Genomic DNA, 57,671 nt, shown 5'->3' with positions numbered 1-57,671 from the left:
GCGGCACGCAGTTTTTCACCGGTAGCATCATGCAGTTCGGTAGGGAAAGGACCGCTACCAACGCGGGTGCAATAGGCTTTTGTAACACCAATTACTTCTTTAATCCATTGTGGGGCAATACCGAGGCCATTGCACACACCTGCAGAGATAGTATTGGAAGAAGTTACGAAAGGATAGGTACCGAAATCAACGTCAAGCATAGAGCCCTGAGCGCCTTCTGCCAGTACTTTTTTACCGGCTTTCAGTTTTTCGTTGATGAAATATTCACCTGCTACCACGTTCATGGTTCTCAGGAATTTAACAGCATCGAAGAATTCTGCTTCCCATGCTGCGATATCGTCGCTGAATTCGCTGCTGTCGTAGTGAGAGAGCAATTCCAGGTGTTTAGCTTTCAGTTTACCGTAGAGTGCTTCAAAATCTGCAGACATCACATCACCAACACGGAGGCCATTTCTACCGGTTTTATCCATGTAAGCCGGGCCGATACCTTTCAGTGTGGAACCGATTTTATCGTTGCCTTTAGCCATTTCGGACGCTTTATCCAGCGCACGGTGGGTAGGAACGATGATGTGGGTCTTTTCAGCTATGAAAAGATTTTTTGTCAGGTCAATGCCCAAAGCGGAGATATCTTCGCTTTCTTTCTTGAAGGCTACCGGGTCCAATACTACGCCATTACCAATGAGGTTGATGGTGTTTTCATGGAATACACCTGATGGAATGGTGCGCAATACTACTTTCTGTCCATTCACATAGAGTGTATGTCCCGCGTTCGGGCCGCCCTGGAAACGGGCTATCACGTCGTACTTACCGGCAAAATAGTCCACAATTTTACCTTTACCTTCGTCGCCCCATTGCAGGCCTAACAAAACGTCTACCATAATTATTTAATTATTTATCGGAGGTTGTTGCTTTAAAAGAAGTCGCAAAATTAAAGCGAATTATAACAATTACAAATTTCTGAAGGTCTGTGATTTGATTTCTCACATGACAAAAGACCAGGAATGCCTGCAAATTGTTTGTGTAGGTTTTCATCTGCCAGCCCTTGACAGGCCGGAAAAATCCCGTTTTCGGGAGACACGGCAGGCATCTTCCGAAAACGGGAAAATATATATTTTAAATTAAAATCAGGATTCTTCCAGACGTTGTACAGACTGGATTCCATCCAGGTTTTTAAGCCTTTCTACCAGCTCGTCCAGCTCGTCCTTGTCGTGCACATATACTTTGATCAACCCTTCAAATAAGCCTTCTTTCGATTCAATACTCAATGCAGATATATTTACCTTGAGTTCACCGGAAATAATATTGGTGATTTTGTGGATAACTCCCACATCATCCATTCCTATTATACGTAAACCAGTGAGGAAGGATATTTCACGATTTTTAACCCATTTGGTTTTTACTACACGGTGGCCATAATTAGCCAGTAGCTGTGCAGCATTCGGACAATTGGTACGATGTATTTTCAGCCCCTCGCTGGCGGTAATAAAGCCAAATACGTCATCGCCGGGAATCGGGCGACAGCAATTAGCCAGCTTATAGGCAATCCTGTCTGAGCTTTCACCGAAAATAATCAGTTCTGCATCTTTTTTCGACGGAATCTGGTGTTTTACCTGCTCTTCCGCAACATGATCAGGTTGCTTAACAGGTGCAGGTTTAGGCGCTTCCAGCTTATCTCCCAGGAGAGAAAACTCTTTCAGCTCTCTCAGATCAATATTTTTAACTGCGATCTGATAATATAAATCCAGCGCAGAAGGCTGTTTATAGAACTGTGTCAGTTCATTGATGTTATATTGACTGGCAGTGATCTTCATGTGGTCCAGCTTGCGTTCCAGCGCTGCTTTACCGTCCATGGCCACTTTACGTTTTTCTTCCTTCAGCGCATCTTTGATCTTGGACTTGGCTTTGGCAGTGAGCACAAAGTTGAGCCAGTCTTCAGAAGGCTTTTGTTTATTGGAGGTAATGATCTCTACCTGGTCGCCACTGCGCAATTTGTGACTTAATGGCACCAGTTTATAATTCACTTTGGCGCCTATACACTTGTTACCCACCGCACTGTGTATAGAATAGGCAAAATCCAGTGCAGTAGAGCCTACCGGCAGGATTTTCAGGTCACCTTTCGGTGTATATACGTAAATCTCTTCGGTGAAGAGATTGCTTTTAAAATCGGCCAGGAAGTCCAGTGTATTGGAATCCGGGTTGCTGAGAATTTCGCGGATCTGGGTAAACCACTGGTCAAATTTAGACTCCTGTTGTGGCTGGGTGCTACCTTCCTTATAACGCCAGTGGGCGGCTACCCCTTTTTCAGCGTAATCGTTCATGCGTTTGGAACGGATCTGTACTTCCACCCATTTACCCTGCGGCCCCATCACGGTAACATGCAAAGCCTCATAACCGTTGGATTTCGGGTTACTGAGCCAGTCGCGGGTACGTTCCGGACTTGGATGATAGAAATCGGTGATGATGGAATAAACTTTCCAGCAATCGGCCTTTTCCTTTTCAATCGGGCTATCCATGATGATACGGATCGCGAATAGATCGTATACTTCTTCGAAGCTTACTCCCTTGGTTTTGATTTTGTTATGGATAGAGTGGATGGATTTTGGCCGGCCATATATCTCAAAATTAAATCCTTCTTCCTGGAGTACTTCCTTGATAGGTTTGATAAACTCATTGATATAGCGGGTACGTTCACGCTTGGTTTCCTTGAGTTTACGGGCAATGTCTTTATAGGTCTGCTGTTCAGTATATTTCATTGCCAGGTCTTCCATCTCGGATTTGATATTGTACAAACCGAGGCGGTGGGCCAGCGGGGCATAGATGAATACTGTTTCAGAGGCAATTTTCAGTTGTTTCTCACGGCTCATACTGTCGAGGGTACGCATGTTATGCATCCTGTCGGCCAGTTTAATCAGGATAACCCTTGGGTCATCGGCGAGGGTGAGTAATATTTTCTTGAAGTTTTCAGCTTGCGCGGTGCTGGTACTGGAATCGATGACAGTGCTGATTTTGGTAAGACCGTCAACGATATGCGCTATTTCGGAACCGAATTCCCTGGCGATATCTTCCAGTGTTACTTCGGTATCTTCTACGGTATCATGTAGGAGGGCGCAGATAGCGGAGCGGACACCGAGTCCGATTTCTTCCACGCATATTTGTGCCACTGCCAGCGGGTGAAGGATATAAGGTTCGCCGGATTTGCGTCTCATTTCCTTGTGGGCATCCGCTGCCATTTCAAAAGCAGTACGTACCAATTCTCTGTCGCCCTTTTTCAGTCGCGGTTTGAGCGCTCTGAGCAAAGCCCGGTAATGGCGTACGATTTCCTTTTTTTCCTGCTCTTCGTCTAGATTATATTTTTGAACTACCACTGTTTCCATTGCCTTAAAGTTACGATTAAATATAATCTGAAAGAAAAACAGCTATGGAAATGCAGTAAATACGGGGATTTATAGTCTGATAGGGTTTTTCAGCGGTACAGCCACCCTTTCAATTACCTTTTCAGGCGGCACTTTCAGCCTTAATCCGGCGTTATGATATGTCTCCAGTTCAAACCCAGCCAGGAAATCCTTTATCTGCCTACGGACTTTCGTCACGTAAACATCCATACTGCGGCTGTTTTGCAGATCATCTTTGCCCCAAACCTTTATTAACAGCTCATCTCTGCGGATGATTACGTTCGGGCGGCTCAGGAAATAGCGTATTACCTTGGCTTCCATTGGCGAAAGCCTTCCTACAGGAGATTTCGTGGTATTATCTATTACTTTCAGACGTCTGTAGTGGAAGGTATAATTCCCTACGGAATGCGCCAGTAACAGGTCGTTGCGTACCGGCCGGGAATATTTCAGGAAAACCAGGATACGACGCATCAGCTCCATCATGTTAAATGGCTTGGTAAGATAGGTGTCGCCACCTATCCTGAAGGCATCGATCCGGTCGTTATCATCGGTACGTTCTGCGGAGAAGAAAATAACGCATACCAGGGAGCTGTCTTCCCGGATGAGTTTGGCCAGTTCAAAGCCGTTTATGCCAGGCAAAACGATATCGAGCAGACAAACATCGAAGCGGTCTGCCTTGTAAGCTTCCCAGGCTTCGGAGCCGTCCAGGTAATGGTCCACACGAAATCCGGCTTCTTCCAACCTTCTCTTAACGAGGGCACCGAACACCTTATCATCTTCGACCAGTAAAATTTTTGGATTCTTGTTCATAGACAATGGGGGCTTAGTGAACACCAAATCTTTTCTTAAAAGCACTCATCGGATATGGTTATTCTGTTGTATATGCTTAACCCTGCAAACAGTCATGCAAGTTTTATAAAATTCTAATCCTCCGCAGTTAATCAGTCGTTAATCAAACACTAAACATCCTCAAACGGATAAAGGTCAGCACATCTACTATCGCTAGTTAATCCGGGGCTTTTCATTATGTACGTATAAAAACAAAAATCAGACTCGAAGGATCAAAATGAGCAGCCACTATTTTATTAACAGGAAGAACAAGGATTTCAACACATTATCAACATTTCTGTAAAAATAAATATAAAACCGCTACAGTGGCTCATAAAGCAGGTATCTCCCGTTAAACATCTTCCTGAAAACCAAAAAGGCTGCGTCTACCAGGTAGACACAGCCTTTCTTACAATATTAACATCAATTCACATTACAATCACATCTTATCCACAGCTGATATCCGAACGGCTACAGCATGCTTCAAACCTTTATTCTGTACGGAAGCAGGTATGTTAATAACTGTTTTTCCGCCCTGGGTTTTCCACACCAGTGCACCAGCAGCACCAAGGATTTCCACACGCGCTTTCTTAGCAGGCGTTAAACCGGCGAAAGAAATAGTCGCAGGTACCTTTTCCCCTTCATCCAGCATATAGATCGCATACACTGCACCGTCCTTTTTACGGGTAAAGCAAACTTTACCGTCTTTATAAGGCGCCACAGCACGGGTACCATAAATCGCATCACCATTGATATGAATCCACTCGCCAATACCTTTCATCGTGGTATAAGCAGCATCATGGAGTTCACCATCAGGACCAGGACCCACATTCAGCAGGTAGTTACCACCTTTTGCAACGATATCTACCAGGTTGTGAATCAGAACGTTCACAGATTTATATTTATCATCCGGCACATAAGACCAGGAACCACCCATTGTCATGCAGGTTTCCCATGGATAATCCAGCGGCTTATCAGGGATCTGCTGCTCAGGCGTACGATAGTTTTCGAAAGGCCCATGCACACTGCGGTCCACTACGATCAGTCCAGGCTGGCGACTACGTGCCATACCTGCGATCTTAGCCATGTCGATATCCTGGTTCTGAGGGGCTGATTTGCTCCATGACAGGGATTCTTTGGTCTGCTGTTTCAGCGGACGCACCCAACCACCGTCTAACCAGAGGATATCCAGTTTACCATAACCTGTCATCAGTTCTTCGATCTGGTTATAGGTATACTGTTTGAACTTCTCCCATCTTTCAGGATATTTCTCTACGTCGTAGTTGACATTTCTGTCGCGGGGAGGGAAATAACTCCACCAGTAATATTCTGTATGCCAGTCGGGCTTTGAAAAGTAAGCACCGGCATGGATACCTTCCTTACGGAATGCATTAAAAACTTCTTTAGCGATATTGGCACGCGGATTTTTGCTGAAAGCTGCATCCGGCGCGGTAACACGATAGTCTGTTTGTTTGGTATCAAACATACAGTAACCATCATGGTGTTTGGTCGTAAATACTACGTATTTCATCCCTGCATCAGCAGCGGCTTTCGCCCAGTGTTCAGGATTGAAATGCACAGGATTGAAACTTTTACCCAGTGCTTCGTACTTTTTCAGGTAGTCATAGTAAGGAATACCGTAAGGTTTACGCTGGGTCCAGCCTTCATCTTCCGGGCACAGGCTCCAGGATTCCACTACTCCCCACTGAGAATAGGGGCCCCAGTGGATAATCATACCGAATTTCCAGTCTTGCCATTCATCCAGTTTCTGTACGACGGCCTTGTCGGTTTCGGGTACATAAGGAGGCTCTTGTTCCTGTGCCTGCGCAGCATTAACGCTCAGCAATGCAAAGCCGGCGGCCACTAAAAGTTTACGCATAGTTAATTTTTAAAAGAGTCTACCAAAGAGGTGACGTTTACCAATGGCTGAATAGTCTCAGGTTTGCGGTGAGTATTCAGCTTCACTACTTTTTCCTGCCCAGGAAGTAAATCGAAATAGTTATCCTGGAAGTGTTCATGGTCTGTTGTTCCGTTTAACGATAAGCGTATGTTTCTCGCGAGCTTATCTGACTTTATATACAAATTTATCTCTCCTTCGGCTCCGGCTTTACACAACACACTTATTGCCGGCACCGGGAGGTTCATATCTTTAGCAGGTGCAAAGTAAAAGATATTAGGACTCTTTACATTACCGTTTATTACCAATTGCGCATAGAATATTACCTCCTTGCGGTCTTTTCCTTTCAATACCTCTTCTACAGGTATTTCATTGACTAACAAACTTTTATCTTCCTGCAATTTGATTTTACCAGTTTTCTTCTCCCAGATGATATTTCCGGAGAAGTCCATGACCTTCATTTCCAGTACAGCATCCTGGGTTTTCACCGCATCAGTGATCAGGTAAGTTTTAAGTTGTTTGTTTTCTTCAACGGTAGACAGAATTACCGGCTCAAAAGCACGTTTAGCATAGTATTGCAGCGCTTTCCATCTGCCATAATAATCGCGCCCTGACCAGCTTGGGCCCGGCCATACATCGTTGAGCTGCCAGTATAAGGTACCCATGCAGTAAGGCATATTTCTGCGGTGTGCCTCAATGGCCATTTTCATGCCTTCTGCCTGTAAAACCTGGCTCAGGTACACAAAAGAAGGGAAATCTTTTGGCTGCTGATAATAGTGGTCCATGTAAATTTTAATGGCCGTATTGCCTTTGGCAGGGCTCTTCTGGTGCGACTGCATCACATTGGAGAAGATGTTGTAATCTTCTTTGGTAGCGAAGCTATCGATCGTTTCCAGGCCAGGGAAAGACTGAAAACCATATTCACTCATGAAACGTGGAATGCGCTCATTAAAGGCTTCGAACCATTCCATGCCATGCCATACGCCCCAGTAGTGGTTATCGCCTTTGGTGAAATCTTCTTTCGTACCCCAGTTGCTGATTGGAGAAGAAGCGAAATAAAATCTACCCGAATCATATTTATGTACAAGAGAAGGAAGGAGCTCTTTGAATAATTTATCATAATCCTGCTGAAGTTTTGCCCATTGCTCATTCGTATAGGCGTAGCCGTCTTTCCAGCCCCAGTTTTTAATAGCAACACCTACTTCATTATTGCCGCACCATAATGCAAGTGACGGGTGACTTTTCAATCGGTTGATATTGTAAATTGCTTCTGCTTTTACATTATCGAGGAAGTTTTTATCGCCAGGGTACAGGGTACATGCGAAGAGGAAATCCTGCCATACCAGCATACCGGTTTTATCTGCCAGCTCATAAAACAGGTCATCTTCATAAATACCACCGCCCCATACACGCACCATATTGAAGTTGCTTTCCTGCATGTCGCGGAATAGCTGCTGATATTTTTCAGGCGTTACACGTGGCAGGAAATTGTCTTGCGGAATATAGTTGGCGCCTTTCATAAAAGTGGCTCTGCCATTGACTTTCACGTAAAAACTTTCACCAGCGCTATCGGGTTGATTTACTACTTCTATGCTGCGTAAACCTACTTTTTTGCTATTGGCAGAAAGAACGGCTTTATCTTTTATCAGGCTTACCGCGGCGTCATACAAATTTTGTTCTCCCATGCCGTTTGGCCACCAGAGCTGCGGTGCATCAACGTCAAATGACAGTGCAGCATTAAAATCGCCCGCCTGCGATGTTACCGGAATATTGACACCATTCAGTAAACGTGTCTGAACAGCTGTTAAAATTTCTTTGTTTGCAAATTTAAATGATGGATTGAATGAATATTTTCCACTACGTGTAGCCGACACCGTTATATTCATATCCACATGCGCTTTCTTTCCTTGTAAGCTGGTTGTATACGTCACATCACGAATGATGGCATTACTCCATGCACGCAAGATTACCGGGCGCCAGATACCGCTGGTAACGAGCCTTGGGCCCCAGTCCCAGCCATAATGGTAGGGTGCTTTACGTGCATATACGCTGAGTGGAATATCTGATGCATCATTGCCCGCAGGATAAATCACATGATCACGCAGGAAGAAAGGCATATCATGTTTGATGGGGCTCATGAATTTTACCATCAGGGTATTTCCCCCTTGTTTCAAATATTTTTTTATGTCGATGATATAAGCGAGAAACATGTTATCTGTTTCTTTCACCAGCTGATCATTGACATATATAGCAGCATAAGTATCCAGCCCTTTGAATTCAATTTCCACCACATCCTGCTGTAGCATTTCAGTGGTTACATTGACTTTCGTGCGGTATTCCCAGTCTTTTTTATCTACCCATTGTACATTTTTTTCATTGGTGCCTTTAAATGGATCGGGGATGAGGTGCTGCGCCAGGAGGTCGGTGTGTACCGTACCTGGAACAGTGGCGGGGCGCCATATTTTTTCATCACCACGGGCAAATTCCCAGTCTTTGCTGAGTTGAATTTCCTGCGAGTAAATCGATTTAGTAAAACCCGTTAAAAAAAAGACCACTGTAAAGAAGCGACCTATCTTGCTAATGTTCATGGAATAGAATTTCGGTAGCTTCAAAAATAACAATCTCAGGGGAATAAGGAATAATAGTTTTACGATCTTTGGGGCATGAAAAGTATCTGGAAACAAATTTTACGTTACTTCTATATAGGAAAAAAGGACCCTAACGCGCCTAAAACCCGCTATGTGGCGATGATGCACGGCATGAACCGGATCAGTATCATCCTGTTTTTCATAGCGATTATTATAGTGATATATCGTTTAATCAGAAGACATTAAACAAGAAGGGATTTGCCGGTGGCAAATCCCTTCTTTATTTTGATTGCATTATTTGTAGTTAGCGGGGCTCCTGTGCATATTCACAGATCACAGTAGCGGCGCGGCGGGAAGCGTCTTTTTCGCCCAGTTTATGCCACAAGGCGGCATAATCGGCTGCCAGCTCACGACGGCGGCTATCATCTTTCAGTAAGGCAGTCAGCTCCTGAAGCAGGTTGGCCTCTGTCAGATCATTCTGAATCAGCTCCTTTACCACCAGCTTATCCATCACCAGGTTTACCAGTGAGATATATTTTACTTTAATAAGATTTTTAGCGAGAATATAGGATACCGGATTTCCTTTATAGCAAACGATTTCAGGCACACCAAACAACGCTGTTTCGAGGGTGGCGGTACCGGAAGTTACCAGTGCTGCCGTTGCCTGACGCAGTAAAGAATAGGTTTTGCCTTTTACCATGGATACGTTAGGATGCTGTCCGATGAGGCTTTCCAGGAAGTGATCATCCAGACTGGGGGCCTGGGCTACTACGAACTGGTATTCCGGGAAATGTTTGGCCATGGTAAGCATGATGGGCAGCTTAACGCTTACTTCCTGCTTACGGCTACCTGGCAGCACTGCAATGATGGGTTTATCAGACAGTGGCGCTTCGGCAGGTTTGGCTTTTTCGGCCTTAATAACCTCTACCAGCGGATGACCCACATATTCTACCTCATAATTCCATTTATGGTAAAATTCCTGCTCAAAAGGCAGGATACACAGCATTTTATCTACTGTACGCCTGATCTTCTTCACCCGGTTTTCTTTCCATGCCCATACCTGCGGAGAGATATAGTAAACGACCTTATAGCCTTCTGTTTTGGCCCATTCGGCAATACGCATGTTAAATCCGGGATAGTCGACAAGAATCAGCACATCGGGCTTAAAAGCCGCGATATCCTTTTTGCAGGCGTCCATATTGCGGAGAATGGTACGAAGATTCATCACCACTTCCACAAAGCCCATAAAAGCCAGCTCTTTATAATGCTTGACTACATTAACGCCGGCAGCCTCCATCAGATCACCACCCCAGCCACGAATATCAGCAGCCTGGTCCTGCAATTTCAATTGTTTGATCAGGTTACTGCCGTGCAAATCTCCTGAAGCCTCTCCCGCGATGATATAATATTTCAAACCTGTTTCAATTAAAAATTATCTGATCAGTTTCATCAGCAGTATACCAATGGCATACAGCATGGTCACCAGAAATATCCCTTTGGCGGTGATATCTCTTCTTTCTTTTGTGTAAAGGTAAAACACCAGCCCGTTCAATAAAAGGCAGATGCTGACTAATTTCGGAATCAACTGGCGGTTATCGCGCAGTTGTCCAAGGAAGTTCCACAGGTCGATGTTTTTAGGCATCACCGCTACCAGGTAATACACGAAAAATGCGAGGATCGGCGTAACGAGCCCCAGCAATATTCCTAATGGCAGATTGTCTTTCTTAAGCATATTCTAGTTATAATGGCGATAAAATGAATTCCTGACAGAAGATGGTTAGAGATCTTTCCACTCTTCTTCCAGTTTTTCTTTCATCTTATAATTGGTCAGATCAAACTGAACAGGCACCAGTGAAGCGTAATTATTTTCCAACGCCCAGACATCCGTATCTTCTCCTGTATCACGGTTCTTGAACTCTCCTGTCAGCCAGTAATATTTTTTTCCATGCGGATCTCTTCTTTCATCGAATTCCTCTACCCATTTGGCATCAGCCTGACGGCAAATACGGATTCCCTTGAAATCTTTTTCTTCCACAATGGGAATATTCACATTAAATAAAGTTCCCGGAGGCAATGGCTTCGCCAGCATACGCGAAACTACTTCTGCCGCTACCTTTGCCGGTAAAGAAAAATCTGCTTCATAATCGTATTCCAGGAAAGAAAATCCCGCGGAAGGAATGCCTTCAATAGCGGCTTCCATGGCGGCAGACATTGTACCTGAATAAATTACGTTGATGGAATGGTTTGCGCCATGGTTAATACCACTCACGCATATATCCGGCTTACGGCCACCCAGGATCTTATCACGGGCCAGCTTCACGCAATCTACCGGTGTACCTGAACATTGCCAGGCTTCCACGCCATCAAAAACGCCTACCTGATTCAGACGCAGCGGTACACCAATCGTAATGGCGTGCCCCATACCCGATTGCGGGCTATCCGGTGCCACTACCACCACTTTCCCAAAAGGACGTACTGCCTCTACCAGCGCACGGATGCCTGGGGCAGTAATGCCATCGTCGTTAGTTACCAGTATTAATTTTTCCTGTTCTGCCATGGTTCCTCGTTTTTCTTTACACAACAAATTTAAGCGCTATCTTAAACATTTCGCTTTAAAAGAATGTGAAATATAAAGATATCACTATAGATCGGATTTCATTATCTTTCTGAATACCAGCCAGATGCCCAAAAAGATATAAGCGATCATCACCACCACATATACTGAAGAATTATACTGATCTGACTGTATCAGTTTTCCTGTCAGCGGGAAAGGTATTAATTCATCGCCGGTTTGCAGCGGCAGGAGTCCGCCTACTAACCCTACATATTTCTTTAAAATACTAACGATAATCTGCTCCAGCATCATCGTATAGGCCATAAAAACCACGATAGAAATGCCGGCCCTGCGAAAGAATACCGCTATCAGCAGGGCGATGGTTAATAACACCAGCATCTGCAGAAAATAAATTACTACATACTGATAACCCTCAAAACTAATGCTGGTAGTACCATACTTAAGTCCTACAAATATTGCGCTGATAGTGGCTACCAGCAGCGACAAGCCTGCCAGCTTCAATAACCAGAAGAGTTTTGAGTAAACGAATTCTTTTCTGTCCCAGCCATCGATAATATTCTGTCGGTTGGTACGGAAGGTGAATTCATTGGTAACAAGTATGATCAGTAAAAGTCCGTACAGCGAAGATACATAGCTGCAAATACTTGCGGTGGTAAGCCATACGTCGGGAAAGGAGAATGGATCCCCTACCAGGTTCTTGGCGGCCTTCAGATTAGTGGTGAAGAAGTCGGCCATCAGCAGGTTGCCGGCCAGTGGCACGATAGCCGCCAGTACAACCATTATCCAAAAGGTACGATAGCTCTTTACTTTCAGCCATTCGGTTAAAATAATATTTTTCATTGGGCAGAGGTATGGGTCAGTTCAAGGAATGCAGTTTCGAGGCTTTTTCTGCGTAATTGCAGCTGTTGCAGCCATATGCCTTGTCCGGCACACCAGCTGTTGATAGCAGCAGGGTCCGGGGCAACAGCGAAAGTGGCTACCACCTTATTTCCTGTAACCGTTGCTCCTGTGCAATCCGGGTATTGCAGCAACAATGCAGCCAATGCCTGATTATCTGCCGCTGCCAGCTCAATGAAATCGTTGCGCTGCAAGACCTCGTTCACAGGTCCGGAGAGCAGGAGTTGCCCTTTCTGCAGAATAGCCACATGGGTACATACTTTTTCCACTTCATCGAGCAGGTGACTCGCCAGCAGTATCGTTTTCCCACTGTCGGCCAGCTGTTGTACCAGTACTCTTACTTCTGCGATACCGGCAGGATCCAGGCCATTGGTAGGCTCATCCAGGATGAGTACATCCGGATCCCCCAGCAGCACGCTTGCAATGGCCAGGCGCTGTTTCATACCGAGGGAATAGGTCTTGAAGGCGGTGTCTTTTCTTTCATAGAGGCCGCAGATTTTCAGCACCCTGGCAATATCATCTTTGCCCCGCTGCTTGATGCTGGCAGCGATTTCCAGGTTTTTCCATGCGCTGAGATAATGGTAGAAATTAGGGGTTTCCAACAGGGTTCCTATTTTGCGCCTTGCTGCGCCGGAGGCGGGTCCTCCGAATAGCTGGAAGTTACCGCTGTCTGCTTTCAGTACGTCGGTGACAATGCCGAGCAGGGTGGTTTTCCCGCTGCCGTTGGGGCCTAAAACACCAAAGACGCTGCCAGCCGGTACCTCGAAGGATACGCCTGACAGCGCCTGTACGACACCATACCGTTTGGAGATGCCTTGTAAGGTTAATATTGACATAGTATTGATTAGTTCCTAACCGGTTTCCCTGTTTTGATTACGCTCTGTAATCTTTCCAGGGTTTTGCGTTCTCCGCACAGACTCAGGAATGCTTCGCGTTCCAGGTCCAGGAGATACTGTTCACTTACGAGCGTAGGCTCTGTCAGGTCGCCACCACACATTACATACGCCAGTTTCTGGGCTACCTTTTCATCATGCTCAGAGATATATTTACCAAACTTCATAGCATAGATACCAGCCAGCAAAGCGCCCAGTGCACTACGTCCCATCACTTTGACATCTGTTCTTTCAACAGGCCTTGTATATCCTTCATCTGCCATTTCAATTACGCTGCGCTTGGCATCCGCGATGAGACGGCCAGGGTTCATCACCACTTCATCATGGCCTTTTTTCATCACGCCCATATCATATGCTTCAAAGCCTGATGTAGCCACTTTAGCAGTAGCCACGGTCATGAAGTAGTCTTTTAATGGCTCTTCTTCGATGCGGCCTTCCTTGAATTCATTGCTGGCGCGCAGTGCCATTTCTTTGGTACCGCCACCACCAGGGATCAGGCCTACACCTAACTCTACCAGCCCGATATATGTTTCGGCAGCAGCCACCACTTTATCCGCATGTAGTGCCATTTCGCAACCACCACCTAAAGTAAGGGCATGCGGTGCTACTACTACCGGAACGCCGGAATAACGCAGGCGCATGGTAGAACGCTGGAACAGGCGCACCGCCATGTCCAGTTCGTCGTACTCCTGTTCAGCTGCCAGCATGAAGATCATACCCACATTGGCACCTGCAGAGAAGTTAGCGCCATCGTTGGCAACAACCAGTCCGCGGAAATCCTTTTCCGCGCGGTCTACCGCCTTATTCAGTCCTTCCAGCACTTCTCCGCCGATGGTATTCATTTTTGTCTGCCAGTCGAAGCACACAACACCATCGCCGAGGTCAATCAGTCTGCTGGCGTTATTTTTCCAGAGGACATTACCGGAATAATTTTCCAGGATAATGAAAGCGCCTTCACCAGGAAGGGTTTTATACGCCTGGGTAGTAATATCATAATAGAATTTCTTGCCGTTATCTACTTTATAGAATGACTTGATACCTTTTGCCAGCATGTCTTTCACCCACTGCGCAACGGTCAGTCCTTTTTCTTCGATGGCTTTTACGGAAGCTTCTACTCCCAGCAGGTCCCAGCTTTCGAAAGGTCCTATTTCCCATCCGAAACCGGCTTTCATGGCATCATCTACTTTGTAGAGATCATCTGCAATTTCCGGTATACGGTGAGATACATAAGAGAAGAGATAAGCATGGAATTGCTGATAGAACTGACCTGCCTTATCAGAAGAATGTGCCAGCATTTTAATACGCTGTTTCAGGTCTTCAACCGGCTTTGCCGCATCTATGCTGGAAAATCTTGCTTTCTGTTTAGGACCATATTCCATGGTCTGCAGGTTGAGGGTAAGGATTTCCTTACCGCCAGGGCCGGTGGTTTTCTTGTAGAAACCCTGTCCTGTCTTGTCTCCCAGCCAGTTGTTATCTACTACTTTCTGGAGGAATTCAGGAATTTTGAAGATGCTGATGGCTTCATCATCCGGGCAGTTTTCCAGTACTCCTTTTGCTACTTTAACGAGGGTATCGATACCTACTACGTCAGCGGTGCGGAAGGTAGCTGATTTTGGCCGGCCGATGATCGGGCCTGTCAGTGCATCAATTTCATCAATTCCGAGGCCCATTTCCTGCATGATGTGGAAAATGGCCATGATAGAATAAACACCTACGCGGTTAGCGATAAAGGCGGGCGTATCTTTACAGAGTACAGTAGTTTTTCCCAGGTACAGATCTCCGTAATGCATCAGGAAATCTATTACAGCAGGGTCGGTATGTGGAGTAGGAATTATTTCCAGGAGGCGCAGATAACGCGGCGGGTTGAAAAAGTGGGTGCCACAGAAATTTTTCCGGAAGTCTTCACTGCGGCCTTCCGCCATCAGGTGAATTGGAATACCGGAGGTATTGGAGGTAATCAGTGTTCCGGGTTTACGGAATTGCTCTACCTGTTCAAAAACGATTTTTTTAACAGCGAGATTTTCAACTACTACTTCAATGATCCAGTCGCAATCCGCGATCTTCTTCATATCATCCGTAAAGTTGCCCGTTTTGATCCGCTTAATGACATCTTTCGTAAAAACTGGTGAGGGATTCGATTTAACAGCTGCCTGAAGGGCGTCATTCACAATCCGGTTTTTTACAGCAGGACTCTCCAAAGTAAGGTTTTTCTTCTTCTCCGCATCATTCAGTTCTTTAGGTGCTATATCCAGCAGCAGTACCTGAACGCCAATACCTGCGAAATGACAGGCAATCCTTGATCCCATAACCCCTGAGCCCAGTACGGCTACTTTATTGATGTGTCTTTGCATATTAAGGCCAGCTTTAATCTGTTAGTGAATACAAACTAAGTTTTAGATTCCTGAATTTAGGATTTTTTGAGGTAGAAACATGAGCGGGAATGTTAAAAAATTCGATTAGCGGGTATGTTTCCACCCCAGTTTTCTCCCCGCCTTCGGCGGGGAGAAAACTGGGGTGTTGGTCGCCCGCGGCTGCGGGCGACCAACACCCCAGAAAAGACCTGTAAATGAGAAAGCCCGATCTCAACTTACTGAGATCGGGCTTTTCGTATTCAAAGTTTTAAAAATCAAGCTACACCGGAACCTGGCGCTACATTTTCGTTAGGATTAACGAACACCAGTTTACCGTTATCTTCCGCCATCAGGATCATACCCTGACTTTCAATACCGCGCATTTTACGAGGCGCCAGGTTAGTCACTAACGTAACCTGTTTACCTACAATGTCTTCCGGTTTGAAGTGCATTGCGATACCTGAAACAACCGTACGTTGTTCTGAACCAATATCTACCAGTAATTTCAGCAGTTTATCTGCTTTTTCTACTTTTTCCGCTTTGATAATGGTGCCTACACGGAGGTCCAGTTTTGCAAAATCATCATACTGGATTTCAGGTTTGATTGGTGCTATTGCTTTAGGTGCTGCGGCTTCTGCTGCGGCGGCTGCGGCTGCCTGTTCAGCCTTAATGGCTGCCAGTCTGTCCAATTGCGGTTTAATCACAGATTCGTCCATTTTCTTGAACAGCATTTCTGGATCACGTAAGGAATAACCAACACTCACCAGTTTTTCAGAACCAGCATTTTCCCACTCCAGCATACGATCTACCACTTTCAGCATATGAAGGATTTTCTTCGCAGTGAATGGCAGGAAAGGATTCATCAGAATTGCCAGGTTAGCTGTCATTTGTAAACAGATATGCAGACAGATATCAATTCTTTTCTGGAGCATTTCCAGGTCATCTGCTGTATACTTTTCATGAGCCTCACCTTTCTTGATAGTTTCAATAGCTTTAGCCAATAACCATGGCGCATTATCCTGCATGTACTTATTACCAAGCTTGGACAATGCCATTACTTCAAACAGTCCTTCTCTGAACTTATATTGCTCTATCGCATTTTCAACTTTCTCCTTTGCATTTTTGAATTCTACGAACATCTGACGATCCTCATCATTCAGAAGATCCTGATGCAATTGAGGTACTTTACCACCACACAGCTTGTGCATTAATACCATAGTACGATGCACAAAGTTGCTCAGGTTATCAGACAGCTCACTATTATTCCTGGTAAGGAAATCTTTCCAGGTGAAGTCGTTGTCCTTGGTTTCAGGCGCAGTAGCAGTGAGTACATAACGCAGAATATCCTGTTGACCAGGGAAATCAGCGATAAAATCATTTACCCATACCGCCCAGTTTCTGGAAGTAGAGATTTTTTCTCCTTCCAGGTTCAGGAACTCATTGGCAGGGACGTTGTCCGGCAACACAAATCCACCGTGTGCTTTCAGCATCGCAGGGAAAATAATGCAGTGGAAAACGATGTTATCTTTACCAATAAAGTGTACCAGTTTGGTATCTTCCTTACACCAGTAATCCGCCCAGTTTTCAGTCAGTTCTTTGGTGGCAGAAATATAACCGATTGGCGCGTCGAACCATACGTACAATACCTTTCCTTCCGCATCTGGTAAAGGCACTTTAATACCCCAGTTGCTGTCGCGGGTCATGGCACGTGATTGCAGGCCACTTGATAACCAGCTTTTACACTGACCATATACGTTATTTTTCCACTCTTTATGACCTTCGATGAGCCACTCATTCAGCCATGGTTCGTAGTTCTGTAAAGGCATGTACCAGTGTTTGGTTTTTTTCTTTACAGGCACAGCGTCGCTCAATGCAGAATGTGGGTTGATCAGTTCATCAGGACTGAGGCTATTACCACATTTCTCACACTGGTCGCCATAGGCTTTATCGTTACCGCAATGAGGGCAGGTACCGATGATATATCTGTCGGCCAGGAACATGTTGGCCTTAGGATCGTAAAACTGTTCAGATTCTTTTTCTTCAAACAGTCCGTCGTTGTACATTTTCAGGAAGTAGTCGGACGCTGTTTTATGATGAACCTGGTTACTGGTGCGGGAAAAGATATCGAAAGAGATACCCATAGCGGCAAAGCTGTCACCAATAATTTTATGGTATTTATCTACCACATCCTGTGGTGTAACGCCTTCCTTCATGGCTTTGATGGTGATAGGAACACCATGTTCATCTGTACCACAAACGAATTTTACATCAGCTTTTTTAGCGCGGAGATATCGCACGTAAATATCTGCAGGAATATAGCAACCAGCCAGATGACCTATATGAACAGGACCATTGGCATACGGTAACGCCGCAGTTATTAAATATCTATTAAATTTTCCCATACTATCTTAAAGAATGCTTAAATAAAATTTAAATATCAGACTGTTTTTGGAATAGCCGATAACATTACTCAACTTAGACCAAGCGTACCGCCATATAACGGGACGAATCTTGCAAAGGTAAACAAAACTACAATGGTAAAAATTCCGCCATATCTGAAAAAGGGCGATTTAATCGGTGTAACCTGCTCCAGCAGCCAAATGGACCAGGCGGCGGCTGAATTTGCGGCTGATGTAATGCGTTCCTGGGGGTATCGTGTACACCTGGGAATCACAGTAGGTACCAGTTTCCACAATTTTTCCGCACCTGACGAACTTCGCCTTGAAGAATTGCAGGACATGCTGGACGACCCTGAAATCAAAGCAATTGTTTTTGGACGTGGCGGCTACGGTATGGTGTGTATCCTCGATAAACTCGATTTTACCAAATTCCGTAAACACCCCAAATGGCTCTGCGGATACAGCGATGTAACTACCCTCCATGCACATATACAGCAGCGTTTTGGTATCCCTACCGTTCACTCCATGATGTGTAGTGGCATTACCACACAAACAGCTGATAATGAATACGTTCACAGCCTGGAGCAAATTCTGAAAGGCAAGAAATACAGCTATTCTACCACTGCCCATGAACTGAACCGCGAAGGCAGTGCAGACGGCATACTCGTTGGAGGTAATCTCTCCCTGCTCGCCAATGCCTCCGGCACCAAATCTCAGATAAACACAAAAGGCAAAATACTGCTACTGGAAGATATCGGGGAATACCGGTACAATGTAGACCGCATGATGTACAACCTGAAACGCGCAGGCTGGCTGGATAAACTGGCCGGACTCGTAGTTGGCGGCTTTACCGATGGCAGAGAAACCACTACGCCATTCGGCCAGTCTGAATATGAGATCATTCACAACATGGTACAGGAATTTGATTACCCTGTCTGTTTCAACTTCCCTATCGGTCATCAGGCGGAAAATTATGCCGTACGCCTGGGCATGAAACACCACCTTAAAGTGGGTGAAGCGAAAAGCATCTTAAAGCTGAAAGAAGATTAATCCTCCACATCCGGTTGTATCTCCAGTCCGTAGTCATCTGCGGACAGGATACCATTTGTTCTTACTGTTTCTATCAGTTCCCTGTTGGCAGTAAGCTCATGTACTTTTGTAGTATTGTGGAGATAGTCCATACCATAGATTTTATTGGTAAGTCCCATCGGTACTTCTATCAGGTATTTGATGATATCGGTGACCATATGCATGCCGGTGGTACCGTGGGTAACACCTAAGGCGCCTGCATCATAGTTGCGGTAATCGTCTGTAATGTCCATTGCACAACGGAAAGAGGCCGATACGCTACCATCTAACATCGGCATATTGAAACCGCCATACCAGGCCAGCCAGTTATGCACTTCTCCCACTACAAATGGTTTGTTGAAGGCGATACAGGCATCATTTATCAGCAGATGAGAAGGTAAATGCTGTGTACAGTCTACAATCAGATCAAAGCCATCCAGCAGGAAACCCATTGCTTCCGGCTTTGCCTGCATCAGCAGCGGGAAAGGCCTTGCATATGGATTAAAGCCATACATACGGCTGGCGGCCATTTTAGCTTTATGTTTCTTCACGTCCTGCATATGGTAGATAGGCTGACGGTGCATATCTTCCGTATTAATGGTACCATAATCCGCGATACCGATAATGCCTACGCCACTGGCGCCCAGATACTGAATAATCGGACTTCCGAGCCCGCCGGCGCCAATCACCAGCACCCTGGACATTTTCAGTTTTTCCTGCATTGATAAGCCGAAGCCAGGTACAGCTATCGGCGTTTTAAAGTGTTGTGTTTCCTTTTCAGTCAGAATCATGCGCTATTCCTTTTATTCCTGTGGAAACTCGAGGGTAAACTTACTTCCTTTACCAACCACGCTTTCCACTTTGATTTTACCGTGATGAGCATCTACAATCGCTTTAACATAGCTCAGTCCAAGGCCGAAACCTTTTACATTATGGACGTTGCCGGTATGTGCGCGGTAGAATTTTTCAAAGATACGTGAAATAGTATCGCGGCTCATACCAATACCGTTGTCGCTGATCACGATAAACAGGCTTTTGCGCGTGTTGTATGTCTGGATACTTACTTCCAGATTGTCTTTGGAATATTTAATCGCATTATCCAGCAGGTTGAAGACCACATTGGAGAAATGCACATCATCAGCCATTATGACAGGATTGATGGCATCCAATTGCAGGTCTACGACACCATTTTTGCCGGCCAGCTGTAACTGGAGATTGTCCACCGTATTCTGGATAACCGCATGAACATCCATGGCCTGGAGTTTCAGGCCTATTTCGTCTTTTTCCAGGAGGGCCGATTGTAAAATGGATTCTACCTGTTTATTCATACGCTTATTTTCTTCCTTGATGATACCGGAGAAATAGCGGATTTTTTCCCTGTTATCCAACACTTTTTCGTTACCGATGGCATCAATGGCCAGGGAGATAGTAGCGAGCGGCGTTTTCAGTTCATGGGTCATGTTGTTGATGAAGTCGGATTTGATTTCCGACAGCTTCTTCTGGTTCAACATGGTACGTATGGTGAGGGCAAAGGCTGCGATGATAATGAGCGTAAAGCAAACGCCACCGATGATCATCATGGTCAGTTGTTTTACGATTTCATCCTGTGTCGGTAAGATGAGAAACAGCTGTTCAGGCGTGGCGGTGGTTTGCGCATCCAGCGGCCCGATCACCATTTTATAATCTTTTATTTTATTCAGTGAATCCTGGTTAATGAGATTGAATTGCTTCTGGAAATCGCGGGTTTGAATACGCCACATTGACACAAATCCCGACATAGGTGCCGGTCCGGAGATCGCAAATTCGAAATGGGCCGTATCCAGGTGATGCTGGCGTAAGCTGTTTACAATGACCTTCTGGATATCCTGTGGCGAGAAAAGATCTGCAACGCCCTGATATACAGGCCGGCGCATATCAAATGTCAATCCGTTAAGGGGATCCTGGCTACTATTGGGACTGTTATTGAATTTCAGTTGTATACTGCTGCTTCTGTGAGAAACAAAATATTCTCTGACATCACTTACTACGTTGATGGCTCGTTGGTCGAGCTGGGTATTTTTAATGACGATGGCATTTTTTATCCAGTTTACCTGGATATAAATAATTCCAAAGAGAGAAATGGTAATCAGAGCAACTATGACAGGAAAAATGCGCTTCAACGGTATCATGCAAAAATTGAGTAAGGCCTAAATTTAAATAAATCAATGGCTTTGAGCAGCATAATTTTGTTAAAATAGATGCTTGCTATAGCAACAATGATACAAAATTAGGTTGTTAGGATAGCTTGCAGCTACTGCAGTAGCAATTCAATATTACTTTAACGTAATTTTAACGGCGAAATGCTGATTTTTTTATTTCATCTTTCCTTACCTTTGCTTCATCAAACTGGTACTAAATTTGCTTAGTTAAGTTTGACAAAAGCACAAGAATTTAAACTTTCTACATACATCGACGTGGATTCGTTCCATAAGCGATTTAGATTTTGGTTGATAAAATGGTAAGGAGGTTGTCTAGCCTCCTTTTTTTATTTTCTTACTTTTTTGACTGGCGCCTGTGGCGCTATTTTTTTGCCCATCTATTTTTTTGGAAGATGCTTGTGGAGACTGCGTTATGCTGTTTTCCCCTGTATCATATTTTTGCATTGGAGAGATGATCTGCAAGTAGATGCCCTTGTGTTATCTGCTCAAAACATATTTTTCCCTTGAGAAGATGCCGAAGGCATCTTCTCAAGGGAGTTTGAGCCCACCTCAGGTGGAGCTCAAACTCCCAAAAATTCGTTTTTTACGCATAAAAACCTGGAAAACGGTCGATTTCACCCAGAAAAACCGCAGTATTCCGGGAAGGAAAAATCACTTAAATTTATACAAGCGAAAGATAAAAATGATTGCTTATGGATACGTTGTCGCCTGGAGCTTTATTGATTGCAGATCCCTTTCTGAAGGACCCCAACTTTGCCCGTACAGTGATATTACTCTGTGAACATCAGGATAAAGGGAGTTTCGGTTTCGTTATAAATAAGTTGTTTGACCAGCATCTGGACGAACTGATACCGGAGGTATTGGTTACCGGCATACCTGTGTATACCGGTGGGCCGGTGCAGATGGATACGATACATTTCATACATCAGCAGCCGGACATTATCAATGGAGGTATGATGATAGCGCCGGGAATATACTGGGGCGGGCATTTTGATAATGTGGTAGAGAGCCTGAACCAGGGAAAAATCAATCTCGATAAGATTAAATTCTTCATAGGATATTCCGGATGGAGCAGCGGCCAGCTGGAAGAGGAAATGCGGGAGAAGTCGTGGATTACCTCTATGGCTACGCCTGACCTGGTGTTTGATAAGGGCGAGCAGCATATCTGGCAGCAGGCTTTGAAAAATATGGGCAGTAATTTTGCCATTATGGCCAATTATCCGATAGACCCTTCTCTTAACTGATCCTTGTTACCCATTGATTTACCCTGACTAATATCTGTATACTACAGTAATGGGTAGGTAATACCCGTAAAAATGAACAGGATTAAATATGATTTTTTAAAACAATTTAAATATCTTGCTAAAGTAACGAAAAGTGAAAGCGAGAGTTGTAACCCATTTCAGGTAAATGAACATATAGAACCGAATTACACCTATGAAGGCAAAACCTATGAAAAACAACATGATTTGGCTCCTTCAGGCGACGAAAGACCAGCATTTTACCTGCAATAAAATCAATTTAACTAAATAAATATCAACGCATTATTCATTAGGTAATAATATACAGCCTAAAAAAGGCATCCCTGTTGGCGGATGTAAGACTGCTAATGTCTGTGTAAAAACGGGCTTTGGTGAAGTATTGCATTCACGGCAGGGCTTGGAAACCCCGTCGGGTAATCATACAATGAGCGGGTTTCTTCTAAGATTGGAATAGTTAGGACAAAACGAAGGCCGGGTAATCTTACCCGGCCTGGTCGTTTAAAAAATTATATAACTGGAGATGTTATTTCTTTTCCACAGCAGTAGCACCCTCTACTAACACGGTAGCTTTATTACGTAAAACTTCTACGAAGCCACCGCTGATGGTGAAGAATTCAGTGTGAGATTTATCTTTCAGCACTTTCATCTTACCATTTCCGAGCGCTGCGATCATGGGCGCATGTTTATCCAGTATTTCAAAAGAACCGTCGATACCTGGGAGTTGTACACCGTACACCTCACCTGTGTATAACTTTCTTTCCGGTGTTAATACTTCTAATAGCATGTGTATGTTCGTAAATGGTTAAATATGTTGAATAATCCCCGCTGAGCGGGGATTATTGACGATATTAATTATTTAGCCTGTTCCAGTAATTTCTTACCTTTTGCGATAGCATCATCGATGTTACCAACAAGGTTGAACGCAGCTTCAGGATACTCATCTACTTCACCGTCCATGATCATGTTGAAACCACGGATAGTTTCTTCGATTGGAACGAGTACACCTTTCAGACCGGTAAACTGTTCTGCTACGTGGAATGGCTGAGACAGGAAACGTTGTACACGACGTGCACGGGATACTGTCAGTTTATCCTCGTCAGACAGCTCGTCCATACCCAGGATCGCGATGATATCCTGCAGCTCTTTATAGCGTTGCAGAATCATTTTCACACGCTGCGCACAGTTGTAGTGAGCTTCACCTACGATGGTTGGTGTCAGGATACGGGAAGTTGAATCCAGCGGGCTCACAGCAGGGTAGATACCAAGATCGGAAATTTTACGATCCAATACGGTGGTAGCATCCAGGTGGGAGAAGGTTGTAGCCGGAGCAGGGTCAGTCAAGTCATCCGCAGGAACGTAAACCGCCTGTACGGAAGTGATTGAACCATTTTTAGTTGAAGTGATACGCTCCTGCATCAGACCCATCTCAGTAGCCAGGGTTGGCTGATAACCTACCGCTGAAGGCATACGGCCTAACAGTGCAGATACCTCAGAACCAGCCTGGGTGAAACGGAAGATGTTATCAACGAAGAACAGGATATCACGACCACCACCTGCAGAACCATCACCATCACGGAAATATTCAGCCAGTGTCAGACCAGATAATGCCACACGTGCACGTGCACCTGGAGGCTCGTTCATCTGACCAAACACGAATGTAGCCTGGGAGTTTTTCAACAGTTCTTTATCCACAGCGGTAACATCCCAGTCACCGTGCTCCATGGATTCTTTAAATTTATCACCATAACGCACGATGTTAGCTTCGATCATCTCACGCATCAGGTCATTACCTTCACGTGTACGCTCACCCACACCAGCAAATACGGACAAACCTTCGTGTGCTTTCGCAATGTTGTTGATCAGCTCCTGGATCAATACAGTTTTACCCACACCGGCACCACCGAACAAACCGATTTTACCACCTTTTGCGTATGGCTCGATCAGATCGATTACTTTGATACCTGTGAACAGTACTTCTGTTTCAGTTGCCAGATCTTCGAATTTAGGAGGCTGACGGTGGATAGAGTAACCAGCGCTTGTATCCAGTTGACCCAGACCATCAATTGCCTCACCTACCACATTGAACAAACGTCCTTTCACCTGGTCGCCAATTGGCATTTTAATTGGCGCGCCCTTATCCACAACGGCCATACCACGAACCATACCGTCAGTGGAGTCCATTGCCACGCAACGAACGCTGTCTTCACCCAGGTGCTGTTGTACTTCCAATACTACTTTCTGACCATTTTCGCGGGTGATTTCCAATGCGTTGTAGATTTCGGGCAATTTGTCTTCAAAGTGCACGTCCACCACGGGACCGATAATTTGTTTGATCTTACCTGTGTTAGGCATATTTTTAAAGAGGTTTATAAAATACTAAAAGTTATTTCCTCAAAAACTTAAGCTGTTGGCAAAAGTTTCCAAAATTTGCCGCAAAGGTAAGAGTAAAAGCATATAAATCAAAACACCAGAACGGAAAAATATCGCTTTCACACCCGTTTTTAAGCCCTTTTTGTTTTTATATAAGCCCGCTATCCCCTAAATCCCCGTCCATATCTATAATATTATGAAAAAATATAAATCATAATAATCTAAGAAAATTTCTCTTCCGACATTCCCGCCATCTATATAAAATTTCCTTCTCCCCTTCAAAACCTTGCTTATTTTGGGATATTCTACCTATTTGTATTAACTATTATACTAACATGAAAAAAAACAGTGAACAATCCCGCCGCGCTTTCCTCGGTAACATTTCCAAAGCCGGCCTCTTCAGTATGGTCAGCCTGGCACCAGCCATAGCGAAGGCTGCCCCCCAGGAACCTCAGGAACCTTCCCACAAATTCCTTTGCAAACCATACCTCCAGTACCCGGCCCCCAATACCATTTCTGTCGTATGGCTCACCGCAAAACCCTGCTACAGCTGGGTGGAATACAACCAGGAAGGACAACCGCCTCAAAAGGCCCATACCATCAGCCACGGCCTCGTAGCTGCCAACAACACCCTGCATAAAATCCCACTCACCGACCTTCAGCCAGGAAAAAAGTACAGCTATAAGGTATTTTCTAAAGAAATCACCGACTTTCAGCCTTATAAACTGACTTACGGCGAAACCATTTCCAGCGACACCTTTACCTTCACAGCGCCAGACCCGCAGGTAAAGGAAGTGTCCTGGCTCATGATCAATGATATCCACGACCGGCCGGAGTCCATCCCACACCTGATGGGACTTAACGGCAATAATCCTTACAACTTCGTATTTTTTAACGGAGATGTATTTGATTATCAGGCAGATGAAAAACAGATCATCGATCATATGCTGACACCCTGCGGCGACAGCTTCTCCACGCAAACACCCTTTATGTACGTTCGTGGCAACCACGAAACCCGCGGGAAATACGCACGTGAATGGCATCAGTATTTCGAAAATCCTGGCAGAGATAATTTCTTCTCCTTTACCTGGGGACCCGTGCACGCCATTGTACTGGATACCGGCGAAGACAAGGAAGATACCCACCCCGTATATGCCGGCATCGTAGATTTTGACCATTACCGGGAACAGCAAGCTGCATGGCTGGAAAAACAACTGCAATCATCTGCCTGTAAAAAAGCAAAATATAAGGTGGTTATCATGCATATACCACACTACCATGGCGGAGAATGGCATGGCACTGTGCATTGCCGCGAGCAGTTCGGGGAATTGTTTAATAAATATAAAATCGATATGCTGATCTGTGGTCATACACACGTGTATGGCGTACATCCGCCGGAACAAGGCAAGCATAATTATCCGCTGATCATCGGTGGTGGCCCTAAAGACGGCAAACGCACACTGATACAGGTGAAAGCAGACCAGAAGCAATTACAGCTGACCATGCTGGACGATAGCGGAAATAAAGTCGGAGAATATAAAATATAATAAAAAAACGGCGTCCATCGGGCGCCGTTTTTTTATAAAGCATTATTCTTTATTCAGACTTTTTAGTCGACTGATTAGCAAAAAAATCCCAGATCTTGAGGACAAATAACAGGCAACCCAATGAAAATGCAGCACCAAACAGCAGGCAGGCGTAGTATTTAATGGTCCATTCCAGCGCCCTGATGATGCGGGTCCATATACCAACAGTCAGGACAGGCTTTTCAACTATTTCGAACATATAAATTTTCACTGTACAGAATTCGTGGACCGAATCGAAGTTACCCAGTTCTACTCCCAGATTCTGCAGCTGTGTTTCCGTCTGGTAAATCTTATCGTGCAGGGAAAGGTATTCGTCTATTTTACCTGTTTTATTTTTCAATTCATTTAATGAAGACAGGGTTTTCTCCAGGGAAACCCGCTGTGCATTCAGCTTCTGGTATTCATTGGTTTTATCTGTTTTTGTCACGTCTCTTTCAACGACAACGCCTATACGCTGTGCAGCGAGATAGAAAGAATCAAATTTTTCCGGATTCACACCTACCAGTAATTCCAGGTGCTGATTGCCTTTATTGCCGGTTTTATTTTCGTACTGGATGATTGATCCGGAGGAATCAATCAACTGATAGAGTGATGCTTCATCCCGATCGTAGTGATTTGATTTAGTCAGCAGGGTAGCTACTTTTTCATACTTCTGACTCGGATTTATGTCAACAGCAGCTACTGCCGGATCAATGGGAGTCACTTTCATTTCCTTTACAGCTATTTTTTCAGAAGCATAATTACTTCTTCCACCGAAATCAAATGACACAGCTGGGTTTTCAGCATTAAAAACAGCTGCAGACCTGAATTTGTAACCGTAGATGAGTCGCAGGCAGAACATAGCCAGAAAGACGCCGGTAAAGACAATAATAGCGCGTCTCGCAGTTTTGCGGGAAATGTTAAACATAGGTAGTAAGTCTAGAGATGAATGGATTTAATTTAATTTAATTGTTGCTTATAGGTCTTCACCCACTTAATCAATCCCATCAATGCTATGATGAATAAAATGAGATATTCCATACCGAGGAAGCGAACATTTTTCTGAAAATAGATAACAGTGGCGATCACATCTACCGTAACCCAGAGCACCCAGTTTTCCCAGATACGTTTTGCGAGGAGAATATTGGCAATAACGCTTAGCACTGCTACCAGCGAGTCGGTATAAGGCCATGCAGCGGGCTTTTCAAATACGGAAGGAAACCAGTTATGCAGGTTACTGATAATAAAACCAGCGGTTGCCGTTGCTGCTACTACCAATGCAGACAACCAGTACCTTGCCCTGACGCTCAATGCATATACCGGTTCATTTTCCGGCTTTTTAGTATACCAGAATATCCAGCCGTAAACACCTGTCGCGAAGAAATAAATTTGTAGAAACATGTCTGCATATAGCTGCAGTTGCCAGAATAAAATGAAGAAGCAGCTCACGTTTACGAGTCCTACCGGCCAGGTAAGAATATGGTCTCTTGCTGCCAACCAAACACAGAGTAATCCTGTTAATGTACCGAAGAATTCAATGAAACTAACCTGATAATCAAGTACTGTAAAAAGTATATGCTGAATACTGAAAATGTCACCCATGCAGCAATATTACAGTTTTGCCAAATTATCTATAAAGCGATTTTTATCTTAATAAAAATAAAAACAAGAATATGTAATCATCATCCAACATAAATAACTGTATTACAAAATGTTAGCATAGCAAAAAAAAGTTGGAATCAATTTTGTAATAGTAGCTTTGAACGATGCTAAATGCCTATTTTCTCTTTAGCAAAGTCTTAACAAAAATCATTTTTCAAGCAGATTGATTATACTGCCTTTTAGACCTTACCATTGGCGTAACATCCTTATAAATGTGAAAAGGTTAACCAAGTGAACCGCTCCCCGGAAAGTCTAAAAACACAGGAACCAATCGTTAAAATACAGGAGTATGAACACAATGGTTAAAAAAACACTCATCCCATTTGCGGCAATAACCATGTTCCTGACAAGTTGTGCTGGTAGTTATTACGCTTCAGGTGATTACGCCAGTGGCTATGGATCTCAGGTACAGGTTGGTGGTTCCGTATCTTTTTATGATGCATTAAGTCCTTATGGTCGCTGGACAACCTACGGTGGTTACAACGAGGTATGGATACCGAATGCGGGTCCTGACTTCCAGCCATATGCTTCCGCCGGACACTGGGTTTATACAGATTATGGTTATACCTGGGTATCAGATTATTCCTGGGGTTGGGCGCCATTCCACTATGGTCGCTGGATGTATGATCAGTTCTATGGATGGATGTGGATACCTGGTTATGACTGGGCACCTGCATGGGTTGACTGGCGTTCTGGTGGCGACTATTACGGCTGGGCACCAATGGGACCTTCCGGATATAGTTATCCTGCCAACAGATGGACATTCGTAAACAGACAGTATTTAGGCAATTCACGTATCAATAATTACTACATCAATAATAGCCGGAATACGACTATCATCAACAATACTACTATTATCAACAATACTACTGTTTACAATAACAATCGGATTAACCGTGGTCCTGCGGCGCCTGCAAACACAAGGCCTGTCAGGATTACCAACACAGACAGACCGGGACAGAACCAGCTTAACGGTAACCAGTTAAGGATATACCGTCCGGATGGTGCAGCTGTTCAGCGTAATGATAATAGCCGGTTCAATGCCAACCGTAACACCATTAACAACAATGCTAATAACAACAATGGTGGCAGGGTAAATCCAGGCAACAATAACAACAACAATCCTGGTAACAACAACAATACCGGCGGCGGTAGAATAGTTCCCGGAAACAATAGTAACAACAATACTATAGTGCCGGGTAATAATAACAATCGTCCGTCCAGAATTGATAATAATCAGATCAACAATAGCCAGGGCGACAGGATCAGACAACAGCAGCAACAGCAACAGATTCAACAGCAGCAACAACAACAGAATCAGCAGAATCAGCAAAGGATACAACGTGATCAGCAGATCCAGCAGCAGCAACAGCAGCAGCAGCAACAAAGAATCCAGCAACAGCAACAGGACCAACAGCGTCAGCAACAGCAACAACAACAGCAGCAAAGGATTCAGCGTGATCAACAAGTGCAGCAGCAACAGCAACAACAGCAACAACAGAGAATTCAACAGCAACAGCAGCAACAACAAAGGATACAGCAGCAACAACAGCAACAGCAACAACAGCAAAGAATTCAACAACAGCAACAACAACAGCAACAACAGCGTATCCAACAGCAACAGCAGCAGCAACAAAGACAACAACAGCAGCAACAGCAACAACAGCAAAGGGCTCAGCGGGTGATGCAGCAGCAACAACAACAGCAGCAGCGACAGCAACCACAGCCTCAGCAACAAAATAATGGTGGCGAAAGGCCAAAAAGAGACCAGTAAGTATTTAGTTTAGATTAGATTATATACCCGCCTTTTATAGGGCAAAAAAATAACGTCTGCGATGGCAGACGTTATTTTTTTATAGATTATATACAGTGGCGTATAGTGCTTTTTTTATTGTGATGAAATCCAGATCTGGTGGAGTACCGAGGTACATCAGCTTCAGCTGCAGAAAAGGATATCCCGGGTAATAAGGTGGTTGTTCGTAGTATTCGGGAAATGTTTTATAGTGCAGGCGTTCATAGAAATTGATTCTGCGGATGGCCTGTTCTGTATTGGGAGGTTCCACTTCCAGCACAATGCTTTTCAGTTCTTTTTCCAGCAATGTCATGACGGTGGTGCCGGCACCACCTCCCCTTGATTCCGGTGAAATAGCAAAATATTCGATGAAAGCAAATGCCGGCAATTGCCAGTAAAATACAAATCCGGCAAATTTCCCGTCCTTTTCGAGGGTAAGCAGCCGGATTTTATCAGCAGCCAGTAGTTTTAACTGATCTGGCCATGGTCTTCTCTCTTCCAGCGGAAAAGCGGATTCATACAGGTTACGTATTTCATCCGTGGCCGTTTTGCTTTGGTGTAATGCTATCATAGCGGGAAGTTACTGATTCTGGCGCATACCGGTTGAAACGGCACAAGCATTGGGATCAGGATCACCTGGGGAAACTGGTTTATCCACAGCCCAGCAGAAATTCATGGCCTGGCTGGTAATGCTCAGGAGTTTCACAACCGCTTTACTGCCTTTGCGGCTATTGGAGGCAGCAATGGACTGTTGTCCCTGGGCGGGTATGCTTTTAATGGAATATTGTTCGGTTTTAAAGACTTCATTATTATTCCGGAGGTATTGGAGCGAAACCACGACATTTTCCAGGGGGTAGTCTGTCTGGTTTCTTACGATAATGCTCAGATCGCGGATACCGCCCAGGAACCCGGTTCGGTAGTCGTTCAGGGAAACGGTGATGAACTGGTTCCAGTTCCGGCGAAAATATGCCCGTCGATCTGTAAATTGGGCGTTTTGCTGCTGCTGCATATCTTTGCGATCTGAAATTTGTCTGGCTACCGTACCGGATTGCTGCAAACTGCTGCGCAGATCGCGGTTTTCGTTATGAAGACGTTCATTCTCGGCAAGGATTTTACGAAGATGTTGCTGTTGCTGGCAATAACCCAGCCCCATAACAATCGTGAGCAGTAAAAAAAATGACGGAATAATGTAAGTTTTGGTCATAACCATTTTTTATTGAAAAAATGATGCCAGTAGCCGGCGGTTATCATGAAGGAAGCATTTTTATTATTTTTATACAAATAGTCCCTATGGAATTGATTATCGTAGACAACGAACAAAAGGCGAAGCAGTTTCTGGATGTACATATACAATTAAATAAAGACATCCCAGGATGGATTCGTCCATTTGACAAGGATATCAACCAGGTATTTAATCCGGAAATTAATAAGGCGTTCAGGCACGGAGAATGTATCCGTTGGATTTTAAAGGATGACAAGGGGAAATTGATCGGCAGAATCGCTGCCTTTGTAAACAAAAAGTACAGGAGTAAGGGAGACACCTGCAAAGTAGGCGGTGTGGGCTTCTTTGACTGTATCAATGATCAGGCGGCCGCCAACCTGCTGTTTGACACGGCCAAACAGTGGCTGCTCGAGCGGGGAATGGGTGCCATGGACGGCCCTATCAACTTCGGCGAACGTAATAACTGGTGGGGCCTGCTCACAGAAGGATATCACGAACCGTTGTACGGTATGAGCTTTAATCCACCTTATTATAAGCAACTGATGGAAAACTATGGTTTTCAAGTGTTTTTCAATCAGATCTGCTATGGTATGAAGGTAAATGATCAGCTGAAAGACAAGTTTTTCACACGTCATGCTGCCATTGCAAAAGACCCGAACTACCGTTCAGAACATATTAAAAAAAGTGAGTTAAAACGCTTTGCGGCTGAATTCTGCTCTATCTACAACCGTGCCTGGGCGAAACATGCCGGCGGAAAAGATATGACGGAAGCGCAGGCATACGCGCTGTTTAAGCAGATGAAACCTTTGCTGGATGAAAAAATCGCCTGGTTCATTTATTATAAAGACGAACCTATTGGTTGCTGGCTGAACCTACCGGACCTGAACCAGTATGTAAAACATATGAATGGCAAATTCGGCCTGTTACAGAAATTAAAGTTCCTGTGGCTGAAGATGAGGGGCGACTGCAAGAAATTTGTGGGTATCCTGTTTGGTATCGTTCCGGAGTTTCAGGGTTTGGGCGCAGACGCCTACCTGATTGTTGAAGGCGCCAACGTTATCCAGAAAAGCTCCCCTTATGTCGATTATGAAATGCAGTGGGTAGGTGATTTCAATCCGAGAATGATTAATGTGGCAGAAGGGCTGGGAGCCAAACCTACCAGACATCTTGCTACCTATCGGTATTTGTTCGACAGAAATGCCGAGTTCCACAAGCATCCGATTTTGAACTAAGGAAGACATTTAGACTATATAAATTAGCAAGGGACAGCACCGGTGGCGCTGTCCCTTGCTAATTTATATCAAAACATACACCAGAATTAACATATATATTAAAAATATATTCAATAATTTATCTTCCCAAACCTTTATCTATCAAGGGATTTCATAAAACCATATTTATATCCGATGGCTCATTTTTCAACATTTAGGCCTTGAATTGTGTCTTTAGTTAAATCCCGATTTCAGTAACAATCGTATTTAACGTGAGGATTAGTTATGACCAACTTAAACCTGGACCGCAGTTTTGATAGTGACCATGCGGTTATTGCCACCACCATTCCAAACAGACAACAAAAAATGAAGGTCTTTGGCTTTATCATATTATTTTTTTTGCTGTATGTGGTATTGATTTCCATTGCCGGAGCGCTTGCCCTGGGCTGTATTGCGGGAGGCCTGACGCTGATCCGGTATTATGATGTACTGTATGCTGTTATTCCCGGAATAGCCTTGATTGTACTTGGCAGCAGTCTTTTATACTTTCTGGGGCGTTTCCTGTTTCACAGGCACCAGCCAGTCAATCCGTATCGCACGCAGATCAATGCAGACAATCATCCCCGGTTGTTTGCCTTTTTGCAGCAGTTAGTTGCTGACACCCGGATCAGTTTTCCGCGGAAGATATTTGTGGTGCCCGATGTTCGGGCCTCCTTATTTTACAATGCCAGTTTCTTCAATCTTTTCTGGCCTATCCGCCGCAATCTTGAGATTGGGTTGGGGTTGGTCAATAGTGTCAACATCAGCGAGTTTAAGATGCTGCTGGCACATGAGTTCGGGCATTTTTCCCGGGAAAATTCTTCCCTCAGCAGATATGTATATGGTTTGAATAAGATGCTGCATGATATGCTATATGAAAACGATGACTGGAATGAGCTGGCCCGTCACCGGCACAGTGGTTCCATCAGCGGTTTCTTCATTCATATTACCCTGCTGATATTAAATGGTATGCAGTACCTGTTGCGACAAATGCACCGGGTCATCAATAAACATTACCAGGATATCAGTCGTGATATTGCCATACAGGCAGATGAGATTGCCTTGCATATGGCAGGGACCCGTGCAGCCATCAGTGCGATCCGCCGGGCGGATATCGGCAGTTATTGTATGGAGCACTGTATGCATAAGCTACCGGAGTTATCTGAACATAAATTACGTTTTCAGAACCTGTATGAAGTACAGCGGAACCTGATCCGTTACTACACGCTGCAAAGCTATGGCCGGGTGGATGCGGAAGGTTTACCGGTTGTTACCGGTCCATTTACCAAAGCATACCTGAAAAGCCGGGTACAGCTGCGGGATGAATGGAGCCTGCAACCTTCGCTGGAATCCAGGATCAGTATGTTTTTACAGGCCAATGTAGATAGGGAACAGCTCAATACCAGTGCCTGGCAGCTGTTTAATCAGCCGGCAGTCATGCAGGAAGCCATGACCGGACAGGTTTACAGTGTGCTCTCCATGGAGAGTAACGACTGTTCATGGATTTGCCCGCAGCAGTTTGTAGATGACCTGGAACAGCGGCAACGTACTTATGAGTTTCCCAAAGTTTTCAACAGTTATTACGATAACAGGTCTTTCGCGCAGGCAGACTTCAGGTTTCTGCAGCCCCTGAGTGCGGAAGAACTAAAGCAGATTACCCTGGAAACGTTGTACCATCCGGATGTGGTGATGCGTATGCGTACCTGCTACCGCGATTTACAGGATTCAGAAACCCTGCATGCCATCGCTGTACAACAGTTGCAGACCAGGCATTTTGAGTTTGACGGGAAACGGTACAGGGCAAACAAGGCCGAAAGGCTGGCCCGGAAATTAAGCAGGGCAGCCGTAGAAGAAAGGCAATGGCTGACAGGTAATGACCTGCTGGCTTGTCGCTACCACTATACCGTTGCATTGGCATCCGGGCAGCAAACAGCAGATAACCTGGTAGGCCGTTACCAGGAAATACTGGATTACCAGCGTGATGCCAGTCTGCTCAGTGACCTGGTGATACGCATCATTCACGGGATCGGCCTGATCTTTAATTCCAACCACCAGACTATGGAGGAGGCGGTGCCTTCCTTTGATATGCTGACAGAAACGGCCATTTCTTTCAGGAAGTTATTACTGCACCTTATCACGGCGCCGGCTATACGAAATAATCTGCCTGGACAAATTGAAGAAAGTATTGAATATTTCCGGCAGCATGACTGTCAGTTTATCCGTCATGGCATCCCTGATTATGCCGGTATTAAAGCGTTACACGATATCAGCAACGGGTTGATGGAGTATCTTAACAACCGTATTATCCTGTTGAAAAAAGAATACCTGGAATTATTAATCGAGCTGGATCATCTGCATACCACCAACTAATTATAATAATATAAAATATATAATCTAGCTAGATATCAAATATTTTTAATAACAGAGCGAGTAAAAAAGCGAATCTCGGAATGTTCTTCGTATTTTCGACGCTCGCGAAAGCGTAGCAGTATATGGAGAATTTTATCGTTTCAGCCCGTAAGTACCGTCCACAGAATTTTTCAACAGTTGTTGGACAATCACATATCACCACCACATTAAAGAATGCCATCCGCAACCATCAGTTAGCGCATGCCTTTTTGTTTTGTGGGCCAAGGGGAGTAGGTAAAACCACGTGTGCCCGTATCCTGGCCAAGACTATCAACTGTGAGAACCTTCAGCCAGATGGGGAGGCATGTAATGAGTGTCATTCCTGTAAATCCTTTAATGAAGGTAGTTCTTTCAACATCCATGAGCTGGATGCCGCGTCTAACAACTCAGTAGACGACATCCGTACGCTGGTGGAACAGGTGAGATTTGCGCCACAGGCGGGAAAATACAAGATATATATAATAGATGAGGTCCACATGCTCAGTTCTTCTGCATTCAATGCATTTCTGAAGACACTGGAGGAGCCGCCATCTTATGCCATATTTATATTGGCCACTACCGAGAAGCACAAGATCCTTCCTACTATTCTCAGCCGATGCCAGATCTTCGATTTCAAGCGCATTACGATTCAGGATACGGTGGACCATCTGCAGGACATCTGTAATAAGGAGCATATCCAGGCGGACCAGGATGCGTTGCACCTGGTGGCCCAGAAAACGGATGGCTGTATGCGTGACTCTCTCAGTACGTTGGACAAGATTGTCAGCTTTACCAGCGGACATCTTACCTATCAGAACACGCTGGAGCACCTGAATATCCTGGATTACGATTACTTCTTCAAGGTAATGGATTATGTGTTGCAGCAGGATGTCGCATCTGCCTTATTATTATTTGATGAAGTTTTACAGAAAGGATTTGAGGGAGATAATTTCCTGGGCGGATGGGCAGAGTTTTTAAGAAACCTGTTGCTCAGTAAGGAAGAGAAGGCCGTTCACCTGGTAGAAGTATCTGGTAACCTGAAAGAGCGCTATAAGCAACTCGCAGGGAAGATTAGTCCTGCCTACCTGATTACCGCCTTAAACCTCTTAAACGAAACAGAGATCCATTACAGGCTGGCGCGTAACAAGCGACTGCATGTAGAGATGGCGTTGATCAAGCTTTGCTTCCTGCAGCAGGCTGTGACTTTAGTAAGTGAAGAGCAAACCGGCGAGGTAGCAAAAAAAAAATTAGTACCTGATGGCAGTGCGCCGCAGAAGCTGCGTGCACCGATGGCGCAACCTGTCAGCATAAAGACAGTAACAGAGAAACCGGCTACGACAGCCAGTATTCAGGCGGAGCAGGCGACGGCTCCGCAACCGGTGATACCGGTTCAGCCAGCACCGGCACCTATACCTGTGCAGCAACCACCTGCGGCACCACAAGCGCAGGCACCTGCGCCACAACCAGCTACTCAACCGGTGCCGACAGCTACAGCAAGCAGTACAGTTAATGAAAATAGCACCAGTACAGTTGCCCGACCAGCGGCGGCGGCCACCGCCACCAAGCTAACCGGGCTGGCAGCTATGAAAGAGGCTATGGCGGCCAAGGCACAGCATAGTCCTGTACAGGCAGCCACACCACTTTCTATGGGAGCTATTACTGAATTCTGGGAAGAGTTTATCGACCGTTACAGGCAGGCCAACAAGATGACGGTGGTGAGTAATCTCGCGCTGGCAGTGTTAAAGATGCTGAATGCGGATGAGATCGGTATTGTGAGCAGGAACATTGTGCAGTTCAGGTTTATGGAGGAAGAAAAGCTCGTTATTTCTGAATTTTTCAAGGAAAAATTCAATAATCCGATGATCATTCTGACGCTTCAGCTGGACGAGAGTCAGCAAACACAGGATATTGGTCCGGCTCCGTTATCGAGCAGGGAGCAGTTTCAGCAGATGTCTGAAAAATATCCGTTGGTGAAGGAGCTGAGAGACCGGTTGGGGATGGAATTGGATTTTTAAGTCCAGACTAGATTGTATTTATTTTCTTTAGATATTTTTTGAACAGTTTAAAATTCCTTCTTTGCGTTTTTGAGCAAAAACGCGTAGGTTTGAACAAAATTTTGAATAAACACTATGGCAGAAGTTATCAGAATGCCCCTTTTGAGTGATACAATGACTGAAGGGGTGATTGCGGAATGGCATAAAAAGGTGGGCGATACCGTAAAAGCAGACGATGTTATTGCTGAAGTGGAAACGGACAAAGCAACGATGGAAGTAATGGGTTATGTAGAAGGAACCATATTATACATTGGTGTTGAGAAAGGGAAAGCAGCTAAGGTTAATGAAATCATTGCCATTGTAGGTAAACCAGGCGAAGATTATAAGGCATTCCTGGATGGAGGTAATAATGGAACTGCTGCTCCTGCGAAAGAAGCTGCTGCTCCGGCACCTGCACCAACCGCCGCTCCTGCTGTATCTGCCGCTGATGACGCTGCAGTGAAGGAAGCGCTGAAGAATGCTACTGTTATTCGTATGCCGTTGCTGAGCGATACCATGACAGAAGGTAAAATCGTTGCATGGAATAAGAATGTTGGCGATACTGTAAAGAGTGATGATGTACTGGCTGAAGTAGAGACCGATAAGGCGACTATGGAAGTAATCGGTTATGCTGATGGTACTTTATTATATATAGGCGTACCTGCTGGTACTGCTGCAAAAGTGAATGGTATCATTGCTATCGTGGGTAAACCAGGTACCAATGTAGATGCGATTCTGGCTGCTGAGAAAGGTGGCGCTGCTCCTGCTCCGGCTGCTGAAGCTGCTCCTGCGGCTGCTCCAACCGCTGCTCCGGCTAGTGCTCCTGCTGCAAATGCGGTGGCATCTACCAGTGCTGATGGTCGTGTAAAAGCATCTCCGCTGGCTAAGAAAATCGCTGCCGACAAAGGTATCGATATCAGCCAGGTGCCAGGTTCCGGTGATGGTGGTCGTGTAATCAAAGCGGATGTGGATAACTACAAACCATCTGCTGCACCTGTTGCTACAACCGCTCCTGCTGCTGGTCCGGCTGCTCCTGCATTCGTTCCTGCCGGTCAGGAAGGCTTCACTGATACGCCGCTGACACAGATGCGTAAAGTGATTGCAAAACGCCTGAGCGAAAGCAAATTTACTGCTCCACACTTCTATCTGAAGATTGATGTGATCATGGATAAAGCAATGGAAGCACGTAAATCTATCAACGAAATTTCTCCGGTTAAGATCTCCTTCAATGATATGGTGATCAAAGCTTCTGCACTGGCGCTGAAACAGCACCCAGATGTAAATGCAAGCTGGATGGGTGATTTCATCCGTCATAACCACCACGTACATATCGGTTCTGCGGTAGCTATCGAAGATGGCCTGATCGTTCCGGTTATCCGTTTTGCTGATCAGAAATCCCTGAGCCAGATTGCGGGTGAAGCCAAAGGCCTGTACGACAAAGCTAAAAACAAGAAGCTCCAGCCACAGGACTTCACTGGTAATACTTTCACTATCTCTAACCTGGGTATGCTGGGTATCGACGAGTTCACTGCTATTATCAATCCTCCGGATTCAGCAATCCTGGCGGTAGGTAATATCAAAGAAACTGCGATTGTTGAGAAAGGTCAGGTTAAGATTGCCAATATTATGAAACTGACCCTCAGCTGCGACCACAGAAGTGTGGATGGTGCTGTAGGTGCCCGTTTCCTGGCGACGCTGAAAGGTTACCTGGAAAATCCGGTTACTATGTTGGTGTAAGGCACTGACTACCAATATTAAAAGCCGTCTCTACGTTGTAGAGACGGCTTTTTTGATTTTAGCGGATTGAGTCTGCGTTTCCAGCGCCTTCGGCGCTGGAAACGCAGGGCGGGAGCGCAACCGTTGCGGCCTGAGGCCGCAACGGTTGCATTTCCCACCCTGCGTGTGAAAGCGGCAATATATAAGCCGATTATGGCGTGACCAGTAGCCGCGCCAGGGAGGTATAAAGGGCAATAAATGAAAAGAAGATAACAATTTCTTATTTCATTAATTTTTGAAAGTTCAAAAACTTGGTTTACATTTGCCCGTATCAAATTATTCTGTAATGAACTTACCTGAAGCAAAAGCGCAATTTATTCAAACATGGGGATCACTGGGTGCACAATGGGGTATTAACCGTACCATGGCTCAGATTCACGCGCTGCTGCTAGTGATGCCGGACCCACTCAGCGCAGATGATATCATGGAAGAACTGAATATCTCCCGTGGTAACACCAACATGAACGTACGTGAACTCATTAACTGGGGGCTCGTAGAGCGGGTACTCATTCCTGGTGAAAGAAAGGAATATTTCATTGCCGAAAAAGATATCTGGAAAGTCGCTACCTACATCGCACGCGAACGTAAAAAACGTGAGCTCGATCCTATCATGAAAGTACTCCAACAATTACAGCAGGCCGAAGGCGACCCTAAAGACAAAGAACTCAAAGCCTTCAAAGACTCCATCCAGAACATCAACAAGTTTGCACAGCAAACAGATAAAACCATTTCTGCCTTCATTAAATCGGAAGAAAACTGGTTCTATAGCAGCCTGCTGAAACTCATCAAGTAATTTTTTTTGCGCCAATATTTCAATATTTTCTGAAAGTTCCGAATTATCAAAACTACAGCAAAATGAAAAACAAAAAAATCATCATAGCCGGTGGCAGCGGATTTCTTGGAAGGAGTCTGGCCAAATACTGGAGTCCGGACAACCAGCTTATCATCCTTTCCAGGGAGCAGCATATCAACGCCGGCAGCATCACCTATCTTCAATGGGATGGACAGACCCTGGGCGAATGGGCCGCAGCCCTGGAAGGCGCCGACCTCCTGGTTAACCTCTCCGGAAAGAGTGTCAACTGCCGGTATAACGAGGCAAATAAAAAAGCTATTTTCGACAGCCGCACCTTTTCCACACAGGTGTTAGGCCAGGCAGTACTGGCGGCAAAAAATCCGCCCAAAGTATGGATCAATGCGGCTTCTGCCACTATTTACCGCCATGCCGAAGACCATCCGATGGATGAATTCAATGGTGAAATAGCCAATGATTTTTCTGTACAGGTATGTAAAAAATGGGAACAGACATTCAACGACCTTTCCCTTCCGCAAACAAGGAAAGCCATTCTTCGTATAGGCGTTACGTTAGGTAGTGAGCCGGGAGGTGTCATGCAACCGTATTGCAACCTGGTAAAATTCGGACTGGGTGGCCAGCAGGGCAACGGTTTACAGAAATACACCTGGGTACATGCCGAAGACGTGGCTGGCATGATGGCCTGGATCGCTGAAAACCCAACGCTGGACGGCACTTTCAACTGCACCTCTCCCAACCCGGTCAACAACCGGATATTTATGGCAACACTGCGCAAAGCCGCAGGCCATTATTTCGGACTGCCAGCCGCAGCATGGATGCTGGCCATAGGCGCCAGGCTGATCGGCACGGAAACGGAATTGTTGCTGAAAAGCAGGTGGGTACTACCTACCAGAGCCCTGCAATGTGGCTATAACTTCCGTTATCCCCTACTGGAGCCGGCCATACGTAACATTCTTAGTGAAATGACCAGGAGCAGCTACCATCTGTTCTGAATTTTGTAAATTCGGTATATGGAAACCAGCGATAAAAAACTGACTGTTGTATTGGGGGCCTCTCCCAATCCGTCCAGATATAGCTACCTGGCCGTTTCCATGCTGCAGAAGCATGGACATCCCATTGTGGCTATTGGCAACAGGGAAGGAAATATAGAAGGACAGGAGATCATCAAAGAACATCCGAACGTTGCCAACGTAGATACAGTGACACTGTATATGAACCCTACGCTACAGGCATCTTACTATGACTATATTTTACAATTGCATCCCAGGCGGATCATCTTTAATCCGGGTACAGAAAATCCTGAACTAAAGGAACTGGCCATCAGGAATGGTATACAGCCACAGGAAGCATGTACATTGGTATTATTGAGCACAGGACAGTATTAGATTGTCCCTTTTTTATAAAAAACACCTATTTCCCTTACCTGCATTAGATTTTCACAACCGATACCTTCGGTATCGGTTGGTTTGGTTCCGCGCTCCGTGCGGGGGTGGGCTACCGCCAGGTACATTGCTTTTTAGTACCTGTTTTTTTATTTGAAGCGAATGGCTGCGTTTATTAACAAAAAGCATTTCGTATATTCGGTACGTTAACCCTTTACCCAAAGCAAGGACTTACTATTACAGACAGGATCTGATTATTTATCTAACTAAACATTTATGACTACGCTTGTTCACCCTTTAATATATATTTTATGCAATGGAGAAGATTTAATGGAGAGCCCATTCATCTCCCAGTCAAAGAGGAAGTTCGCCGGGCCATCATCCGTGAAAGGGGGAATGGATACCGGCTGAAAGTGTGTATTGGAACGGATTCACAAGTGAAAGGTCTGGATACCGAATTTGCCACGGTGATCGTATTTCTCCGGGAAGGCCATGGCGGCTTTATGTTTATCCAGAATGAAAAAACGAAGACCAGTTATTCCATCAAAGAGAGAATGCTGGTAGAAGTTTCCCGTAGTATTGAGATTGCCTATGAGTTGTGCGACCTGTTTACAGAATATGAAGTAGATATGGAAGTGCATGCAGACATCAATACTAATCCACAATTTAAAAGTAACCTGGCGTTACGTGAGGCGATGGGCTATATCCTGGGAATGGGTTTTGCCTTTAAAGCCAAGCCAGAAGCGTTTGCCAGCAGCTGCTGCGCTGATAAGATTGTAAATTAAGCTGCTGCGTGTTTTACCTCCTTCAATAAACTACCGATGGGTGCTCACCCACCGGCTGGCAATTTCTCCCCCCATTTTTTCCTCCTTACTGTATCTGTAAATAGGCGCTTTAAGCGTATAGCTCCTCTTTTGCCTGTTTTTCAGGCAGATACCTGCCTTTTGTTTCCCGCATGAGACTTCCGGCACGAAAAAACCGAAGATGCCGTTGGCGTCTTCGGTTTTTTCGTGAACTACCCGCCTTCGGCGGGAAGTTCACGAACTATAATGATTTATCAGGCAATTGCCCTGAACTGGGCATTTAATTCTTCGATATAGCCCAGGATGGCGTCTCTTCCCATTTTTTTAACGGTAGAGGTAACGAAGTGAGGTGGTAGGAATTCCCATGTTTCTCTCATTTTATTGAGAAACAGCTTTACATTTTTGCTTACTTCTGCCTGGGTTCCTTTATCTGCTTTGGTAAATACGATGCTGAAAGGCACCTGCCATTCGCCCAGCTGGTTGATAAATTCGATATCAATTTTTTGTGGTGCGTGGCGGCTGTCGATCAGTACAAATACATTTACCAGGTTTTCCCGCTTACGCAGATAGTTTTCGATCATTTGCTCCCACTGGCGGCGTTGCGACATACTCCTTTTGGCAAACCCGTACCCCGGCAGATCGACCAGGTACCAGGCATTATTGATGATGAAGTGATTTATCAGCTGTGTTTTACCGGGAGTTCCGGAGGTTTTCGCCAGTTTCTCGTTATTAGTCAGCAAATTGATCAGTGAAGATTTACCCACGTTGGAACGCCCGATAAATGCATATTCCGGCCAGGTCGGCTTTGGACACTTTTCCCAGTCGGGACTACTGATGAGATATTCTGCTGTCTTAATTATCATAATTATTACTTTGTATATCTGTCATATGCCTACATTATTTAACTTTGCGGGCTATGTCAGGAAAATTAAATGTTGAGAAGATTGTTCCCTTTTCGGAGTCAAATTTAAGCAAGAAGCAGCAGATAGCCACGATGTTTGATGACATTGCTCATCGATACGACTTTCTGAACCATTTCATGTCTTTAGGTATTGATGTTATCTGGCGTAAAAAAGCGCTGAAATACCTGAAAAGCCTGCAGCCAAAAAATATGCTGGATGTGGCCACAGGAACCGGTGATTTTGCCATTATGGCGTCCAAACGCCTGAACCCCGACCATATTACGGGCATCGACATCTCTGAAGGGATGCTGGCTCATGGCCGTGAGAAGATCCAGAAAGAGGGCCTTACCAACAAAATTAGCCTGCAGTTGGGCGACAGTGAGACAATAAGTTTTCCAGATCAGACGTTTGATGCGATAACTGTAGCCTTTGGTGTACGTAATTTCGAAAACCTGCAGAAAGGGCTGGCAGAAATGAGAAGGGTACTGAAACCTGGTGGCAAATTGGTTATTCTTGAATTTTCCAACCCGACAGTTTTCCCTATTAAGCAATTTTATAATTTGTATTTTCGTTATATAACACCCCTGATCGGGAAATGGATAGCCAAGAGCAAAGCAGCCTATAGCTATCTGCCAGAGTCCGTGAAAGCGTTTCCACAGGGAGAAGAAATGTGCAATATTTTAACCAATACAGGATTCCAGGCCGTTACATGCAAAACGCTCACATTCGGCATATGTTCCATCTATTGCGCTTCGCGTTAACAGGGTTATGCCTGTTACTGCTGATACCCGCAAAGGCACAGCAGAACCTCAATATGCTGGAACATGATGCAAAACCCTATTACTTCGGAATTTCGCTGGCCACTAACCAGTCGAACTTCAGATTATTACATGCACAGGCTTTCCTTGCCGATGACTCTATCATGGTTGCCGAACCCCTGAAAACAATGGGGTTCAACCTGGGATTGCTGGCAAATGCCCGCCTGACAGAGCATTTTGATCTACGTCTTAATCCACAGCTGGTATTCGCATCTAAAAATCTTTACTATAAAGAATCTTACCCTACACTTACCGATACGCAAAAGAAAATCGAGTCTATTCTCCTCAGTTTTCCTTTGCAGATAAAGTTCAAATCTGACCGTATTGGTAATATGCGTGTTTACGCTATCGGCGGGATGAAATATGATTATGACCTGGCTTCCAACGCCCGTATGAAGAAAACAGAGTCTATGATCAAAATCAAAAAAAGCGACTATGGCTACGAAATAGGCGCCGGATTTGAATTCTACTTTGAGAGCTTCATCTTCTCCCCGGAGTTTAAAGTAAGCAATGGGATCGGAAACGTACTTATTAAAGACCCTAGTCTGCGCTATTCCAATGTAATCGACAAGCTGCAGTCGCACATGATCGTATTCTCCATACATCTGGAAGGATAAAACCATCCTGCGATTAGCTATATTTGCATCATGCAAAACTACATCATCAGGAATATCGCCGTGGTAAATGAAGGACGCACCACGGTACAGGATGTTTGGATCAAAGATAGCCGCATTGAAAAAATAGCGCCCAATATCACTGTCAGCGGAAATTACAAGGAGATAGACGGTACCGGAAAACACTTGCTGCCAGGCGTTATAGACGACCAGGTACATTTCCGTGAGCCAGGCCTGACAGAGAAAGCTACTATTTACACCGAAGCCCGCGCAGCTGTTGCCGGCGGTACCACCAGCTTCATGGAAATGCCGAATACCAAGCCAGCAGCCCTGACCCAGGAATTGCTGGAAGATAAATACGCTATCGGCAAAGCGCATTCCCTGGCCAACTACTCCTTCTTCATGGGGGCGGCCAATGATAATGTAGAAGAAATTCTCAAAACAAATGATAAAAAAGAAACGGTATGCGGTGTGAAGATCTTTATGGGATCATCTACCGGAAATATGCTGGTAGACAACTACCTGACACTGGAAACCGTTTTCTCCAATAGTGAACTGCTCATCGCTACACATTGCGAAGATGAAAAAATCATCCGCGCCAATATGGAGCTGTTCAAAAAAGAAAAAGGAGACAACCTCACCGCTGCAGACCATCCGCTGATACGCAATGTAGAGGCCTGCTTCGAGTCATCACTGGTAGCTATACAGTTTGCACAAAAGCACAATGCACGCCTGCATATTCTGCATATCTCCACGGCCAGAGAGTTACAACTCTTCGGCAACATGCTGCCGCTGGCTGAAAAGCGCATCACTGCTGAGGTTTGCGTACATCACCTGCACTTCACCTCTGATGATTACGCACAATACGGCAACCTGATCAAATGTAATCCTGCGATCAAATCTCCTGAAAACAGGGCAGGCCTCTGGGAAGCCTTGCTGGATGACCGTCTGGACATCATCGCTACCGACCACGCACCTCATACCTGGGCAGAGAAACAACAGCCATATATGCAGGCTCCAAGCGGTGTGCCGCTGGTACAACATAGTCTGCTCCTGATGTTGCAATACGTACAGGAAGGAAAAATCTCTATCGAGAAAGTAGTAGAAAAGATGAGCCACGCTCCTGCCGTATGTTTCCAGATCAGAGAAAGAGGTTACCTGCGTGAAGGCTACTATGCCGACTGCGTAATCGTAGATATGAAAGGCGCTTCCAAAGTGGAAAAAGAGAATATTTACTATAAATGTGGCTGGAGTCCGTTTGAAGGACATACCTTCCCGGCAGCGATCACACATACCTTTGTAAGCGGGCATCTGGCGTATGAAAACGGCAAATTTGATGAATCTGTGAAAGGTCAGCGTATGCTGTTTAACCGTTAACAAACGAGGATTATATCTTCCCCGTTTCGGTTGAGACCTGCGGTCTCAACCGAAACGGGGGAAACAAAAGCGGGCGCCGATGGCGCCCGCTTTTGTTTCCCCGGAAAAGAATAAACAGAAGGCTTTACTAAATGGAAAATTTATGGAATATCTACATCTTTGCATCCTAACCCTTGTATACGTATATTCACTAAAAAAAGGACTGCATGCAACTGGACAAAACATCCTATTACGACCTATCCATCTTCAACCGTGATGAAGAATATTCACTGTTCAGCAGACTAGATTTCACCATTACAGCCGGAGGACGTGATTATCTGCGTCAGCTGTATAATAAGCCATTGCAGGACATTAAATCCATCAAACAGCGTCAGGATGCGCTGAAATATATACTACAACTGGAAAATCAGTGGCCTTCCGTTATCACCAACGGTACAGTAGTAGTGGTGGAAAACTATATGGAAGCACAGATTGAGCCCATCAGCAATACAGAAGGATTGGGCCTGTTAATCCAGGCAGCTTTACACAAGACCGTTTATCTACCTGATTATAAACATATCAAGTTCGCGTTTACTGAAATGTTGAACCTGCTGAGAGGTTTCAAGGCTTTTGTACAGGTATTTAACGGAGAAGATGCACCACAGGTATTAAAAGTACCGCTGGATAGAGCTGCCAGGTTGCTGAACCAGCCCGACTTCAATGCCATCCTTCAGGCAGATGCCGACGATAAAATGCATGCAGCCAACATATTGCGATTTGATAATTATGTCCGCAAACGTAACCGTAAGGTAGTACAGGAGCTGATTGCGCTGTATTATCAGCTGGATGCTTACTATGCGATGGCTAAAGCGATCAAACACCACAAACTGAACTTCCCGGAATTCCTGGATACTACAACACCTGTAATCAACGCGAAACAACTCTATCATATCATACTTGATAAGCCGGTAGCCTATGATATGGGCCTGCATCAGGACAGTAACTTCATGTTCCTGACGGGTGCCAATATGGCCGGTAAAACCACGTTTATCCGTGCCGTAGGTATCGCTACTTTCCTGGCACATTTAGGTATGGGCGTACCCGCAGAGAAAATGGAACTGAGCTTCTTCCATGGCATCTTCAGCAACATCCAGGTGCAGGATAATATTTTCAAAGGCGAGAGTTATTTCTTCAACGAAGTACAACGTATCAAAAATACCATCTTACAAATCAATAATGGCAAAACATGGCTGGTACTGATAGACGAGATGTTTAAGGGTACGAATGTGGAAGATGCCCGCAATTGTTCTATTGCTGTAATCAAAGGGCTGCTGAAAAGCAGTAACTGCCTGTTTATCCTTTCCACGCATCTGTATGAGGTAGCGGAAGAGCTGAAACATGAGCAGAAGATTCAGTTTAAATATTTTGAATCTACCATTATTGAGGAAGACCTGCATTTTACGTATCAGCTGAAAGATGGTATAGCTAAGGAAAAGATTGGATACCTGATTTTGAGAAGAGAAAAAGTTCTGGATTTACTGGAACAGATAAAGTAATATATTTGGAGCGCCTACGGCGCTCTTTTTTTTCACGCAAAGTGGCATAAGGAGCAGCGCAGCAAAGGATTGTATTTTGTTGTTTGCGCTTATGCAGACGATTGATTTTTGTTAACCCACGCTACATCCATATGATTGTTAAAACCTTCGGCAGCGCCCTGCAGGGCGTTCATGCCATTACCATCACCATAGAGGTGAATGTATCTTCTCAGGGCAATAAATTCTTTATTGTCGGATTACCAGATAACGCCGTTAAAGAAAGTGAGCAAAGGATTACTTCTGCGTTGCAGCATTTAGGGCAGAAAATGCCCAGGACCAGAACGGTCGTAAACCTTGCTCCTGCTGACATTCGTAAGGCTGGCACTGCCTATGACCTGCCTATCGCCATTGGTATACTGGCAGCCTGCGAACGTATTCCTTCCGACGTATTATCCGGATTTTTACTCATGGGTGAATTATCTCTGGATGGCACGCTGCTGCCGGTTCGTGGCGCTTTGTCCATGGCTATGCAGGCGAAAGCAGAAGGCTTCAGCAGCATCATTCTACCAATGACAAATGCCGAAGAAGCCGCACTGGTAGCAGGCATCGAAGTATATGGCGCCACACACCTGGAAGAAGTTATCAGGCATTTATCCGGCGAAGCATTATTAACATCCGCCAGCACAGCGGCGGGAGAGCGTTTTTTATCTGCACAGCTGCATTATGATTTTGACTTCAATGAAGTGAAAGGGCAGCAACATATCAAGCGGGCACTGGAAATAGCCGCTGCCGGCGGACATAACGCTATTCTGATAGGTCCGCCAGGTGCAGGAAAGACGATGCTGGCCCGGCGCTTCCCTTCGATACTTCCGCCGATGCTGCCGGAAGAAGCCCTTGAAACCACGAAGATCTATTCTGTTGCCGGCAAGCTGGCACATGCAGCGGCATTGATCGCACAACGACCATTCCGCGCGCCGCATCATGGCATTAGCAATGCCGCGCTGGTAGGCGGCGGCAGCAATATTCAGCCCGGAGAAATTTCCCTGGCGCATAACGGTGTATTATTCCTGGATGAATTACCAGAGTTTAAACGGGATGTGCTGGAAGTGATGCGGCAACCCATGGAAGAAAGGTTTGTTACCATTGCAAGGACCAGGCAAACGGTGGAGTTTCCGGCTGATTTTATGTTGCTGGCGTCCATGAACCCTTGTCCATGCGGGTATTTTAATCATCCGGAGAAAAAATGCAGTTGTGCACCTGGTATGGTGTATAAGTACCTGAATAAGATATCAGGGCCGCTGATGGACAGGATTGATCTTCATGTAGAAGTAACGCCTGTTACTTATTCGGCGTTGTCGGCACCGGGGGAGGCAGAAAGCAGCAGTGTTATCAGAGGTAGGGTTATTGCTGCCAGGATGTTGCAGCGGCAACGCTTTGAGGGGTTTGCCGGCATCAGCTGTAATGCGCAGATGAATGCACGTATGATGCGGGAACATTGCAATACGGATAGTCATAGCAGGGAGCTGCTAAAAAACGCAATGAAAAAGCTACAGCTATCTGCCCGTGCCTACGACAGGATACTGAAGGTGAGTCGCACGATAGCGGACCTGGACCACAGCACACTGATTACAGCCGCCCATCTGGCGGAGGCCATACAGTACAGGAGTCTGGACAGACAAAGCTGGGGTGGATCTTAAACTTCCACTTCTGTTTTACGATAGTCTTCGCTGAGTTTTTTCTGTATTTCTGCCGGCACCGGTGCATACTCTGCAAAAGTCGTTTTCAGCTTGGCTTTTCCCTGGGTAACATTCCGCAATGCGGAGAAGAGTTTATCCAGTTCGGCCTGTGGTGTGCGGGCTTTGATTACCTGGTAACCATTTAGTGTATCCATGCCCGTTATAATGCTACGGTGGCTCTGTAATTCGCTCATGATGTCGCCCATCATAACGTCAGGGGCAGTAGCTTCCAGGTCGAAGACCGGTTCCAGCAGTTGTGGAGCAGCCTGGTGGAAAGCCTCTCTGAAAGCCATCTTACCAGCGATTTTAAAGGACATATCGTTACTGTCTACCGGATGCATTTTGCCATCATAAACGCTGACGCGGATATCACGTACATAGGAGCCGGTGAGTGGGCCTTCGACCATTTTTTCCATGACGCCTTTCAGGATGGAAGGCAGGAAACGTGCGTCTATGGCGCCTCCTACGATGCAGTTATTGAATACCAGCTTGCCGCCCCAGTTGAGCGCGATTTCTTCCGTTTCCCTGACAGGGTATTCTTTTAGTGGGGGCATACCTTCGTACCAGGGTTCTATCTTGATATAGACTTCCCCGAACTGGCCGGCACCACCGGATTGTTTTTTGTGTCTGTAGGAAGAGAGTGCAGCTTTCTGGATGGTTTCGCGGTAAGGGATTTTTGCGGGCAGGAATTCCACCGGCATTTTATAGATATTTTCCAGGCGCCATTTGGTGACGAGGAGGTGCAGGTCGCCCTGGCCGTGGAGGATGACCTGTTTCAGTTCCCTGTTGAATTCTACTTCGAGGGTAGGATCTTCCATGTGGATTTCTGCCAGCACTTCGCTGAGTTTCTCGTCATCGGCTTTGTTCAGGGTTTCGACGGCTACCCGCACTTTAGGAGCCGGGAACTGGATGGGCTCTATCTGACCAGGGAAATTTTTCTCGCAGAGCGTATGATTAGTGAGGGTATTTTTCAGTTTGATGGTACAGCCGATGTCGCCAGCGCGGAGTTTGTCGACGTTGTTCCTGTTTTTGCCATCTACGATCAGCAGCTGGCTGATGCGTTCTGTCGTATTACCTTTTTCGTTTATCAGTTCCATACCTGTTTTCACTTCTCCTGACATGACTTTGAAGAAGGTGAGTTTACCTACATGAGGTTCCAGGATAGTTTTGAATACGAAGAGGCAGGCAGGTCCGGCGGGGTCGCAGGGGATTTCCTTACCCTCTTCTGTAATTTCAGCAGGCATATCGATGGCGCTTGGGGCGACGTTGTCGATGAAGCCCATGAGGCGGCCGCTGCCCATATCATTTTTTGCAGAGAGGCAGAAAATGGGGAATACCTGGTGTTTGAGCATACCGATTTTGAGGCCTTCACGGAGTTCATCTTCGTCGAGGCTACCTTTTTCGAAGAACTGTTCCATGAGGGTATCGTCGTTTTCGGCGGCTTTTTCTACCAGTTCGTTGTGGAGTCTATCAGCTTGTTCTTTTTCGTTGTCGGGGATGGGGAGTTTTTCGGGTTTTCCACCGTTTTGGGGGAAACGGTACATGGTCATTTTGAGGAGATCGATGATGGCGTTGAATCCGGGGCCCTGGTTGACGGGGTATTGCATAATGGTGGCAGCGTTTCCGAACACCTGGCGGGCTTCTTCCACCGTTTTTGTAAAGTTGGCCTGTTCAGTATCCAGCTGATTGATGGCCAGTATGGTGGGTTTCCGGTATCTGTCTATATAGTCCCATATCATTTCTGTACCGACCTCTACCCCGTATTGTGCATTCAGCAGTAATACAGCAGTATCGCAAACGCGGATGGATGCTATAACCTCGCCGATAAAATCTTCCAGGCCGGGGGTATCAATGATATTGATTTTATAGTCTCTCCATTCCGTGTGCAAGGTGGTTGCATAAACGGAATTACCGCGTTCATGTTCTATTTCGTGATAGTCAGAAATAGTGTTGTTTTCTTCAACGGTACCGCGTTTGCTGACAATGCCGGCTTCGAACAGCATTGTTTCAGAGAGGGTAGTTTTTCCACTCTTGGCAGCGCCCAACAGTACGATGTTTTTAACATGTTTTTCATCATACGTTTTCATATGTGGAGATTTAGTTAGATGAACAGAAATATCACCAGTAACCTTTACAAAGAACTTCTATATTAAGTTAGTCATTTTTGAGCAATGGCGGAACTACAATGTTATAACATCAGTACCTTTGCCACACTATTTCAGAACAGAACCAAAGACTCCGTAAAATTGGATTATGAAACTACTACTACAGTATCTCAAGAAATACAAATGGCTTTGCTTTTTCGCTATGTTGCTGGCTGCAGTGAACCAGCTGTTTTCCCTGATGGACCCGTATATTTTCGGGCGTATTATTGACAAGTTTGCCAACCACCCAAAATTCACCGATACATTAGGTCAGGCAGCCCGTTCTGAGGGGAATTACCTCAGTGGTGTACTTTTATTGTTAGGTGCATCTATTGGTGTAGCAATGATTTCCAGGATTGCGAAGGCATTTCAGGATTATTTTGTAAATGTGATTGTGCAGAAATTTGGTGCACAGGTTTATACAGACGGATTGAAGCATTCATTGCGCCTTCCATACCAGCAGTTTGAAGATCAGCGCAGTGGTGAAACACTGGCAATTCTGCAAAAAGTAAGAACAGACTGTGAGAAGTTCATCACGTCATTTGTAAACGTTCTTTTCGTATCGATGATAGGGGTTGTATTTGTGATGATTTACGCTTACTTCGTACATCCGACGCTTCCACTGGTTTACCTGGTGGGTTGTGTATTGTTGGGTGTGCTGATGAATGTACTAAGTAAGAAAATCAAGGTCATTCAGCGTACCATCGTAAAAGAAACCACTGCACTCGCCGGTTCTACTACCGAATCACTCCGCAACATTGAGCTGGTAAAGAGTTTAGGCCTTACCAACCAGGAAGTCCGCCGTCTCAACAGCACTACACTGAAAATCCTGATGCTGGAACTGAAAAAAGTGAAGAGCATCCGCAGTATCAGCTTTGTACAGGGAACCTTTGTAAACCTGATGCGTTCTGCTATTCTTTTCCTGTTGCTGTTCTATATCTACCGTGACTATGTTACCGTTGGGCAGCTGATGTCATTACAGCTGTATTCCTTCTTTATCTTCGGTCCTTTACAGGAATTGGGTAATATCATTCTGAACTACAGGGAAGCAGAAGTATCCCTTCAGAGTTTTAAACGTATCCTGGATACGCCGGTGGAAGAAATGCCTGCAGACCCGGTATACATCTCCCATATAGAAAAACTGGAATTTAAGGAAGTAGGCTTTAAGCACCTCACTGCCGAAGGAAAGGCGCTGGATAACGTCAGCTTTGATGTACAGCTGGGAGAAACGATTGCCTTTGTGGGGCCGTCAGGCTCCGGTAAAACCACACTGGTGAAGCTCCTGGTGGGCCTCTACAAACCAAATGAGGGTGATATCCTGTACAACGGTGTGGTGGCCAACAGGGTGGATATGGAGTCATTGCGCCATCAGGTGGGTTTTGTAACCCAGGATACGCAGTTATTTGCCGGCACTATCAAGGAAAACCTCCTGTTCGTAAACCCGGGCGCAACAGATGCTGAGATCATGGACGCATTGGAAAAGGCTTCCTGCTATACTATACTGGCCCGTGCGGATAAAGGCATTGAAACCGTTATCGGCGAAGGCGGCGTGAAGATTTCCGGTGGAGAGAAGCAGCGTTTGTCTATCGCCAGGGCGCTCCTGCGTAAACCAAGGCTGATGGTATTTGACGAGGCCACCTCCGCGCTGGATTCTATCACAGAAGAGGAAATTACCCGTACCGTAAGGGACATTACCGCCACCAGGCAGCATATCACGGTGATGATCGCACATAGATTATCTACGATTATGCATGCCGACAGAATATTTGTTCTGGAAAAAGGGCGTATTGTTGAAACCGGACGTCATGCAGATTTGTTGGAAGAAAAGGGACTGTATTACGCTATGTGGCGTCAGCAGATTGGCGAGCGCAAGTTTGAAACTGAGACAGCTTCCAAGTAATTGATTAAATTTGCAAGATGAGTACGAATAAGCCTAAACGCCCGAATTACTTCCTGAGCATGCTGACAATGAAATGTCCGCGTTGCAGAAAGGGCCCTATGTTTAAAGATCAGAATCCGTTTCATCTGCGATTTTCGAAGATTTTTGACATGTACGAGCATTGCCCGGTATGTGGTCAGAAATATGAGCTGGAAACAGGCTTCTGGTTTGGCACCGGGTATGTGAGTTATGCGTTATCTGTAGCATTCAGTGTGTTCAACCTGATATGGTATGCTGTATTTTTCGGTATTACCTGGAGGGACAACAGTATTTTTAAATGGCTGGCCGTAAACGGTGTTTTACTGATTGTATTACAACCATGGCTGATGCGTATTTCGAGGGCTATTTACCTGTATTTCTTTGTGTATTATGATGAGAGTACGGCGAACCTGGAGAAATTTCATCACCATCAACATTAATAAACTGGCTTGAAAATATTTGGGGCTGTGAAAACAGCCCCTATCTTTTTCAACCAAAATCTGAACCAATGGTGGTCAGAAGAATTTTAGAGGCAACAATGAAATTGGAGGAAAGTAGTGTGCAACTAATTAGAAATTAATACAATCGATGTTGCAAATAGGTAACTTTGGGTGCTAAACTACAAAATCCGTATATAATCAATCAAATAATTATACCAGTGGTAGATGCACCAGATTTGCGGATATTCGCACACAGGAAGCATCAAAAAGCAAACCCGATACTAATGACAAGAATAGGTTTTTATATAGCAGTCATCCTTTTCTCTTGCCAGGCTTGCAATAGCGCACCAGAGCCTACGGAAGAAGTGCATGTGGCAGATAGGACCAAAAAGACCATTCAACCACAACATTTCAAGCTAAAATCCGGTCATCCCGGGGATGAATCGACTGTATATACGGCTGCCAATATTACAATGAATGTGGAAAATGGCGCCGATTCCATGCAAACCATCACCATCAGCAGTAAGGATAAGCGGCTGATCAATTACATCCGCAAAGTGGATACCTTACCATCACCCTACCTGTATATCAGCGAAGGGGATACTATTCTGGGACTGTTTACAGCAGGAAAATTTACCGCCTACAAGATAAGAAACAACAAGGCATTGTTGTTCGATCACTTCTTTACGCACGAACTACCCGAACTGGCGAGGCGGGATACCATACTCGAATTTATACACCATAAATAAAAAAAGGGGGCTCTACGGAATAGAGACCCCTTTTTTATATCTGTCCGGATATACTATTTAAACTCCAAAGGTATAGCCACCTTCACGCTAAAGGTTCTACCCATATTAAACACCCCTACCCTGCCTGTCACTTCATTTACAGGTGCATATTTCAATCTGCTCAGGTTATTCTGATAAGCAACATCTGTAATATTATTCATAGCCAGGTGCAGCGAGAACAGTGTTTTGTTTTTCTTATTCACGAAATCGGTACCAATACCTGCATTCAGCAAGGTATAGGCCGATGTTGGCGTTTCTGTCTGATAAGCAGAGAACACATCATTCTGTGCGAAGTTCATATCCATCTGAAGGCCTACGTATGCATTCTGAAGGCAACCCTTCCCTACTTTCTTGAACTTACCTTTCAATTCTGCCAGCCATCTTGCTGCAGGAATATTAGGCAGATTTTTCGTAGAGTCGGTAGCGTTAGTAGCCGTACCACGTACATAGGACACGGTGTTTTCGAAGTGCAGCCAGTCGATCGGGTGCGGGTGAATATCCAGCATCATTTCGCCACCATAGAGGTTTGCATTGGTTTGCATGTATTTGAAAGCTGCAAAACCTTCTTCGTTGTCGGTAGCCGGAATAGAGTCGGTACCTGCCGCATTGAATAATTTACGGGAGTAGATAAAATTATTGATATGGTTGTAGAAGATGCTGGCAGTAAGGGATACGTGCTGGGTATTGAAATCAATACCTATATCTCCCTGTGTGCTGACTTCGGGTTTAAGATCCGTATTACCGTATTCATACTTGATCGTACCTTCATGCACACCATTAGCAGAAAGCTCTGCAATATTAGGAGCGCGAAAACCTCTTGCTGCATTGGCTTTCAGCGTTACGCGATCGCTGGCAGCATAGCTGATACCCACGCTTCCGGAAACATTATTGAAGTTCTTTTTGAACGCATTAAATTTATCTTCACCAGTAGGAGCCGGCTTTCCGTCAGCATCCAGGAATAATGCTTTTGAATTCAGGGAGCGGTTATCGAAGCGCAGACCACCGCTTAATGTCAGCTTATCAAAGGTTTTGCGTGTTACTGCAAAAGCACCGATATCAAACAGGTCATATGCCGGTATCAGGTATTCGGAGCCTTTGTTTGTATTGGTTTGCTGCATACCGTTTACCCCTACGGTCGTTTGCCAGCCATTCATTTCAGGCAGAAAGTAACGTGCGCCATAGTTAAAGGTTTGCAGGTAGAGATATAAACCAGGCTCATTCGGGTTTAATACATCTCCGTATTCACGGCGCTGGTTCAGCTGATAGCCTAACGTCAGACCGATACGGCCACCGTTATTCAGGTACAGGCTATTGTCCCATACGAGTTTCTGGTGGTTGATCTGCTGTTTTGGTACGGTCATGCTATATGACCTGTGATCGCTGTTGGTCACTGGGGCTTCATCTGCCACACCATTATCATTCACCGGTTTTACAAACTGGCCGGTACTATCACGGTCTCCTTCCACGAGGCCAAGGTGCTGGTTAAAGGAAGTAAACGTCAGGTGTGAATAACCCCATTTTTTGTTGATGCCAATGTTGGCGCCGAAGTTGGTATTATTATAACGTGAGTTAAATACATAACCATCGTATTTATTCTGATAGTCATGCGCCTGTTTCTGTGTGATATAGGCGCCCCAGCTGAAACCATTCTGGTTACCGGCAATATCAGCATGATAAGCCATGGTACCGTTGTTGGTCATGTAGTTTGCATCCAGATTACCTTTAATTGTACCAACAGGCAAGGGTGCAGGCGTGATGATATTTACCACACCGGCCAGTGCATCGGAGCCATACATCAGGGAGGCAGGACCTTTCAGCACTTCTATTCTGCTAACATTATAATCATCTATTTCAATACCATGTTCATCCCCCCATTGCTGACCTTCCTGACGAACATCGTCACTCACTACCACTACGCGGTTATAGCCCAAACCTCTGATGAAAGGCTTGCTGATAGCAGGTCCTGTAGACAAGGTACTTACACCTGGTACTTTCGCGATGGCATCAATAATATTTGTAGAGATGTTTTGATCGAGGTAGTCGCGGCGGATGATGCTGATAGGAACCGGGCTGCTTTTGGCGGATGTAGCGAGGTTTACGCCGGTAACCACCACTTCATTCTTTTCGATTAAAGTTTCGGAGAGCTCGAAATCCTGTCTGGTATCACCGTTGACAGTTACCGTAGTGGTATAGGCGGCATATCCCAGGAAATGCAGCTCTACCAGGAATTTTCCTTTTGGAAGATTTTTGATGACATAGTTTCCATTTCCATCTGCGGATGCACCTACTTTAAGGTCTGGCAGATAGATGGTTGCGCCAGGTAAGGCGGTATGTGTTTTTTTATCGGTAATCTTACCACTCAGGGAGTTATCGGCAAGATCTCTGGCCGACAGGCCATTGGCATATATAGACGTCTGTATTCCCAGGAAACCCAGTAATACAAAGAGAAAGCGAGGTATAAATACACGCAGGTATTGCATATCAGTAGGATGATAATTCAGAATAATAAATAAGGGGATCATCGGCAGACAATCCGAATAATTACTGTTAATAAAACAGTCTAAGCACACATTGTATATTAAGCCACAGGAGGGGCTCTGGGGGCGAGATCCCGAAATGTCTGGTGACTGATGGCAGCAACAGTGGGGCTAAGAAACACCCACACCAGTTTCTGCACAGGAACTATATAGTGAGAGACAATCTCATCATACGGCTCAACGCCTATCTGTAAAAACTCACAGTGACGGTGAGCAGTTGAAACACTTGATTCGCCCTTTGGATGAATAACATCGTGGGTGTCGTGGTGGTTTGCAAATTCATGTATAAATTCTCTGGGCAGGGTATTTAAAGTAAATACCCCCAGCAGCAGGATCGCCAATAGCCTATGCCAGTATTTTTTATACATGGCGACAAAGATAGTTAAATCCAACTATTTGCAACAAGGTTGCACAATATTTAATCTAAATTTAAACTAAAGCATTGGTTTACTTCACCTTAAGCATTGGCCGGACTTGTTGTACCGGTCCATTCTGGAATCGGGCATAATAAATACCGCTTGGCAGATAGGTGGCATCGAAGTCGATGGTGTAGATACCTGCGGCATGTACTTTATTTACCGGAACGCTTACCAGGCGGCCCATGGTATCGAATATCTGGATCATGGTATTGCCGGCGCCGGTGATATAGGTAATTTTAGTGGTATTGGAAAAAGGGTTCGGGCTGTTGGTGATCAGGTGTTTGTTTTCGTCAGGGGTGGTATCGGGGATGCCGGTGATCACACCGCAAGCCACGCCGCTGACCAGCGGCAGCTGCTGGTAATCCTTTTGCAGGATACGTTGCAGATCGGTAGGTGCTACGCAGAACCATTGTTCCAGGATAGAAGCGTAAACAGATCTGAAATCGTACTGCATGGGAATATTATCATTTACAGAGGTAGCGTCCGGGATGGAAGGTGAGTTCCCTAATACGCCCTGCATGACATAGTCGCCAAATACAATCATTGGTGCAGCAGCACCATGGTCTGTACCGATACTGCCGTTGGATTTGATACGGCGGCCGAATTCGGAGAAGGTCATCCCTACCACGCGGCGGGAGGCCTTGAGTCCGCGTAAATCGCTCATAAAAGCAGCGATGGCATCAGAGACGCCACCTAATAAATTAGCATGGTTTCCTTTAGTAGTGTCGCCGCTATCCGTCTGGCTGGCATGGGTATCGAAACCTCCCGTGCTCACCATATAGAGACGGGTTTTGAGTCCGCCGGCAATAAGTCTTGCTACGATTTTCAGCTGTGCCGCGAGGCCGTTATTGGCCGGATAATCGCCCTGGGCGGTTACTTTGGCTGCAGCTTTCTTTATAGATTGTTCATAACTATTCGTTTGTTTCGCGATGAGGCGGATATATTCCAGCTCTTTTCCCGCCTTGGTATTGGGTACGGGGTCCATAACACCATCTATCAGGTTGTAGAAGTCGGTGGCACTGGTAATGGCGATACCCATGCTCGCGTTGGTGCCCTGGAATG

At 45.3% G+C, this 57,671-nt stretch carries 47 protein-coding genes (2 of these 47 running past the window's edge); 22 read left to right on the top strand and 25 right to left on the bottom strand.

Going from position 1 to position 57,671, the window contains the following annotated elements:
- The 5 genes from F3J22_RS06625 to F3J22_RS06605 all read right to left on the bottom strand — a co-directional run.
- Window positions 1-878 carry the 5' portion of an adenylosuccinate synthase gene (locus tag F3J22_RS06625; protein ID WP_167015500.1) on the bottom strand. 394 nt of this gene lie to the left of the window's left edge, so 878 of the gene's 1,272 nt are visible here — the first part of the coding sequence; it begins with the start codon at window positions 876-878; its stop codon lies beyond the left edge, outside the window.
- Between the two features lie 246 nt (window positions 879-1,124).
- Window positions 1,125-3,374: a bifunctional (p)ppGpp synthetase/guanosine-3',5'-bis(diphosphate) 3'-pyrophosphohydrolase gene (locus F3J22_RS06620; RefSeq protein WP_167015498.1), complete on the bottom strand. Its 2,250-nt coding sequence runs from the start codon at window positions 3,372-3,374 to the stop codon at window positions 1,125-1,127.
- Window positions 3,375-3,443: 69 nt separating this feature from the next.
- Window positions 3,444-4,202, bottom strand: coding sequence for a response regulator transcription factor (locus F3J22_RS06615; RefSeq protein WP_167015496.1), 759 nt, complete (start codon window positions 4,200-4,202; stop codon window positions 3,444-3,446).
- A gap of 457 nt (window positions 4,203-4,659) precedes the next feature.
- Window positions 4,660-6,099 carry an alpha-L-fucosidase gene (locus F3J22_RS06610; protein WP_167015494.1) on the bottom strand — a complete coding sequence of 480 codons (1,440 nt, stop codon included), beginning with the start codon at window positions 6,097-6,099 and terminating at the stop codon, window positions 4,660-4,662.
- 2 nt (window positions 6,100-6,101) lie between these two features.
- The gene (locus F3J22_RS06605; protein ID WP_167015492.1) at window positions 6,102-8,705 is read right to left on the bottom strand and encodes a glycoside hydrolase family 2 protein; all 2,604 of its coding nucleotides are present in this window, start codon (window positions 8,703-8,705) and stop codon (window positions 6,102-6,104) included.
- Window positions 8,706-8,780: 75 nt separating this feature from the next.
- Here F3J22_RS06605 and F3J22_RS30805 point away from each other — a divergent pair, with 75 nt between their 5' ends.
- On the top strand, window positions 8,781-8,951 hold the full coding sequence (locus F3J22_RS30805; protein ID WP_370459405.1) for a DUF6728 family protein: 171 nt from the start codon (window positions 8,781-8,783) through the stop codon (window positions 8,949-8,951).
- 58 nt (window positions 8,952-9,009) lie between these two features.
- Here the strand turns inward: F3J22_RS30805 and lpxB are convergent, their stop codons facing one another.
- The 7 genes from lpxB to metG form a co-directional block, all read right to left on the bottom strand.
- The gene (lpxB, locus tag F3J22_RS06600) at window positions 9,010-10,119 is read right to left on the bottom strand and encodes a lipid-A-disaccharide synthase (RefSeq protein ID WP_167015490.1); all 1,110 of its coding nucleotides are present in this window, start codon (window positions 10,117-10,119) and stop codon (window positions 9,010-9,012) included.
- Between the two features lie 18 nt (window positions 10,120-10,137).
- Entirely contained in the window at window positions 10,138-10,437 is a 300-nt protein-coding gene (locus F3J22_RS06595) for a hypothetical protein (RefSeq protein ID WP_167015488.1), read from the bottom strand.
- A 45-nt stretch (window positions 10,438-10,482) separates the two neighbouring features.
- Window positions 10,483-11,262 carry a 5'/3'-nucleotidase SurE gene (surE, locus tag F3J22_RS06590; RefSeq protein WP_167015486.1) on the bottom strand — a complete coding sequence of 260 codons (780 nt, stop codon included), beginning with the start codon at window positions 11,260-11,262 and terminating at the stop codon, window positions 10,483-10,485.
- A gap of 84 nt (window positions 11,263-11,346) precedes the next feature.
- A complete protein-coding gene (locus F3J22_RS06585) occupies window positions 11,347-12,120 on the bottom strand; it encodes an ABC transporter permease (protein WP_167015484.1) in 774 nt (257 codons plus the stop codon).
- Window positions 12,117-13,013 (bottom strand): ABC transporter ATP-binding protein, encoded by an 897-nt coding sequence (locus F3J22_RS06580; RefSeq protein WP_167015482.1) that lies wholly within the window; start codon window positions 13,011-13,013, stop codon window positions 12,117-12,119. The genes F3J22_RS06585 and F3J22_RS06580 overlap by 4 nt, the downstream gene beginning before the upstream one ends.
- 8 nt (window positions 13,014-13,021) lie before the next feature.
- Window positions 13,022-15,421, bottom strand: a complete 2,400-nt coding sequence (locus F3J22_RS06575; RefSeq protein ID WP_167015480.1) for a 3-hydroxyacyl-CoA dehydrogenase/enoyl-CoA hydratase family protein — start codon at window positions 15,419-15,421, stop codon at window positions 13,022-13,024.
- Between the two features lie 275 nt (window positions 15,422-15,696).
- On the bottom strand, window positions 15,697-17,823 hold the full coding sequence (metG, locus tag F3J22_RS06570) for a methionine--tRNA ligase (protein WP_167015478.1): 2,127 nt from the start codon (window positions 17,821-17,823) through the stop codon (window positions 15,697-15,699).
- Window positions 17,824-17,955: 132 nt separating this feature from the next.
- Here metG and F3J22_RS06565 point away from each other — a divergent pair, with 132 nt between their 5' ends.
- Entirely contained in the window at window positions 17,956-18,870 is a 915-nt protein-coding gene (locus tag F3J22_RS06565; protein ID WP_167015476.1) for an LD-carboxypeptidase, read from the top strand.
- On the opposite strand, the gene F3J22_RS06560 is transcribed toward F3J22_RS06565, so the two are convergent.
- Window positions 18,867-19,679 carry a ThiF family adenylyltransferase gene (locus F3J22_RS06560; protein WP_167015474.1) on the bottom strand — a complete coding sequence of 271 codons (813 nt, stop codon included), beginning with the start codon at window positions 19,677-19,679 and terminating at the stop codon, window positions 18,867-18,869. The genes F3J22_RS06565 and F3J22_RS06560 overlap by 4 nt on opposite strands.
- Window positions 19,680-19,691: 12 nt before the next feature.
- The gene (locus F3J22_RS06555; protein WP_167015472.1) at window positions 19,692-21,056 is read right to left on the bottom strand and encodes a sensor histidine kinase KdpD; all 1,365 of its coding nucleotides are present in this window, start codon (window positions 21,054-21,056) and stop codon (window positions 19,692-19,694) included.
- A gap of 722 nt (window positions 21,057-21,778) precedes the next feature.
- On the opposite strand from F3J22_RS06555, the gene F3J22_RS06550 reads away from it, so the two are divergent.
- Both F3J22_RS06550 and F3J22_RS06545 read left to right on the top strand, forming a co-directional pair.
- Window positions 21,779-22,330, top strand: a complete 552-nt coding sequence (locus tag F3J22_RS06550) for a YqgE/AlgH family protein (protein WP_167015470.1) — start codon at window positions 21,779-21,781, stop codon at window positions 22,328-22,330.
- Between the two features lie 72 nt (window positions 22,331-22,402).
- Window positions 22,403-22,600, top strand: a complete 198-nt coding sequence (locus F3J22_RS06545) for a hypothetical protein (protein WP_167015468.1) — start codon at window positions 22,403-22,405, stop codon at window positions 22,598-22,600.
- Window positions 22,601-22,871: 271 nt separating this feature from the next.
- Here F3J22_RS06545 and atpC read toward each other — a convergent pair whose 3' ends face one another.
- Window positions 22,872-23,132 (bottom strand): ATP synthase F1 subunit epsilon, encoded by a 261-nt coding sequence (gene atpC, locus F3J22_RS06540; RefSeq protein WP_167015466.1) that lies wholly within the window; start codon window positions 23,130-23,132, stop codon window positions 22,872-22,874.
- Between the two features lie 68 nt (window positions 23,133-23,200).
- Window positions 23,201-24,700 (bottom strand): F0F1 ATP synthase subunit beta, encoded by a 1,500-nt coding sequence (atpD, locus tag F3J22_RS06535; protein WP_167015464.1) that lies wholly within the window; start codon window positions 24,698-24,700, stop codon window positions 23,201-23,203.
- A 353-nt stretch (window positions 24,701-25,053) separates the two neighbouring features.
- Here atpD and F3J22_RS06530 point away from each other — a divergent pair, with 353 nt between their 5' ends.
- On the top strand, window positions 25,054-26,265 hold the full coding sequence (locus F3J22_RS06530) for a metallophosphoesterase family protein (protein WP_167015462.1): 1,212 nt from the start codon (window positions 25,054-25,056) through the stop codon (window positions 26,263-26,265).
- A gap of 49 nt (window positions 26,266-26,314) precedes the next feature.
- Here F3J22_RS06530 and F3J22_RS06525 read toward each other — a convergent pair whose 3' ends face one another.
- Window positions 26,315-27,211, bottom strand: a complete 897-nt coding sequence (locus tag F3J22_RS06525) for a DUF4349 domain-containing protein (protein ID WP_167015460.1) — start codon at window positions 27,209-27,211, stop codon at window positions 26,315-26,317.
- Window positions 27,212-27,243: 32 nt separating this feature from the next.
- A complete protein-coding gene (gene pnuC / locus F3J22_RS06520; RefSeq protein ID WP_167015458.1) occupies window positions 27,244-27,885 on the bottom strand; it encodes a nicotinamide riboside transporter PnuC in 642 nt (213 codons plus the stop codon).
- A 349-nt stretch (window positions 27,886-28,234) separates the two neighbouring features.
- Between pnuC and F3J22_RS06515 the strand changes: the two genes are divergently transcribed.
- On the top strand, window positions 28,235-29,719 hold the full coding sequence (locus tag F3J22_RS06515) for a DUF6600 domain-containing protein (protein ID WP_167015456.1): 1,485 nt from the start codon (window positions 28,235-28,237) through the stop codon (window positions 29,717-29,719).
- Window positions 29,720-29,798: 79 nt separating this feature from the next.
- Here F3J22_RS06515 and F3J22_RS06510 read toward each other — a convergent pair whose 3' ends face one another.
- A complete protein-coding gene (locus tag F3J22_RS06510) occupies window positions 29,799-30,308 on the bottom strand; it encodes a GNAT family N-acetyltransferase (RefSeq protein WP_167015454.1) in 510 nt (169 codons plus the stop codon).
- A 9-nt stretch (window positions 30,309-30,317) separates the two neighbouring features.
- Complete coding sequence (locus F3J22_RS06505; protein ID WP_167015452.1) at window positions 30,318-30,941, bottom strand: hypothetical protein; 624 nt, start codon at window positions 30,939-30,941, stop codon at window positions 30,318-30,320.
- An 86-nt stretch (window positions 30,942-31,027) separates the two neighbouring features.
- On the opposite strand from F3J22_RS06505, the gene F3J22_RS06500 reads away from it, so the two are divergent.
- The 8 genes from F3J22_RS06500 to F3J22_RS06465 all read left to right on the top strand — a co-directional run bounded on the left by F3J22_RS06500 (window position 31,028) and on the right by F3J22_RS06465 (window position 41,384).
- Entirely contained in the window at window positions 31,028-32,191 is a 1,164-nt protein-coding gene (locus F3J22_RS06500; protein ID WP_167015450.1) for a hypothetical protein, read from the top strand.
- A 264-nt stretch (window positions 32,192-32,455) separates the two neighbouring features.
- Window positions 32,456-34,579, top strand: coding sequence for a M48 family metallopeptidase (locus tag F3J22_RS06495; protein ID WP_167015448.1), 2,124 nt, complete (start codon window positions 32,456-32,458; stop codon window positions 34,577-34,579).
- 122 nt (window positions 34,580-34,701) lie between these two features.
- Window positions 34,702-36,612 (top strand): DNA polymerase III subunit gamma/tau, encoded by a 1,911-nt coding sequence (locus tag F3J22_RS06490; RefSeq protein ID WP_167015446.1) that lies wholly within the window; start codon window positions 34,702-34,704, stop codon window positions 36,610-36,612.
- 114 nt (window positions 36,613-36,726) lie between these two features.
- The gene (locus tag F3J22_RS06485) at window positions 36,727-38,367 is read left to right on the top strand and encodes a pyruvate dehydrogenase complex dihydrolipoamide acetyltransferase (RefSeq protein ID WP_167015444.1); all 1,641 of its coding nucleotides are present in this window, start codon (window positions 36,727-36,729) and stop codon (window positions 38,365-38,367) included.
- A 325-nt stretch (window positions 38,368-38,692) separates the two neighbouring features.
- Entirely contained in the window at window positions 38,693-39,199 is a 507-nt protein-coding gene (locus tag F3J22_RS06480; protein WP_167015442.1) for a GbsR/MarR family transcriptional regulator, read from the top strand.
- A gap of 62 nt (window positions 39,200-39,261) precedes the next feature.
- On the top strand, window positions 39,262-40,209 hold the full coding sequence (locus tag F3J22_RS06475) for a TIGR01777 family oxidoreductase (protein ID WP_167015440.1): 948 nt from the start codon (window positions 39,262-39,264) through the stop codon (window positions 40,207-40,209).
- Between the two features lie 18 nt (window positions 40,210-40,227).
- Entirely contained in the window at window positions 40,228-40,602 is a 375-nt protein-coding gene (locus tag F3J22_RS06470; protein WP_167015438.1) for a CoA-binding protein, read from the top strand.
- Between the two features lie 308 nt (window positions 40,603-40,910).
- Window positions 40,911-41,384 (top strand): ribonuclease H-like YkuK family protein, encoded by a 474-nt coding sequence (locus F3J22_RS06465; RefSeq protein ID WP_167015436.1) that lies wholly within the window; start codon window positions 40,911-40,913, stop codon window positions 41,382-41,384.
- Window positions 41,385-41,656: 272 nt separating this feature from the next.
- Here the strand turns inward: F3J22_RS06465 and yihA are convergent, their stop codons facing one another.
- Window positions 41,657-42,265 (bottom strand): ribosome biogenesis GTP-binding protein YihA/YsxC, encoded by a 609-nt coding sequence (yihA, locus tag F3J22_RS06460; protein ID WP_167015434.1) that lies wholly within the window; start codon window positions 42,263-42,265, stop codon window positions 41,657-41,659.
- Window positions 42,266-42,318: 53 nt separating this feature from the next.
- Between yihA and ubiE the strand changes: the two genes are divergently transcribed.
- From ubiE to F3J22_RS06435, 5 genes are all read left to right on the top strand, one after another.
- Window positions 42,319-43,065 (top strand): bifunctional demethylmenaquinone methyltransferase/2-methoxy-6-polyprenyl-1,4-benzoquinol methylase UbiE, encoded by a 747-nt coding sequence (ubiE, locus tag F3J22_RS06455; protein ID WP_167015432.1) that lies wholly within the window; start codon window positions 42,319-42,321, stop codon window positions 43,063-43,065.
- Window positions 43,038-43,739 carry an outer membrane beta-barrel protein gene (locus F3J22_RS06450; RefSeq protein WP_240155011.1) on the top strand — a complete coding sequence of 234 codons (702 nt, stop codon included), beginning with the start codon at window positions 43,038-43,040 and terminating at the stop codon, window positions 43,737-43,739. Before ubiE ends, F3J22_RS06450 begins: the two co-directional genes overlap by 28 nt.
- Before the next feature lie 30 nt (window positions 43,740-43,769).
- Complete coding sequence (locus F3J22_RS06445; protein ID WP_167015430.1) at window positions 43,770-45,113, top strand: dihydroorotase; 1,344 nt, start codon at window positions 43,770-43,772, stop codon at window positions 45,111-45,113.
- A 206-nt stretch (window positions 45,114-45,319) separates the two neighbouring features.
- The gene (locus F3J22_RS06440; RefSeq protein ID WP_167015428.1) at window positions 45,320-46,648 is read left to right on the top strand and encodes a DNA mismatch repair protein MutS; all 1,329 of its coding nucleotides are present in this window, start codon (window positions 45,320-45,322) and stop codon (window positions 46,646-46,648) included.
- Between the two features lie 131 nt (window positions 46,649-46,779).
- Window positions 46,780-48,324, top strand: coding sequence for a YifB family Mg chelatase-like AAA ATPase (locus F3J22_RS06435; protein ID WP_167015426.1), 1,545 nt, complete (start codon window positions 46,780-46,782; stop codon window positions 48,322-48,324).
- Here F3J22_RS06435 and F3J22_RS06430 read toward each other — a convergent pair.
- Entirely contained in the window at window positions 48,321-50,450 is a 2,130-nt protein-coding gene (locus tag F3J22_RS06430) for a translation factor GTPase family protein (protein ID WP_167015424.1), read from the bottom strand. The two genes, F3J22_RS06435 and F3J22_RS06430, sit on opposite strands and share 4 nt — an antisense overlap.
- A gap of 166 nt (window positions 50,451-50,616) precedes the next feature.
- On the opposite strand from F3J22_RS06430, the gene F3J22_RS06425 reads away from it, so the two are divergent.
- The 3 genes from F3J22_RS06425 (at window position 50,617) to F3J22_RS06415 (ending at window position 53,614) form a co-directional block, all read left to right on the top strand.
- Window positions 50,617-52,407: an ABC transporter ATP-binding protein gene (locus F3J22_RS06425; RefSeq protein ID WP_167015422.1), complete on the top strand. Its 1,791-nt coding sequence runs from the start codon at window positions 50,617-50,619 to the stop codon at window positions 52,405-52,407.
- Between the two features lie 17 nt (window positions 52,408-52,424).
- On the top strand, window positions 52,425-52,865 hold the full coding sequence (locus tag F3J22_RS06420) for a DUF983 domain-containing protein (RefSeq protein ID WP_167015420.1): 441 nt from the start codon (window positions 52,425-52,427) through the stop codon (window positions 52,863-52,865).
- Window positions 52,866-53,149: 284 nt separating this feature from the next.
- Window positions 53,150-53,614, top strand: coding sequence for a hypothetical protein (locus F3J22_RS06415; RefSeq protein WP_167015418.1), 465 nt, complete (start codon window positions 53,150-53,152; stop codon window positions 53,612-53,614).
- 53 nt (window positions 53,615-53,667) lie between these two features.
- Here the strand turns inward: F3J22_RS06415 and F3J22_RS06410 are convergent, their stop codons facing one another.
- The 3 genes from F3J22_RS06410 to F3J22_RS06400 form a co-directional block, all read right to left on the bottom strand.
- On the bottom strand, window positions 53,668-56,175 hold the full coding sequence (locus tag F3J22_RS06410; protein ID WP_240155010.1) for a TonB-dependent receptor: 2,508 nt from the start codon (window positions 56,173-56,175) through the stop codon (window positions 53,668-53,670).
- A gap of 56 nt (window positions 56,176-56,231) precedes the next feature.
- A complete protein-coding gene (locus F3J22_RS06405; RefSeq protein WP_167015416.1) occupies window positions 56,232-56,558 on the bottom strand; it encodes a hypothetical protein in 327 nt (108 codons plus the stop codon).
- Window positions 56,559-56,637: 79 nt separating this feature from the next.
- Window positions 56,638-57,671 carry the 3' portion of a DUF1501 domain-containing protein gene (locus F3J22_RS06400; RefSeq protein WP_167015414.1) on the bottom strand. It continues 553 nt past the right edge of the window, so only the last 1,034 of its 1,587 coding nucleotides appear in the window; its start codon lies off the right edge, out of view — the gene reads right to left on this strand; the stop codon is at window positions 56,638-56,640.

Source organism: Chitinophaga sp. Cy-1792 (assembly GCF_011752935.1).
GTDB lineage: Bacteria > Bacteroidota > Bacteroidia > Chitinophagales > Chitinophagaceae > Chitinophaga.
Note: the sequence above shows the minus strand (reverse complement) of the source record. Positions and strands in the feature narration are given on the sequence as shown.

Excerpts from the sequence above, each read along its gene's own strand:
- pnuC (WP_167015458.1), bottom strand. The coding sequence starts at position 27,885 with ATGGGTGACATTTTCAGTATTCAGCATATACTTTTTACAGTACTTGAT.
- ubiE (WP_167015432.1), top strand. The coding sequence starts at position 42,319 with ATGTCAGGAAAATTAAATGTTGAGAAGATTGTTCCCTTTTCGGAGTCA.
- F3J22_RS06500 (WP_167015450.1), top strand. The coding sequence starts at position 31,028 with ATGGAATTGATTATCGTAGACAACGAACAAAAGGCGAAGCAGTTTCTG.
- F3J22_RS06415 (WP_167015418.1), top strand. The coding sequence starts at position 53,150 with ATGACAAGAATAGGTTTTTATATAGCAGTCATCCTTTTCTCTTGCCAG.
- F3J22_RS06565 (WP_167015476.1), top strand. The coding sequence starts at position 17,956 with ATGGTAAAAATTCCGCCATATCTGAAAAAGGGCGATTTAATCGGTGTA.
- surE (WP_167015486.1), bottom strand. The coding sequence starts at position 11,262 with ATGGCAGAACAGGAAAAATTAATACTGGTAACTAACGACGATGGCATT.
- F3J22_RS06580 (WP_167015482.1), bottom strand. The coding sequence starts at position 13,013 with ATGTCAATATTAACCTTACAAGGCATCTCCAAACGGTATGGTGTCGTA.
- F3J22_RS06610 (WP_167015494.1), bottom strand. The coding sequence starts at position 6,099 with ATGCGTAAACTTTTAGTGGCCGCCGGCTTTGCATTGCTGAGCGTTAAT.
- atpC (WP_167015466.1), bottom strand. The coding sequence starts at position 23,132 with ATGCTATTAGAAGTATTAACACCGGAAAGAAAGTTATACACAGGTGAG.
- F3J22_RS06595 (WP_167015488.1), bottom strand. The coding sequence starts at position 10,437 with ATGCTTAAGAAAGACAATCTGCCATTAGGAATATTGCTGGGGCTCGTT.
- F3J22_RS06430 (WP_167015424.1), bottom strand. The coding sequence starts at position 50,450 with ATGAAAACGTATGATGAAAAACATGTTAAAAACATCGTACTGTTGGGC.
- F3J22_RS06495 (WP_167015448.1), top strand. The coding sequence starts at position 32,456 with ATGACCAACTTAAACCTGGACCGCAGTTTTGATAGTGACCATGCGGTT.
- F3J22_RS06410 (WP_240155010.1), bottom strand. The coding sequence starts at position 56,175 with ATGATCCCCTTATTTATTATTCTGAATTATCATCCTACTGATATGCAA.
- F3J22_RS06505 (WP_167015452.1), bottom strand. The coding sequence starts at position 30,941 with ATGACCAAAACTTACATTATTCCGTCATTTTTTTTACTGCTCACGATT.
- F3J22_RS06515 (WP_167015456.1), top strand. The coding sequence starts at position 28,235 with ATGAACACAATGGTTAAAAAAACACTCATCCCATTTGCGGCAATAACC.
- F3J22_RS06485 (WP_167015444.1), top strand. The coding sequence starts at position 36,727 with ATGGCAGAAGTTATCAGAATGCCCCTTTTGAGTGATACAATGACTGAA.
- F3J22_RS06510 (WP_167015454.1), bottom strand. The coding sequence starts at position 30,308 with ATGATAGCATTACACCAAAGCAAAACGGCCACGGATGAAATACGTAAC.
- F3J22_RS06545 (WP_167015468.1), top strand. The coding sequence starts at position 22,403 with ATGAACAGGATTAAATATGATTTTTTAAAACAATTTAAATATCTTGCT.
- F3J22_RS06470 (WP_167015438.1), top strand. The coding sequence starts at position 40,228 with ATGGAAACCAGCGATAAAAAACTGACTGTTGTATTGGGGGCCTCTCCC.
- F3J22_RS06550 (WP_167015470.1), top strand. The coding sequence starts at position 21,779 with ATGGATACGTTGTCGCCTGGAGCTTTATTGATTGCAGATCCCTTTCTG.
- F3J22_RS06440 (WP_167015428.1), top strand. The coding sequence starts at position 45,320 with ATGCAACTGGACAAAACATCCTATTACGACCTATCCATCTTCAACCGT.
- F3J22_RS06450 (WP_240155011.1), top strand. The coding sequence starts at position 43,038 with ATGTTCCATCTATTGCGCTTCGCGTTAACAGGGTTATGCCTGTTACTG.
- metG (WP_167015478.1), bottom strand. The coding sequence starts at position 17,823 with ATGGGAAAATTTAATAGATATTTAATAACTGCGGCGTTACCGTATGCC.
- F3J22_RS06445 (WP_167015430.1), top strand. The coding sequence starts at position 43,770 with ATGCAAAACTACATCATCAGGAATATCGCCGTGGTAAATGAAGGACGC.
- F3J22_RS06585 (WP_167015484.1), bottom strand. The coding sequence starts at position 12,120 with ATGAAAAATATTATTTTAACCGAATGGCTGAAAGTAAAGAGCTATCGT.
- F3J22_RS06560 (WP_167015474.1), bottom strand. The coding sequence starts at position 19,679 with ATGATTCTGACTGAAAAGGAAACACAACACTTTAAAACGCCGATAGCT.
- F3J22_RS30805 (WP_370459405.1), top strand. The coding sequence starts at position 8,781 with ATGAAAAGTATCTGGAAACAAATTTTACGTTACTTCTATATAGGAAAA.
- F3J22_RS06605 (WP_167015492.1), bottom strand. The coding sequence starts at position 8,705 with ATGAACATTAGCAAGATAGGTCGCTTCTTTACAGTGGTCTTTTTTTTA.
- F3J22_RS06425 (WP_167015422.1), top strand. The coding sequence starts at position 50,617 with ATGAAACTACTACTACAGTATCTCAAGAAATACAAATGGCTTTGCTTT.
- F3J22_RS06615 (WP_167015496.1), bottom strand. The coding sequence starts at position 4,202 with ATGAACAAGAATCCAAAAATTTTACTGGTCGAAGATGATAAGGTGTTC.
- F3J22_RS06405 (WP_167015416.1), bottom strand. The coding sequence starts at position 56,558 with ATGTATAAAAAATACTGGCATAGGCTATTGGCGATCCTGCTGCTGGGG.
- F3J22_RS06530 (WP_167015462.1), top strand. The coding sequence starts at position 25,054 with ATGAAAAAAAACAGTGAACAATCCCGCCGCGCTTTCCTCGGTAACATT.
- F3J22_RS06575 (WP_167015480.1), bottom strand. The coding sequence starts at position 15,421 with ATGCAAAGACACATCAATAAAGTAGCCGTACTGGGCTCAGGGGTTATG.
- F3J22_RS06465 (WP_167015436.1), top strand. The coding sequence starts at position 40,911 with ATGCAATGGAGAAGATTTAATGGAGAGCCCATTCATCTCCCAGTCAAA.
- F3J22_RS06525 (WP_167015460.1), bottom strand. The coding sequence starts at position 27,211 with ATGTTTAACATTTCCCGCAAAACTGCGAGACGCGCTATTATTGTCTTT.
- atpD (WP_167015464.1), bottom strand. The coding sequence starts at position 24,700 with ATGCCTAACACAGGTAAGATCAAACAAATTATCGGTCCCGTGGTGGAC.
- F3J22_RS06420 (WP_167015420.1), top strand. The coding sequence starts at position 52,425 with ATGAGTACGAATAAGCCTAAACGCCCGAATTACTTCCTGAGCATGCTG.
- F3J22_RS06480 (WP_167015442.1), top strand. The coding sequence starts at position 38,693 with ATGAACTTACCTGAAGCAAAAGCGCAATTTATTCAAACATGGGGATCA.
- yihA (WP_167015434.1), bottom strand. The coding sequence starts at position 42,265 with ATGATAATTAAGACAGCAGAATATCTCATCAGTAGTCCCGACTGGGAA.
- F3J22_RS06555 (WP_167015472.1), bottom strand. The coding sequence starts at position 21,056 with ATGATACCGTTGAAGCGCATTTTTCCTGTCATAGTTGCTCTGATTACC.
- F3J22_RS06620 (WP_167015498.1), bottom strand. The coding sequence starts at position 3,374 with ATGGAAACAGTGGTAGTTCAAAAATATAATCTAGACGAAGAGCAGGAA.
- F3J22_RS06490 (WP_167015446.1), top strand. The coding sequence starts at position 34,702 with ATGGAGAATTTTATCGTTTCAGCCCGTAAGTACCGTCCACAGAATTTT.
- F3J22_RS06435 (WP_167015426.1), top strand. The coding sequence starts at position 46,780 with ATGATTGTTAAAACCTTCGGCAGCGCCCTGCAGGGCGTTCATGCCATT.
- F3J22_RS06475 (WP_167015440.1), top strand. The coding sequence starts at position 39,262 with ATGAAAAACAAAAAAATCATCATAGCCGGTGGCAGCGGATTTCTTGGA.